At 70.8% G+C, this 55,857-nt stretch carries 57 protein-coding genes (2 of these 57 running past the window's edge); 16 read left to right on the top strand and 41 right to left on the bottom strand.

The genetic code is table 11. From position 1 onward, the window contains the following. The 4 genes in view from htpX to OQ02_RS03630 are tightly spaced (at most 21 nt apart) and all read right to left on the bottom strand, a layout consistent with a single transcriptional unit that may run on beyond the window. Positions 1-29 carry the start of a zinc metalloprotease HtpX gene (gene htpX / locus OQ02_RS03645; protein ID WP_033436670.1) on the bottom strand. The gene continues 835 nt to the left of window position 1, outside the view, so only the first 29 of its 864 coding nucleotides appear in the window; it begins with the start codon at positions 27-29; the stop codon falls past the left edge of the window. Positions 30-50: 21 nt separating this feature from the next. Beyond that, positions 51-527, bottom strand: a complete 477-nt coding sequence (locus tag OQ02_RS03640; protein WP_033436669.1) for a 4Fe-4S binding protein — start codon at positions 525-527, stop codon at positions 51-53. Continuing rightward, entirely contained in the window at positions 520-1,107 is a 588-nt protein-coding gene (locus OQ02_RS03635) for an NADH-quinone oxidoreductase subunit C (protein WP_033436668.1), read from the bottom strand. The genes OQ02_RS03640 and OQ02_RS03635 overlap by 8 nt, the downstream gene beginning before the upstream one ends. Further along, positions 1,104-1,523, bottom strand: a complete 420-nt coding sequence (locus OQ02_RS03630) for an NADH-quinone oxidoreductase subunit B (RefSeq protein ID WP_033436667.1) — start codon at positions 1,521-1,523, stop codon at positions 1,104-1,106. The genes OQ02_RS03635 and OQ02_RS03630 overlap by 4 nt, the downstream gene beginning before the upstream one ends. A 242-nt stretch (positions 1,524-1,765) precedes the next feature. Between OQ02_RS03630 and OQ02_RS03625 the strand changes: the two genes are divergently transcribed. Beyond that, the gene (locus OQ02_RS03625) at positions 1,766-2,803 is read left to right on the top strand and encodes a LysR family transcriptional regulator (protein ID WP_033436666.1); all 1,038 of its coding nucleotides are present in this window, start codon (positions 1,766-1,768) and stop codon (positions 2,801-2,803) included. Between the two features lie 21 nt (positions 2,804-2,824). On the opposite strand, the gene OQ02_RS43540 is transcribed toward OQ02_RS03625, so the two are convergent. Next, positions 2,825-2,992 (bottom strand): hypothetical protein, encoded by a 168-nt coding sequence (locus OQ02_RS43540; RefSeq protein WP_156076849.1) that lies wholly within the window; start codon positions 2,990-2,992, stop codon positions 2,825-2,827. Positions 2,993-3,072: 80 nt separating this feature from the next. Continuing rightward, positions 3,073-3,855 carry a helix-turn-helix domain-containing protein gene (locus OQ02_RS03620; RefSeq protein WP_156076848.1) on the bottom strand — a complete coding sequence of 261 codons (783 nt, stop codon included), beginning with the start codon at positions 3,853-3,855 and terminating at the stop codon, positions 3,073-3,075. A gap of 62 nt (positions 3,856-3,917) precedes the next feature. Here OQ02_RS03620 and OQ02_RS03615 point away from each other — a divergent pair, with 62 nt between their 5' ends. Continuing rightward, complete coding sequence (locus tag OQ02_RS03615) at positions 3,918-4,487, top strand: TIGR03086 family metal-binding protein (protein WP_081915351.1); 570 nt, start codon at positions 3,918-3,920, stop codon at positions 4,485-4,487. Between the two features lie 67 nt (positions 4,488-4,554). On the opposite strand, the gene ddaH is transcribed toward OQ02_RS03615, so the two are convergent. Beyond that, complete coding sequence (ddaH, locus tag OQ02_RS03610; protein ID WP_081915350.1) at positions 4,555-5,433, bottom strand: dimethylargininase; 879 nt, start codon at positions 5,431-5,433, stop codon at positions 4,555-4,557. Between the two features lie 75 nt (positions 5,434-5,508). Between ddaH and OQ02_RS03605 the strand changes: the two genes are divergently transcribed. The 4 genes from OQ02_RS03605 (at position 5,509) to OQ02_RS03590 (ending at position 9,900) form a co-directional block, all read left to right on the top strand. After that, on the top strand, positions 5,509-5,949 hold the full coding sequence (locus OQ02_RS03605; protein ID WP_033437001.1) for an Lrp/AsnC family transcriptional regulator: 441 nt from the start codon (positions 5,509-5,511) through the stop codon (positions 5,947-5,949). An 11-nt stretch (positions 5,950-5,960) separates the two neighbouring features. Beyond that, positions 5,961-6,722, top strand: a complete 762-nt coding sequence (locus OQ02_RS03600) for an enoyl-CoA hydratase (RefSeq protein ID WP_033436665.1) — start codon at positions 5,961-5,963, stop codon at positions 6,720-6,722. Between the two features lie 239 nt (positions 6,723-6,961). Further along, positions 6,962-8,848: a 2-oxoacid:acceptor oxidoreductase subunit alpha gene (locus OQ02_RS03595; protein ID WP_033436664.1), complete on the top strand. Its 1,887-nt coding sequence runs from the start codon at positions 6,962-6,964 to the stop codon at positions 8,846-8,848. Beyond that, entirely contained in the window at positions 8,845-9,900 is a 1,056-nt protein-coding gene (locus tag OQ02_RS03590) for a 2-oxoacid:ferredoxin oxidoreductase subunit beta (RefSeq protein WP_033436663.1), read from the top strand. The genes OQ02_RS03595 and OQ02_RS03590 overlap by 4 nt, the downstream gene beginning before the upstream one ends. Before the next feature lie 85 nt (positions 9,901-9,985). On the opposite strand, the gene OQ02_RS03585 is transcribed toward OQ02_RS03590, so the two are convergent. After that, complete coding sequence (locus OQ02_RS03585; protein WP_033436662.1) at positions 9,986-11,827, bottom strand: sunset domain-containing protein; 1,842 nt, start codon at positions 11,825-11,827, stop codon at positions 9,986-9,988. Positions 11,828-12,051: 224 nt separating this feature from the next. Here OQ02_RS03585 and rarD point away from each other — a divergent pair, with 224 nt between their 5' ends. Next, positions 12,052-12,954, top strand: a complete 903-nt coding sequence (rarD, locus tag OQ02_RS03580) for an EamA family transporter RarD (protein ID WP_033436661.1) — start codon at positions 12,052-12,054, stop codon at positions 12,952-12,954. 186 nt (positions 12,955-13,140) lie between these two features. On the opposite strand, the gene OQ02_RS03575 is transcribed toward rarD, so the two are convergent. The 19 genes from OQ02_RS03575 to OQ02_RS03485 form a co-directional block, all read right to left on the bottom strand. Then, positions 13,141-14,142 carry a polyprenyl synthetase family protein gene (locus OQ02_RS03575; RefSeq protein WP_033436660.1) on the bottom strand — a complete coding sequence of 334 codons (1,002 nt, stop codon included), beginning with the start codon at positions 14,140-14,142 and terminating at the stop codon, positions 13,141-13,143. A 21-nt stretch (positions 14,143-14,163) separates the two neighbouring features. Continuing rightward, the gene (gene nuoN / locus OQ02_RS03570) at positions 14,164-15,735 is read right to left on the bottom strand and encodes an NADH-quinone oxidoreductase subunit NuoN (protein WP_033436659.1); all 1,572 of its coding nucleotides are present in this window, start codon (positions 15,733-15,735) and stop codon (positions 14,164-14,166) included. A gap of 1 nt (position 15,736) precedes the next feature. Further along, positions 15,737-17,299, bottom strand: coding sequence for an NADH-quinone oxidoreductase subunit M (locus tag OQ02_RS03565; RefSeq protein ID WP_033436658.1), 1,563 nt, complete (start codon positions 17,297-17,299; stop codon positions 15,737-15,739). Next, positions 17,296-19,230, bottom strand: coding sequence for an NADH-quinone oxidoreductase subunit L (gene nuoL, locus OQ02_RS03560; RefSeq protein ID WP_442973568.1), 1,935 nt, complete (start codon positions 19,228-19,230; stop codon positions 17,296-17,298). The genes OQ02_RS03565 and nuoL overlap by 4 nt, the downstream gene beginning before the upstream one ends. Before the next feature lie 10 nt (positions 19,231-19,240). Then, positions 19,241-19,540: an NADH-quinone oxidoreductase subunit NuoK gene (gene nuoK, locus OQ02_RS03555; protein WP_033436657.1), complete on the bottom strand. Its 300-nt coding sequence runs from the start codon at positions 19,538-19,540 to the stop codon at positions 19,241-19,243. Continuing rightward, a complete protein-coding gene (locus tag OQ02_RS03550; protein ID WP_033436656.1) occupies positions 19,537-20,379 on the bottom strand; it encodes an NADH-quinone oxidoreductase subunit J in 843 nt (280 codons plus the stop codon). The genes nuoK and OQ02_RS03550 overlap by 4 nt, the downstream gene beginning before the upstream one ends. Beyond that, the gene (gene nuoI, locus OQ02_RS03545) at positions 20,376-20,930 is read right to left on the bottom strand and encodes an NADH-quinone oxidoreductase subunit NuoI (protein ID WP_033436655.1); all 555 of its coding nucleotides are present in this window, start codon (positions 20,928-20,930) and stop codon (positions 20,376-20,378) included. Before nuoI ends, OQ02_RS03550 begins: the two co-directional genes overlap by 4 nt. Beyond that, positions 20,917-22,242 (bottom strand): NADH-quinone oxidoreductase subunit NuoH, encoded by a 1,326-nt coding sequence (nuoH, locus tag OQ02_RS03540; protein WP_033436654.1) that lies wholly within the window; start codon positions 22,240-22,242, stop codon positions 20,917-20,919. Before nuoH ends, nuoI begins: the two co-directional genes overlap by 14 nt. After that, positions 22,239-24,725: an NADH-quinone oxidoreductase subunit G gene (locus OQ02_RS03535; protein ID WP_033436653.1), complete on the bottom strand. Its 2,487-nt coding sequence runs from the start codon at positions 24,723-24,725 to the stop codon at positions 22,239-22,241. The genes nuoH and OQ02_RS03535 overlap by 4 nt, the downstream gene beginning before the upstream one ends. Next, on the bottom strand, positions 24,722-26,041 hold the full coding sequence (nuoF, locus tag OQ02_RS03530) for an NADH-quinone oxidoreductase subunit NuoF (protein ID WP_033436652.1): 1,320 nt from the start codon (positions 26,039-26,041) through the stop codon (positions 24,722-24,724). The genes OQ02_RS03535 and nuoF overlap by 4 nt, the downstream gene beginning before the upstream one ends. A 14-nt stretch (positions 26,042-26,055) precedes the next feature. After that, the gene (nuoE, locus tag OQ02_RS03525) at positions 26,056-26,859 is read right to left on the bottom strand and encodes an NADH-quinone oxidoreductase subunit NuoE (protein ID WP_051771619.1); all 804 of its coding nucleotides are present in this window, start codon (positions 26,857-26,859) and stop codon (positions 26,056-26,058) included. After that, positions 26,856-28,241, bottom strand: a complete 1,386-nt coding sequence (locus OQ02_RS03520; RefSeq protein WP_033436651.1) for an NADH-quinone oxidoreductase subunit D — start codon at positions 28,239-28,241, stop codon at positions 26,856-26,858. Before OQ02_RS03520 ends, nuoE begins: the two co-directional genes overlap by 4 nt. Then, the gene (locus OQ02_RS03515; RefSeq protein ID WP_033436650.1) at positions 28,238-28,978 is read right to left on the bottom strand and encodes an NADH-quinone oxidoreductase subunit C; all 741 of its coding nucleotides are present in this window, start codon (positions 28,976-28,978) and stop codon (positions 28,238-28,240) included. Before OQ02_RS03515 ends, OQ02_RS03520 begins: the two co-directional genes overlap by 4 nt. A 7-nt stretch (positions 28,979-28,985) precedes the next feature. Then, on the bottom strand, positions 28,986-29,534 hold the full coding sequence (locus OQ02_RS03510) for a NuoB/complex I 20 kDa subunit family protein (protein ID WP_033436649.1): 549 nt from the start codon (positions 29,532-29,534) through the stop codon (positions 28,986-28,988). Positions 29,535-29,548: 14 nt separating this feature from the next. Further along, on the bottom strand, positions 29,549-29,914 hold the full coding sequence (locus OQ02_RS03505; RefSeq protein WP_033436648.1) for an NADH-quinone oxidoreductase subunit A: 366 nt from the start codon (positions 29,912-29,914) through the stop codon (positions 29,549-29,551). Between the two features lie 368 nt (positions 29,915-30,282). Then, positions 30,283-31,560 (bottom strand): geranylgeranyl reductase family protein, encoded by a 1,278-nt coding sequence (locus tag OQ02_RS03500; protein WP_033436647.1) that lies wholly within the window; start codon positions 31,558-31,560, stop codon positions 30,283-30,285. 114 nt (positions 31,561-31,674) lie between these two features. After that, positions 31,675-32,364, bottom strand: a complete 690-nt coding sequence (locus tag OQ02_RS03495; protein ID WP_033436646.1) for a demethylmenaquinone methyltransferase — start codon at positions 32,362-32,364, stop codon at positions 31,675-31,677. 264 nt (positions 32,365-32,628) lie between these two features. Further along, positions 32,629-33,747: a glycosyltransferase gene (locus OQ02_RS03490; RefSeq protein WP_033436645.1), complete on the bottom strand. Its 1,119-nt coding sequence runs from the start codon at positions 33,745-33,747 to the stop codon at positions 32,629-32,631. A 30-nt stretch (positions 33,748-33,777) separates the two neighbouring features. Continuing rightward, positions 33,778-34,908 carry a glycosyltransferase family 4 protein gene (locus OQ02_RS03485; RefSeq protein WP_269321591.1) on the bottom strand — a complete coding sequence of 377 codons (1,131 nt, stop codon included), beginning with the start codon at positions 34,906-34,908 and terminating at the stop codon, positions 33,778-33,780. Between the two features lie 116 nt (positions 34,909-35,024). On the opposite strand from OQ02_RS03485, the gene OQ02_RS03480 reads away from it, so the two are divergent. After that, positions 35,025-35,849 carry an inositol monophosphatase family protein gene (locus OQ02_RS03480; RefSeq protein ID WP_033436644.1) on the top strand — a complete coding sequence of 275 codons (825 nt, stop codon included), beginning with the start codon at positions 35,025-35,027 and terminating at the stop codon, positions 35,847-35,849. Between the two features lie 146 nt (positions 35,850-35,995). On the opposite strand, the gene OQ02_RS03475 is transcribed toward OQ02_RS03480, so the two are convergent. The 8 genes from OQ02_RS03475 to OQ02_RS03440 all read right to left on the bottom strand — a co-directional run bounded on the left by OQ02_RS03475 (position 35,996) and on the right by OQ02_RS03440 (position 41,407). Further along, entirely contained in the window at positions 35,996-36,523 is a 528-nt protein-coding gene (locus tag OQ02_RS03475) for a hypothetical protein (protein WP_033436643.1), read from the bottom strand. A gap of 42 nt (positions 36,524-36,565) precedes the next feature. Beyond that, the gene (locus OQ02_RS03470; RefSeq protein WP_033436642.1) at positions 36,566-37,183 is read right to left on the bottom strand and encodes a hypothetical protein; all 618 of its coding nucleotides are present in this window, start codon (positions 37,181-37,183) and stop codon (positions 36,566-36,568) included. Between the two features lie 18 nt (positions 37,184-37,201). Next, positions 37,202-38,236: a 1,2-phenylacetyl-CoA epoxidase subunit PaaE gene (paaE, locus tag OQ02_RS03465; protein WP_033436641.1), complete on the bottom strand. Its 1,035-nt coding sequence runs from the start codon at positions 38,234-38,236 to the stop codon at positions 37,202-37,204. Continuing rightward, entirely contained in the window at positions 38,236-38,745 is a 510-nt protein-coding gene (gene paaD / locus OQ02_RS03460) for a 1,2-phenylacetyl-CoA epoxidase subunit PaaD (protein ID WP_081915349.1), read from the bottom strand. The genes paaE and paaD overlap by 1 nt, the downstream gene beginning before the upstream one ends. Then, positions 38,739-39,626, bottom strand: a complete 888-nt coding sequence (gene paaC / locus OQ02_RS03455) for a 1,2-phenylacetyl-CoA epoxidase subunit PaaC (protein WP_033436640.1) — start codon at positions 39,624-39,626, stop codon at positions 38,739-38,741. The genes paaD and paaC overlap by 7 nt, the downstream gene beginning before the upstream one ends. A gap of 64 nt (positions 39,627-39,690) precedes the next feature. After that, positions 39,691-39,975, bottom strand: a complete 285-nt coding sequence (gene paaB / locus OQ02_RS03450) for a 1,2-phenylacetyl-CoA epoxidase subunit PaaB (protein ID WP_033436639.1) — start codon at positions 39,973-39,975, stop codon at positions 39,691-39,693. Continuing rightward, a complete protein-coding gene (paaA, locus tag OQ02_RS03445; RefSeq protein WP_033436638.1) occupies positions 39,972-40,904 on the bottom strand; it encodes a 1,2-phenylacetyl-CoA epoxidase subunit PaaA in 933 nt (310 codons plus the stop codon). The genes paaB and paaA overlap by 4 nt, the downstream gene beginning before the upstream one ends. A gap of 47 nt (positions 40,905-40,951) precedes the next feature. After that, complete coding sequence (locus OQ02_RS03440) at positions 40,952-41,407, bottom strand: DUF3592 domain-containing protein (protein WP_331281520.1); 456 nt, start codon at positions 41,405-41,407, stop codon at positions 40,952-40,954. A 63-nt stretch (positions 41,408-41,470) separates the two neighbouring features. Here OQ02_RS03440 and OQ02_RS03435 point away from each other — a divergent pair, with 63 nt between their 5' ends. After that, positions 41,471-42,700, top strand: a complete 1,230-nt coding sequence (locus OQ02_RS03435) for an isochorismate synthase (RefSeq protein ID WP_033436637.1) — start codon at positions 41,471-41,473, stop codon at positions 42,698-42,700. A gap of 75 nt (positions 42,701-42,775) precedes the next feature. On the opposite strand, the gene OQ02_RS03430 is transcribed toward OQ02_RS03435, so the two are convergent. Together OQ02_RS03430 and menD are read right to left on the bottom strand one after the other, a co-directional pair. Then, positions 42,776-44,272 (bottom strand): M1 family metallopeptidase, encoded by a 1,497-nt coding sequence (locus OQ02_RS03430; protein ID WP_033436636.1) that lies wholly within the window; start codon positions 44,270-44,272, stop codon positions 42,776-42,778. Between the two features lie 41 nt (positions 44,273-44,313). Continuing rightward, positions 44,314-45,954, bottom strand: a complete 1,641-nt coding sequence (menD, locus tag OQ02_RS03425) for a 2-succinyl-5-enolpyruvyl-6-hydroxy-3-cyclohexene-1-carboxylic-acid synthase (protein WP_033436635.1) — start codon at positions 45,952-45,954, stop codon at positions 44,314-44,316. 162 nt (positions 45,955-46,116) lie between these two features. Here menD and OQ02_RS03420 point away from each other — a divergent pair, with 162 nt between their 5' ends. From OQ02_RS03420 to OQ02_RS03405, 4 genes are all read left to right on the top strand, one after another. Next, positions 46,117-47,028 (top strand): 1,4-dihydroxy-2-naphthoyl-CoA synthase, encoded by a 912-nt coding sequence (locus OQ02_RS03420; RefSeq protein WP_033436634.1) that lies wholly within the window; start codon positions 46,117-46,119, stop codon positions 47,026-47,028. A 5-nt stretch (positions 47,029-47,033) separates the two neighbouring features. Continuing rightward, positions 47,034-48,119, top strand: a complete 1,086-nt coding sequence (menE, locus tag OQ02_RS03415) for an o-succinylbenzoate--CoA ligase (protein ID WP_081915348.1) — start codon at positions 47,034-47,036, stop codon at positions 48,117-48,119. A 127-nt stretch (positions 48,120-48,246) separates the two neighbouring features. Continuing rightward, positions 48,247-49,443: a hypothetical protein gene (locus OQ02_RS03410; protein ID WP_051771616.1), complete on the top strand. Its 1,197-nt coding sequence runs from the start codon at positions 48,247-48,249 to the stop codon at positions 49,441-49,443. Positions 49,444-49,510: 67 nt separating this feature from the next. Continuing rightward, the gene (locus OQ02_RS03405; protein WP_033436633.1) at positions 49,511-50,383 is read left to right on the top strand and encodes a 1,4-dihydroxy-2-naphthoate polyprenyltransferase; all 873 of its coding nucleotides are present in this window, start codon (positions 49,511-49,513) and stop codon (positions 50,381-50,383) included. A gap of 73 nt (positions 50,384-50,456) precedes the next feature. Here OQ02_RS03405 and OQ02_RS03400 read toward each other — a convergent pair whose 3' ends face one another. Next, positions 50,457-51,404 (bottom strand): NAD-dependent epimerase/dehydratase family protein, encoded by a 948-nt coding sequence (locus tag OQ02_RS03400; protein WP_033436632.1) that lies wholly within the window; start codon positions 51,402-51,404, stop codon positions 50,457-50,459. Between the two features lie 70 nt (positions 51,405-51,474). On the opposite strand from OQ02_RS03400, the gene OQ02_RS03395 reads away from it, so the two are divergent. Then, the gene (locus OQ02_RS03395) at positions 51,475-51,945 is read left to right on the top strand and encodes a MarR family winged helix-turn-helix transcriptional regulator (RefSeq protein WP_051771613.1); all 471 of its coding nucleotides are present in this window, start codon (positions 51,475-51,477) and stop codon (positions 51,943-51,945) included. Here the strand turns inward: OQ02_RS03395 and OQ02_RS03390 are convergent. Then, positions 51,926-52,324 carry a hypothetical protein gene (locus OQ02_RS03390; protein ID WP_033436631.1) on the bottom strand — a complete coding sequence of 133 codons (399 nt, stop codon included), beginning with the start codon at positions 52,322-52,324 and terminating at the stop codon, positions 51,926-51,928. The two genes, OQ02_RS03395 and OQ02_RS03390, sit on opposite strands and share 20 nt — an antisense overlap. 72 nt (positions 52,325-52,396) lie before the next feature. Further along, positions 52,397-53,446 carry a PLP-dependent cysteine synthase family protein gene (locus tag OQ02_RS03385; protein WP_081915347.1) on the bottom strand — a complete coding sequence of 350 codons (1,050 nt, stop codon included), beginning with the start codon at positions 53,444-53,446 and terminating at the stop codon, positions 52,397-52,399. A 68-nt stretch (positions 53,447-53,514) separates the two neighbouring features. On the opposite strand from OQ02_RS03385, the gene OQ02_RS03380 reads away from it, so the two are divergent. Next, positions 53,515-54,507 (top strand): ADP-ribosylglycohydrolase family protein, encoded by a 993-nt coding sequence (locus OQ02_RS03380; RefSeq protein ID WP_033436629.1) that lies wholly within the window; start codon positions 53,515-53,517, stop codon positions 54,505-54,507. Positions 54,508-54,553: 46 nt separating this feature from the next. Here the strand turns inward: OQ02_RS03380 and OQ02_RS03375 are convergent, their stop codons facing one another. Further along, a complete protein-coding gene (locus tag OQ02_RS03375) occupies positions 54,554-55,696 on the bottom strand; it encodes a S1 family peptidase (RefSeq protein ID WP_081915346.1) in 1,143 nt (380 codons plus the stop codon). A gap of 143 nt (positions 55,697-55,839) precedes the next feature. Between OQ02_RS03375 and OQ02_RS03370 the strand changes: the two genes are divergently transcribed. Continuing rightward, positions 55,840-55,857 carry the 5' end (the start) of a PadR family transcriptional regulator gene (locus OQ02_RS03370; RefSeq protein WP_033436627.1) on the top strand. Its footprint extends 291 nt past the window's final position, so the window shows 18 of its 309 coding nt (coding positions 1-18); its start codon is at positions 55,840-55,842; its stop codon lies off the right edge, out of view.

Below are 55,857 nucleotides of genomic sequence, written 5' to 3'. Positions count from 1 at the left end.
GTCTTCAGCGCGTTGTAGTGCTTGTGCACGTCGTCTCGCCTCCGGCTGTCCTACTTCCCCTCCCTCAACGCTCCCGGCCTGCGCGTGGTTCCGGTACCCGGACGTGCCGGGCGGGTGGCGGTGGCCTCCGGCGCGGGTTCGGCGCCCGCGTCGAGCGGCGGCGGTGGCGGCACGTGCGTCACCCACGTGGCCAGCACGTCGCGTTCGTGGACGAGTTCGGCGACCGCGCCGTCACCCTCGGGACCACCCGTTCCGGGGTAGGAGAAGTCGGGCGCCCAGTGCAGGGCGTCGAACGGGCACGCCTCCACGCAGATGCCGCAGTACAGGCACTGGCCGTAGTCGATGGCGAACCGGTCGAGCACGTTGCGCGCACGCGGGCGGGCCGAGCCGGGCTGCTCCTCCACCTCGGTGTGCGAGTCGATGTGGATGCACCAGTCGGGGCACTCGCGGGCGCAGATCATGCACACCGTGCAGTTGGCCTCCAGCAGCGCGATGACGCCGCGGGTGCGCGGGGGCAGGTCAGCCACGGGTGTCCTCCGTCCGATCGCCTTCGTACCGCGGTCCCCACGACGGGTCGGGGACGCCGGGCGGCGCGGCGCGCCTGCGGCTGGGCGACGACGTGCCGTCCTCGCCCGGTTCGAGCCGGCCGGGCCACGGGCGCACCACGCGGGACGCCAGCACGAAGTCCTTGCGCAACGGGTGGCCGCTGAAGGTGTCCGGGAGCAGCAGGTGGGCCGGTTCGCCGTCGTGGAGGGTGATGCCGAACATCTCCACGGCCTCCCGCTCGTGCCACGCCGCCCCGGCCCAGAGCGCGGCGACGCTGGGCAGCGCGTCGTCCGGGCCGAGTTCGGTGCGCAGCAGCACGCCGTTCCGCGTCTCCGGGTCGATCACGTGCAGCAGCACGGCGTGCCGCTGACCGGCCGCGCCCGGACGTCCCGCGTCCTCGACGCCGAGCCAGTCGAACTGCGTGCAGCCCAGCTCGTCGTGGGCGTAGCGGGCCGCCTCGGACCACCCGGGCAGGGCGACGTGCGCGGTGGTCTGGCCGAACGCGGTCTTGGCCTGCGCGCCGGGGATGCGGGCGGCGAGCGCCTCGGACGCGGCGCTCACGAGACCATCCGGTGCAGCGCGGCGAGGCCGTCGAGCAGCGCCTCGGGACGGGGTGGGCAGCCGGGGACGGCGACGTGCACGGGCAGCACCTGGTCGATGCCCTTGGTGACGCAGTAGGAGTCCCAGTACGGGCCGCCGGTGTTGCTGCACGCGCCGACGGAGATCACGTAACGCGGTTCCGGCATCTCCTGGTACGTCGCGATCACCGCGGGCAACATGACGTCGGTGACCGTGCCGGAGACCACGAGGACGTGCGCCTCGCCCGCCGAGTGCACCGGATCGACCCCCAGCGCTTCCAGGTGCTCCGGGCGGTGGCCTTCGAGCGCGGCCATGACCTCGACGCCGCAGCAGGCCAGGCCGAGGTCGAGCACGGTGACCCGGTACGTCGTACCCCAGTCCAAGGTGGAAACCGTCACTCGGGTGAGGCTAATACGTGGGGGCCCGTCGGGCTGCTGCCCGGCGGGCCCCCAACCCCCCAATACCCCCCCTGATTGCGCCCAGGTGAACACGCACCTGGTTGCGGGAGAAGTCTCTTACGGATCGCGTATACCTGTCCAGGGAAAGCGGACAAGATCTTCGGATAATTTCAGCACGAACTGCGGTCAAGTTCAGTACAACTAATCGGTAGAACATCACGCTCCGACCCGAGAGGCCCTGCATGTCGACCTCGGCCCAACTGCTCCTGCCGGTGGGAAACCAGCTGAGCAGGCTCCTGCACACCTCGCCGCTCCTGCTCGACACCACGTTGGACCAGCTCAGGACGCTGATCGCGGTCTACGAGACGCGATCGGCACTGCGCGCGGCACGGGTGCTCGGCCGCGAGCAGTCCAGTGTGCAGAAGCAGATCGACACGCTCAACCGCAACTTCAAGTCGCTGTGCGGTGAGCCGCTGGTGGTCAAGCAGGGCCGGGGAAAAGATGTGCTGATCACGCAGACCGGTGAGGCGTTGGTCGAATTGGCGCGGACCACGTTGAGCAAGTGGCTCGATTCGATTCACGAGTGCCGGCGCAAGCTCGGCACGACGCTCACCGTCGGCACGACGCGGTTCATGCTCGACCCCCTGGCGAAGGCGTGGCACCACGTGGCGGACGACTTCCGCCGACGGGACGTGGAGCTGAAGGTCGTGCACATCCGCACGAAGGACATCTGGACGAGCCTGGAGTCCAAGGAGGTCGACATCGTGTGCGGCAGCGTGGTGACGCACGCGGGCCGGAACAACGGGTTCGAGGACTTCGACGTGATCGAGTGGCGGCGCGGCGGGCTGGCGCTGCTGACGAACATGCCGGAGAGCCGGCTCGGGTCCGCCATCGGCACCGGTGAGCTGCCGAAGCTGCCGCTGGTGGTGCCGGGCGACGGGTTGATCGCCGAGTTCCTGCGCGGGTGGTTCGGCCCGGACTACCGCAACGAGCTGGACATCGCGGCGGAGATCGACGAGATCCAGTACGGCATGTCGCTGCTGCGGTCCGGGCTGGTGGAGGGCTGCATGATCGTCACGTCGGGCCTGGGCGTGGTGGCCGCGAACAACGAGCTGCGCGAGGGGTCGGGCCTTCGGGTCGTCGAGCTGAAGAACGACCGGAAGCCGCAGCTGGAGCGGTTGGTCGGGGTCTTCGCCCGCAAGGAGGAGCGGGCGAAGTTCCCGGCCGACCACCCGTTGAACCTGCTCTGGGCGGCGTTCCAGCGCGAGGTGTCGGACTAGTCGGGACCAGTCCGACCAGGTCTAACGCGCCGTGTCGGACGGGCGCTCCTCGCGGCGCCTCCGTGCTTGGCGCACCAGCCACTCCGTGCCGGTGAGCTGCTTCGGGACCTCAGGCTTCTGGCGTTCCACGGGCTCCTCCTGCTCCTGCTGCGGTCGGGGCGACGGGCGCTGGGCGTCCAGGTCGTTCATGGCGCGCTCCCTACCTTGGTCGACAGCGAGTGCCGTCGATCCGAGCACCGACAGGGGTCGGCCCGCTAGAGCGATCAACCCTATGGGTGACGGGCGGCGCCCCCGGTGCGGTCGGCGGTCGGGGCCTCGTACCGCTCGGCGTACCGAGTGGGGGTCTCACCGAACATGGTGGTGAAATCCCGGACGAAATGCGGCTGGTCCGCGTATCCGAGGTCCGCGGCGAGGGCGGCCCAGTCGATCCGGCCGCCCGCCTCCATCCGCTGCGTGACCTCGTGCAGCCGGTAGCGGCGGATCACCCACTTCGGGCCGACGCCGACGTGCTCGGCGAACAGCCGCTGCACCTGGCGGACGCTCGTGCCCACCGCGTCGGCCAGCACGTCGACCCGGGTCATCCGCGGGTCGGCGATGACGAGGTTCACGACGTCCGCCGCCTGGCGCGCCTTCGGGTCGGGTCCGGGGAAGTTGCGGCGGAGCATGTCCTCGACCTCGAGGACGTCCGCTTCGGCGGGCACGCGGTCGAAGACGGCCGCCGCCGGGAGGGAGCGGTCGGTGATCGACTGGACGGGTGCGCCGAGGAACGGGCGGAAGGCGCCGGGGTGGAAGGCGACGCCGAAGACCCGGCCCTCGCCTTCGAGGTCCTTGAACACGTGCCCGCTGGACACGCCGTGCACCTCGGGTGCGGCGCCGTCGTGGAACGACAGGTGGACGTTCGGGTAGGGCAGGATCAGCTGGCGGTACGGCCGGTCGTAGCGCCACTCGACCACCCAGTAGCGGGCCACCAGCCCGGCCAGGTCGGGCGAGGGCGGGAGGACCTGGTGGCGCTGGTGCTCCCGCCAGGACAGTTCGCGCGCGTCCCGGGTCACGTCGGCGAGGGTATGTCGCCTTTGTTCAATACACCCGCGGCGGCCGTTCCTAGGGTGGCCGCATGTCCCGTGAGCACTTGATCGACCAGGCCGTGGCGACCGCCCTGGAGGTCGTCGAGAACATCAAGCCCGACCAGTTGGACGCGCCGACGCCGTGCACGGAGTTCGACGTCCGCAAGCTCGTGAACCACCTGCTGTTCTGGGGTCCGCCCCTGGCGGGTGCCGGGCGCAAGCAGCAGGTGGCGCCCGTGGCGGAGGCGGAGTCCCGGGTGGACCTGACGGCGGGCGACTGGGCCGCCGACCTGGCCGCCCACTTCCGGTCGTTGGCGACCGCGTGGGGCGGGCCGTCGGCGTGGACGGGCCTGACGTCGGTCGGCAGCCCGGAGCAGATGCCCGCCGAGGTGATCGGCGCGATGGTGGTGGGCGAGGTCGTCGTGCACACCTGGGACCTGGCGCGGGCCACCGGTCAGGCGCCCACGTGGGACGACGGGCTGCTGGCGTTCGTGCACGCCGACCTGGTCGCGACCGCGCCGATGGGGCGCGACATGGGGCTCTTCGGGCCGGAGGTGCCGGTGCCCGCGGACGCGCCGTTGATCGACCGGATCGTCGGCCTCACCGGCCGCACGCCGTAGACGTGACGATCGACACCTGACGCAGCTGGTCGGCCCGGCGCAACCGGGCCGACCAGCGCGCGGGCGATCAGTCGCGGAGTTCCATCGAGCAGCACTTCGGGCCGCCGCCGGACTTGCGGAGTTCCGAGATGTCCACGAAGACCGGTTCGAAGCCGCGCCGGGCCACCTCTTCGGCCAGCGACGTCGCCTCCACCGGCAGGACCACGTGCCGGCCGTCGGAGACCGCGTTGAGGCCGAGGCACGCGGCGTCCTCGGCGGTCGCGATGACGGCGTCGGGGAACAGGCGGCGGAGGACTGCGCGGCTGCCCGGCGAGAAGGCCTCCGGGTAGTACGCGACCAGGTCGTCGGCCAGGACGAACAGGGCCACGTCCAGGTGGTAGTACCGGGCGTCGGTGAGCTGCAGGGAGACGACCGGGACGCCCAGCGCCTCCTGCGCCTCGGAGTGCGCCAGCGGGTCGGTGCGGAAACCCGTACCCGCCAACAGGTACTTGCCGGTCCAGGCGAAGTCGCCCTCGGCCTCGTTCGTGCGCTCGGGCATCACGACAGTGCCGTAGCCGTTCGCCAGGAACCACCGCCGGAAGTGGTCGGCTTCCGCCGCGCGCTGGGGTGCGCGGAAGCGGGAGCCCAGGACCTTGCCCTCGATGACGGTGCCGGAGTTGGCCGAGAAGACCATGTCCGGCAGGCCGGGCTGCGGGTCGATGACCGACACCTGGTGCCCGAGCCGCTCGTAGGTCTCCTTCAGGGCCGTCCACTGCGCCATCGCCAGCGCCGTGTCGATCGGTTCCGTGGGATCCATCCACGGGTTGATCACGTACTCCACCGTGAAGTACGCGGGTGGGCACATGAGGTACCGACGGGTGGTCGGCACACGCACCTGCGCGGCGGGCGTGGCGACGTCGAGCACGATCGGCTCGTCACCGGGGCCCGCGAAGGAAACCGAGGTCATGGATCGAAATGTAGATTGCCATCTGACCCTCGAACAACGCCGCGACCTTGCGTCTTCTAGGGCACTATGTTGCGTGTGGACACGATCGACCAGCGAATCATTTCGCGCCTCATGGCCAACGCCCGCTCCAGCTACGCCGACATCGGCAAGGAGGTCGGGCTGTCGGCCCCCGCCGTGAAGCGCCGCGTGGACAAACTGCTGGACACCGGGGTCCTGCGCGGCTTCACGGCCGTGGTGGACCCGGAGCAGCTGGGTTGGGGCACCGAAGCGTTCGTGGAGGTGCACTGCCGCGGCAACGTCGCCCCGCACGACATCCAGCAGCGCCTGGAGACGATGGCCGAGGTCAGGGCCGCCTACACCGTCTCCGGCGCGGCGGACGCGATCGTGCACCTGCGCGCGGCGAACATCCACCACCTGGAGACCGCGCTGGAGCGGCTGCGCGCCGTGGAGATCATCGATCGGACCGTCTCCACGGTGGTGCTGTCCCGCCTCTTGGACCGACCGCAGGCCCCTTAGAGTCTTCGCGCATGGCCGAGGTGCTCCTGGAACGCTCCGACCGCGTGGCGGTCATCACCGTGCACGACCCCGAACGCCGCAACGCGCTCACGGTCGACTTGTCCGACCAGCTCGCGGCAGCGGTGAAGAGCTGTGAGGACGATCCCGACGTGCACGCCGTGGTGGTCACGGGCACACCGCCGGCGTTCTGCGCGGGCGCGGACCTGACGGCGCTGGGCGAGGCCCGTGAAGAGGGCCTGCGCCGCATCTACGCCGGTTTCCTCGCTGTGGCGCACTGCACGCTGCCGACGATCGCGGCGGTCGGCGGCGCGGCGGTCGGCGCGGGGCTCAACCTGGCGCTGGCGTGCGACGTGCGGATCGTCAACGGGAAGGCGAAGTTCGACGCGCGGTTCCTCCAGCTGGGCATCCACCCCGGCGGCGGCATGACGTGGATGCTGCAACGGCTCGTGGGGCCGCAGACCGCGACCGCGATGACGCTGTTCAACCAGGTTTTGAGCGCCGACACGGCGGTATCCCACGGCTTGGCCTGGGCACGGGTCGACGGTGGGCACGACGAGCTGGTGGCCGCCGCGGTCGGGTTCGCGCGACCTTCGGCCGAAGCTTCGCGTGAACTGGTCCGCACTATCAAGGCGACTATGCGCACGACCGCCGCGCTGGCCGATCACACTCAGGCCGTGGACACCGAACTCGTACCGCAGGTGGCCTCGATCGGGACCCCGGAGTTCCAGGCCAGGCTCGCGGCCATGAAGGCGCGGATCAGCAGCCGGGAGTGACCTGGACAGGCGCTGTTGGTACCTGTAACTTCCGGTAACAGTTACTGGCCAGTACGACGCCGTAACTGCGGGAGTACCACCTGATTGCCGCCGGAGTGGACCGAAGCGCACCAGGTGGGACGAGGCGTCCCGCACAGTGGTACAGCTGAAACCGGCACGTTGTCGGGCACGACTACCCTCGCAGAGGGGGAGGGGCATCAGCCCCTGAGTGGGTGTGAGGAAAGGGATCGGCGTAGGACATGAGTACCGATGTTGGTAACGGCGCCGCGCCAAGTGGCACGGAGGTCCGCAAGCTCGACCGAGTGGTGATCCGGTTCGCCGGCGACTCCGGCGACGGCATGCAGCTCACGGGTGACCGGTTCACCTCCGAGGCCGCCGCGTTCGGCAACGACCTCGCCACCCAGCCGAACTTCCCGGCCGAGATCCGGGCGCCACAGGGCACGCTGCCGGGCGTGTCCAGCTTCCAGCTGCACTTCGCGGACTACGACATCCTCACCCCCGGCGACCGCCCCGACGTGCTCGTGGCGATGAACCCGGCGGCGCTCAAGGCGAACATCGACGACCTGCCCAAGGGCGGGATCCTGATCGTCAACACGGACGAGTTCAGCAAGCGCAACCTGACCAAGGTCGGCTACGCGGCCGACCCGCTGGAGGACCACTCCCTCACGGAGACCTACCAGGTGCACAAGGTCGCGATGGCCACGCTGACCATCGGCGCGCTGGAGAACACCGGGCTGGGCAAGAAGGACGCGGAACGGGCGAAGAACATGTTCGCCCTCGGCCTGCTGTCCTGGATGTACCACCGGCCGACCGAGGGCACGGAACGGTTCCTGCGCGAGAAGTTCGCCAAGAAGCCCGACATCGCCGAGGCCAACGTGCTGGCGTTCCGGGCGGGCTGGAACTACGGCGAGACCACCGAGTCCTTCGCGGTGACCTACGAAGTCGCGCCGGCCAAGCTCAACCAGGGCACGTACCGCCAGATCACCGGCAACACGGCGCTCGCCTACGGCATCGTCGCGGCCGGTCAGCAGTCCGGGCTGCCCGTGGTGCTGGGCACGTACCCGATCACGCCGGCGTCGGACATCCTGCACGAGCTGTCCAAGCACAAGCACTTCGGCATCACCACGCTCCAGGCCGAGGACGAGATCGCGGGCGTCGGCGCGGCGCTGGGCGCCTCCTACGGCGGCGCGCTGGGCATCACCTCGACGTCCGGCCCCGGCCTGGCGCTGAAGTCCGAGACCATCGGCCTCGCCGTGATGACCGAGCTGCCGCTGATCATCATCGACGTTCAGCGCGGCGGCCCGTCCACCGGTCTGCCGACCAAGACCGAGCAGGCCGACCTGCTCCAGGCGATGTACGGCCGCAACGGCGAGTCGCCGGTGCCGGTCGTCGCGCCGCAGTCGCCCTCGGACTGCTTCGACGCCGCGATGGAGGCCGCGCGCATCGCGCTCGTCTACCGGACGCCGGTGCTGCTGCTGTCCGACGGCGCGATCGCGAACGGCTCGGAGCCGTGGCTGATCCCGGACGTCGAGGACCTGCCCGACCTGACCGTGACGTTCGCCACCGAGCCCAACGCGCCGGACGGCACGTTCTGGCCGTACCTGCGCGACCCGGAGACGCTGGCCCGCCCGTGGGCCGTGCCCGGCACCGCGGGCCTCCAGCACCGCATCGGCGGCCTGGAGAAGGCCGACGGCACCGGCAACATCTCGTACGACCCGGCCAACCACGACCACATGGTGCGGCTGCGTCAGCGCAAGGTGGACGGCATCGAGGTGCCGGACGTCGTCGTGGACGACCCGTCCGGCGAGGCGCGCGTCCTGGTCGTCGGCTGGGGTTCGTCCTACGGCCCGATCGGCGCCGCCGCACGCCGGGTGCGCAAGCTGGGGATGCCGGTGGCGCACGCGCACCTGCGGCACCTCAACCCGTTCCCGAAGAACCTGGGCGAGGTGCTGCGCCGGTACGACCGGGTCGTCGTGCCGGAGATGAACCTCGGCCAGCTGGCGCTGCTGTTGCGCGCGAAGTACCTGGTCGACGCGATCAGCTACACGAAGGTGCAGGGCCTGCCGTTCAAGGCCGAAGAGCTTCAGGACGTGCTCGCCGACGTGATCAAGGGAGTGTCCGAATGACGGCGACGGAACTGGGTCTGCCCGCCCTGGGGGGCCTGGTCGGCGTGCCCACGGCCGACGAGCCGCAGAAGGCCAAGGACTACAAGTCCGACCAGGAAGTCCGCTGGTGCCCCGGCTGCGGCGACTACGTGGTGCTCAACGCCGTGCAGTCGTTCCTGCCCACGCTGGGCCTCAAGCGCGAGAACATCGTGTTCGTGTCCGGGATCGGCTGCTCATCGCGGTTCCCGTACTACATGAACACCTACGGCATGCACTCCATCCACGGGCGTGCGCCGGCCATCGCGACCGGTCTCGCGGTCGCCCGGCCGGACCTGTCGGTGTGGGTGGTGACCGGTGACGGCGACGCGCTGTCCATCGGCGGCAACCACCTGATCCACACGCTGCGGCGCAACGTCAACCTCAAGATCCTGCTGTTCAACAACCGGATCTACGGGCTGACCAAGGGCCAGTACTCCCCGACGTCCGAGGAGGGCAAGGTCACCAAGTCCACGCCGCTCGGGTCGCTCGACCACCCGTTCAACCCGGTGTCGCTGGCGCTGGGCGCGGAGGCCACGTTCGTCGGCCGCGCCGTGGACTCGGACCGGGTCGGCCTGACCGAGGTGCTGCGGCAGGCCGCCGAGCACCGCGGCTCGGCGCTGGTGGAGATCTACCAGAACTGCCCGATCTTCAACGACGGCGCGTTCGACGTGCTGAAGGACGAGGCCGAGGCGGCGCGGCGGATCATCAACGTGGTGCACGGGCAGCCGATCACGTTCGGCGGCGGTGACTACGCGGTGGTGCGCGAGGGCTTCGGGCTCGGCGTGGCGAAGACGGCCGACGTGTCGCCCGACGACATCGTGGTGCACGACGCGACGGACCTGAACCTGTCGTTCGCGTTGTCGCGGCTCTCCACGCAGGACCTCCAGCACACCGTGACCGGCGTGTTCCGCAACACCGCGCGGACCACGTACGACGACGCGGCGCGCGAGCAGGTCGAGCGGGCGAAGGCCGCCAAGAAGCCCGACCTGGCGGGGCTGCTGCACGGCAAGGACACCTGGACCGTGGCGGGCTGAGCCACCTTCCCAGACAGAAGGACCCCTGTTCCGGGAGGCGGAACAGGGGTCCTTCTGCTTTCCCTCCCCAGGGAAGCTTCGGGGGCTACGGCGCCGGCCGGAAGCCCGCCTTCTCCGCGTCCGTGGTGGTGCGGAACCAGACGTCGGCCCGGGTCTCGCGGAAGTTCGCCGACCCGTCGGTGAAGTAGCGGCGGCCGGTGAGGGTCGCCTTCACCTGGAACTCCGGCGCGGGCGCCAGGCCGTCGGACTTCGGCAGCACCGAACCCGGGCCGAACGGGGAGCGCGGGTTGAAGCCCTCCTGCTGGCCCTGGAAGCGGGTGCTGCCGGGTGCGGGCCTGCCGCCGGTGCTGGGGCTGAAACCGACCGGACGCGGGCGCACGGGACGTGCCGGCGGTGGGGTGGCCGGCTTCGGCGCGAGCGGTGCGGGCGGCGGCGTGCGCGGGGGGCCGGCCTGGCGGCTCCCGCGCTGCGGCAGGCCGTTCGCGGTCAGCGGCGTGGGGTTGCCGGCCAGCAGCTCGGGCGACAGCGTCGGCACGAACGGCTGGTCGTCGCCGATCGGTGGCCGGTTCGGGCGCGGCTGGTCGGGCTCCGGTTCCTGCTCGTGCTCGGACTCCGGCAGCGGCTCGAACAGGCTGCGCGGGCGGGTGGGCTCCGCCTTCTTCGGCTCGGCTTTCTTCGGCTCCGCGTGCTGGGGCTCCGCGGCCTTGTCCTGCGGTTCGGCGTGCTGCGGTTGGGCGTGCTGGGGCTCAGCGTGTTGCGGTTCGGCGTGCTGCGGTTCGGCGTGCTGGGGCTCGGCGTCCGCCGGCGGCACGAACGTGGGCTGGAACGGCGGCTCGTCGACCACCTCGGGCTCGGCCGCCGCTTCCGGCTCGGCGGCTCGGGCCTCGACGGCCTCGGGCTCTCGGAACAGCTCCGACCGGGCCGGCTCCACGGCCTCGGGCGCCCCGGTCGGACCGGAGTCGACCACGGCCCGCATGACCTCGGTCCGAGGCCCCTCGTCCGACTCCTCCGGCTCGTCCTGGCGGACGGGCGTGAAGTGGCCGGTCAGGTCGTGCTCGGGCCAGACCTGCGGCTCCGGGTCCTCCGACTGCCGCCGCTCGCCGTCCACCTCGGCGATGGCCTGCGCCAGCGCGGTGGCCGGGATCAGCGACGTCTCCTCGGTGAGCGAGGGCCGGCGTTCCGGCTCGTCCTCCTCCTCGTGGCCGTCGGTGACCTCGTCCTCGTCGTAGACCTCCTGGACGGGCTCCTCGCGCCACACCTCGCGCGGCTGGAAGACCGCGACCTCCGGCGGGGCGGTCGGCTCCGGCGACGGCGGCGCGACCGCGGCGACCGGCGTCGCGGGCACGGCGGGCATCACGGTCGTCGCCTCGGCGGGCAGCTCGGGCTCGTCCTCGTACCGACGCGGTCCGCGGTCCGACCCGGGCGCGTTCCGGGTGTCGTGTGCGTCCTCCGGCGCCGGCCGCTCGAACAGGCTGCGCGGCGGCGCGGCGTCGAACTCCGGGAAGTCGTGCTGCTCCTCGAAGTCGGACAGCGGCCGGTGCTCGTCGTCCAGCTCCTCCAGCAGGGCTTCGCGCTGGTCGAGCTTCACGTTCGTCACGTCGTAGCGCGGCGCCTCGGACGCGTCGAGGGACGCCTCGTACCTCGTGCGCTCGGCGGGTTCGTACCGCGGCGGCTCCGGGGTCAGCACGTCGTCCGCCAGCGAACGGGACGCCTCGACGTGCCAGTTGTCGAACTCGTCCGACGGCGCGGCGGTCGACCCGGCCGACCGGCCCGCGGGTGACGCGGGGCGCGGCGACGTGAGGAGGCGTTCCTCCAGGTCTTCCAGCTCCCGCTTGGCCGGGCGCACCAGGACCAGCCAGGTCAGTGCGGCGCCTGCCACGAAGGACAGCAGGCTCCACAGCCACACCTGTCCGAAGAGCGAACTCACGGGAGACCCTCCCACTGCTACTTGTCACACACCCCGACGCGCTCCGCTCCCGGATATTCACCCGGTTGGGGAGCCGTGCAAAACTACCCTGACCGCCCGGTCCGGCGCGTGGGGCCGGCCGGACCTGCGGCCACCCTCCGATAGTAGGCCACTCGGAGCAACTGACCTGGCAAAACGGCTCGCGTACAGTAGCCCTTGTGCCGCCGTTGACTAACTCCTCCGCCGTGTCGACGGAAGTCAACAGACCGAACCGCGGGATCGCTTTCGGAGTCGGCGCCTACTTCCTCTGGGGCATCGTGCCCGCGTACTGGCCGCTGCTCCAGCCCGCCGGATCGGTCGAGATCCTGGCGCACCGGATCGCGTGGTCGCTGGTCGTGATGGCCGTCATCACCGCCGCGCTGGGCCGTTGGGCGGGTATCCGCAGGCTGTCGCGGCGCGGCTGGGCGATGGTGGCGGCGGCGTCCGTGCTGATCGCGGTGAACTGGGGCGTCTACATCCACGCGGTCAACACCGGGCACGTGGTGGAGGCCGCTCTCGGGTACTTCATCAACCCGCTCGTGAGCGTGCTGCTCGGGGTGTTCGTCCTGCGCGAACGCTTGCGGCTGCCGCAGTACGCCGCCCTCACGATCGCCGTCACCGCCGTGGTGGTGCTGGCGGTGGACTACGGCCGGCTGCCGTGGATCTCGCTGGTGCTGGCGTGCTCGTTCGGGCTGTACGGGCTGTTGAAGAAGACCGTGCCGCTGGAGGCGACGGCGAGCGTGACGGCGGAGAGCCTGGTGCTCGCGCCGATCGCGGTGGGCTACCTGATCTGGCTGGGGCCGGCCGGGACGTTCGCCTCGCACGGCTGGGGTCACGCGCTGATCCTGGCGTCGGCCGGGCTGGTCACCGCGATCCCGCTGATCCTGTTCGGGGCGGGCGCGCGGCTCGTGCCGCTGGTCACGTTGGGCATGCTCCAGTACCTGGCGCCCGTGCTCCAGTTCTCGTGGGGCGTGTTCGTGATGCACGAGCCGATGCCTGCGTCCCGCTGGTTCGGCTTCGCCCTGGTCTGGGTGGCTCTGGCGATCTTCACCGTGGACGCCGTCCGCGCCCGCCGCCGCCTCCCCGTCCCAGCCCCCGAACTCACCTGACCCGCGTGAGTCCTACGTTCACGACCCGTGAGTCGTCCCTTCAGAACACCCATGTCCTACGTTCAGGACCCCCGAATTCAACGCTCAGAACGCCCGCACGGTCCGAGGCGTGTTCTGAGCGTTGAATTCGGGGGTTCCGAACGTAGGACTCACGGGTCGTGAACGTAGGACTCACGGGACTTGCGGTTAGTGGGTGCGGGTCACCACGTAGTCGCTGACGGCGGCGAGGGCGTCGCGGGCGGCGCCCTGCGGGAGGGCCTGGAGGGTGGAACGGGCACGGTCGGCGTACTCGTCCAGGGTCTGGCGGGCGCGCTGGAGGCCCGGTGACGCGCGGAGCAGGTCCAACGCCTCGTAGACCTCGGCGTCGTCGGCGATCGGGCCCGCCAGGAGCTCCGCCAGGCGCGAGTCCGGCGCGTCCTGCAACGCGTACAGCATGGGCAGCGTCTTGACGCCCTCGCGGAGGTCGGTGCCGGGTGTCTTGCCGGACTCCTCCGGCGGCGACGCGATGTCGATGACGTCGTCCGAGATCTGGAACGCCGCCCCGATGACCTCGCCGTACGCGCCCAGCGCCTCGACCTGCTCCTCCGTGGCGTCGGAGAACATCCCGCCGAACCGGGCCGCCGTGGCGATCAGCGATCCCGTCTTCTCCGCGATCGTGGTCAGGTAGTGCGACACCGGGTCCTCACCGGCACGCGGACCCATCGTCTCGCGCATCTGCCCGGTCACGAGCTCCGAGAACGTCTCCGCGATGATCCGCGCCGCCCCCGTGCCGAGATCGGCGACCAACGCCGAGGCGTGCGCGAACAGGTAGTCGCCGGTGAGGATGGCGATGCTGTTGTCCCACTTCGCATTGGCCGACTCCGCACCGCGGCGCATGGTGGCCTCGTCCATGACGTCGTCGTGGTAGAGCGTGGCCAGGTGGGTCAACTCGATGACCGCACCGGCCTTGACGACGCTGTCCCGGTCCCAGGTGCTGCCGAACTGGGCGGCCAGGATGGTGAACAGCGGGCGGATGCGCTTGCCGCCTGCGGTCACCAGGTGCAGTGACGTCTCCATCACCGGGTGGAACTCGCTCTGCACGACGTCGCGCAGCAACTCCTCCACCTCGGCGAGCCCGCCCTGTACCAACTCGGCGAGCGCGGGGTTCTCAATACGGAACCCCGCACCCGCCCGCTCGCTATTTGTCACAGGGGCAGAGCCTACGTACCACTAGAAGATGAACACTCCTGCCCCCGCCCATTCCAGGACGTCGGGCGGGTAGACGCCGAGCACGAGCGTGATCGCCGCACCGAGGGTGATCGCGATCGCCGTGAAGGCACCCGGCACGCTCACGGTCGGGCCGTCGGCAGCGGGCTCGCTGAAGTACATCAGCACGATCACCCGCAGGTAGAAGAACGCCGCCACGGCGCTCGCCACCAGCGCGACCACCACGAGCGGCGTGAGACCGGCCTCGATGGCCGCCGCGAACACCGCGAACTTGCCGACGAACCCGCTGGTCAGCGGCAGGCCCGCCAGGGCGAGCAGCAGGAACGTGAACACGCCCGCCGCCACCGGCGACCGCTTGGCCAGACCCGCCCACTGGGACAGGTGGGTGGCCTCGCCGTCGGCGTTGCGCACCAGGCTGACCACGCCGAACGCGGCGATCGTGGTGAAGCCGTAGGCCAGCAGGTAGAACATCGTGCCGGACAGGCCGGCGTCGTTCAGCGAGATCGCGCCGATCAGCAGGAAGCCCGCGTGCGCCACCGACGAGTACGCGATCATCCGCTTCACGTCGGTCTGGGTGAGGCCGAGCACCGCGCCGATCACCATGGACGCGATGGCCACGGCCCACAGCACGCCGTTCCACTCCCAGCTGGACCGCTCGAACGCGCCGTAGAGCACGCGCAGGATGCCGCCGAACGCGGCGACCTTCACGCACGCCGCCATGAACGCCGTCACCGGCGTGGGCGAGCCCTGGTAGACGTCCGGCGTCCACGAGTGGAACGGGCCGACGGACGCCTTGAACAGCAGGCCCACGATCAGCAGCCCGAAGCCCGCGTACAGCAGCGTGTCGGAGCGGTCCGTCGCCGTGGTCGCGCTCGCGATGTCGGCCAGCTTCACCGAGCCCGCGAAGCCGTACAGCAGGGCGACGCCGTACAGGAAGAACGCCGACGCGAACGCGCCGAGCAGGAAGTACTTGACCGCGGCCTCCTGCGACAGCAGGCGACGACGGCGCGCGAGGCCCGCCATCAGGTACAGCGGCAGCGACATCACTTCCAGCGCGATGAACATGGTGAGCAGGTCGTTCGCCGCGACGAAGACCATCATGCCGCCGAGCGCGAACAGCGTCAGCGGGAACACCTCGGTCTGCATCTCGCGCCGGCGCAGCTGCTCGCGCAGGCCGTTCACGGCGCCCGGCAGGATCGAGGCGTCCGCCACGATCGCGCCGCCCGGCTCGACCGACCGGTCCGCGATGAGCAGCACCGAGCCGAGGCCGAGCATGAGCAGCGTCGCCCACAGGAAGATCACCGGCTGGTCGACCGCGACCGTGCCCGCGAAGGTGATCGTGCCCTGCTTCGGGGTGCCTTCGGCCACCGCGTACTGGAGCAGCACGAGACCGGCGGCGACCAGCGTGGCGAAGGTCAGCACGACCTGCGCCGCCCACCGCGAGGCCTTCGGCAGGAACGCCTCCACCAACACGCTGAGGCAGGCCGCGCCGAGCACGATCAGCAACGGTGCGACGGCCCCGTAGTCGATCTCCGGGGCTTGCAGCCGCTCCACTTGCGAGAGGAACGTCGTCACGTCACTTGCCTTCCTGCGCGACCGGGTCGGCGACCCCGACCTCGCTGAGCGTCGCCCCGACGGACGGGGTGATCACGTCCAACACCGGCTTCGGGTAGAAGCCGAGCACCAGGATCAGTGCCACCAGCGGCGCGAGCACGGCCAGTTCGCGCTTGTTCAGGTCGGCCACCGGCGCCTTCTCCGGGTCGACCGCCGCGCCGGGTCCACCGGCCAGGCCCACCAGCGCGTTGCCGCGCACCGGGCCCTGGAACACGCGCTGGTACAGCCAGAGGACGTACAGCGCGGCCAGCACCATGCCGATGGCGGCCAGGATCGTGTACACCGGCTCGTTCGGGTAGGACCCGATGAGCACCAGGAACTCGCTCACGAACGAGTTGGTGCCCGGCAGCGCCAGCGACGACAGGCCGGCCACGAAGAACAGCCCGCCCAGCACCGGCGTCAGCTTGGCCATGCCGCCGTAGTCCTCGATCAGGCGCGACCCGCCGCGGGCCATCACCATGCCGACGACCAGGAACAGCATGCCGGTCGAGATGCCGTGGTTGACCATGTACAGCACCGCGCCGGTGCCGGCCTGCGAGCTGAACGCGAAGATGCCCAGCGCGATGAAGCCGAAGTGCGCGATCGACGTGTAGGCCACGAACCGCTTCATGTCCGACTGGCCGACGGCGAGCAGCGAGCCGTACAGGATGCCGACGACGGCGAGGATCAGCACCAGCGGCGCGAGTTCCTTGCTGGCCGCCGGGAACAGCGGCAGGCAGTAGCGCAGGAAGCCGAACGTGCCGATCTTGTCCAGGATGCCGACCAGCAGCACGCCCGCGCCGACCGGCGCTTCCGCACCGGCGTCCGGCAGCCACGTGTGCAGCGGCACCAGCGGCGCCTTGATCGCGAACGCGATGAAGAAGCCGAGGAACAGCCAGATCTGGGTGGACAGCGGCGCTTCCCGCGTGACCGTGACCAGCGTGGCCCAGTCGAACGTGCCCTGGCCGATCTTGTCCGCGCTCACCACGTACAGGCCGATCACGGAGGCCAGCATGATCAGGCCGCCGAGCAGCGAGTACAGGAAGAACTTCATCGCCGCGTACTGCCGGTTCGGCCCGCCGAAGCGGCCGATCAGGAAGTACATCGGGACCAGCACGGCCTCGAAGAAGACGTAGAACACGAACACGTCGGTGGCCGCGAAGACACCGACCATGCCGGTCTGCATCGCCAGCAGCAGGGCGAAGAACCCGCCCGCGCTGCGGCCCTCGGGCAGCTTGTCCGCCCACGAGCCGCCGATGACGACCGGCACCAGGAACGCGATCAGCGCGATCATCACCAGCGCGATGCCGTCCACGCCGAACGACAGGTGCACGCCGAAGGCGGGGATCCAGTCGGCCGAGCTGGTGAGCTGCAAGCGCTCGCCGCCCGGGTCGAACGCCGTCCACGCCAGCACCGCCAGCGCCAGCTCCACCAGCGAGAACGCCAGCGCGACCGTCTTGGCCAACCGGTCGTTGCCCCGCAGGAACGCCACCACCAGGCTGCCGACGAGCGGCAGCAGGAGCAGCGCGATCAGCGTCCAGCTCACGAGAACCTCACCATCAGCAGCGCACCCAGGACGAAGACCGCACCCAGGAGCATGGAGAGCGCGTACGAGCGCACGAACCCGGTCTGCATCCTGCGCAGCCGGCCCGAGCTACCGCCCAGCAACGCCGCCGACCCGTTGACCAGGCCGTCGACGCCCTTGTTGTCCACGAACACCAGCGCGCGGGTGAGCCAGGTGCCCGGCCGCGCGAACAGCGCCTCGTTCAGCGCGTTGCCGTACAGGTCGGCACGCGCGGCCCGGACCGGGAACGACACCCGCACCGGGCGCTCCACCGGCTGCGGCTTGCGGCCGAACAGCAGGAACGCGACCAGCACGCCCAGCGCCGACAGGCCGAGCACCAGGAAGTTCACCACGCTGTGCGAGAGCACGCCGTGCTGCTCCTGCAGCTCGCCCAGCGACGGGGCGAGCCAGCCGGACAGGTTGTGGTTCGACTCGAAGAACCAGCCCGCGCCGACCGAGCCGACCGCCAGCAGGATCATCGGCACCGTCATCGACAGGCCCGACTCGTGCGGGTGGTACTCGCGGCCGTCGGCCGACTTCAGCTCGGTGTAGCGGGGCTTGCCCAGGAACACCAGGAACAGCAGGCGGGTCATGTAGAACGCGGTGATGCCCGCGCCCAGCGCCGCCACGCCGCCGAACACCCAGCCGCGCCAGCCCGGCTCGCTGAACGCCGCCGCGATGATGGCGTCCTTGGAGAAGTAGCCGGACAGGAACGGGAAGCCGATCAGCGCGAGGTAGCCGAGCGTCCAGGTGAAGAACGTGATCGGCATCTTCTTCGCCAGGCCGCCCATCCGCCGGATGTCGCCCTCGTCGTTCATGCCGTGCATGACCGAACCGGCGCCGAGGAACAGGCCCGCCTTGAAGAAGCCGTGCGTGAGCAGGTGCATGATGCCCAGCGCGTAGCCGACCGGACCGAGGCCGACGGCCAGGATCATGTAGCCGATCTGGCTGACCGTCGAGTAGGCCAGCACCTTCTTGAAGTCGTCGTACGCGCAGCCGATGATGCAGCCGATCAGCAGCGTCAGCCCACCGATGATCATCACGACCAGCCGGCCGTCCGCGCTGAGGTTGTAGATCGGGTTCGCGCGGGCGATGAGGTAGACGCCGGCGGTGACCATCGTCGCCGCGTGGATCAGGGCGGAGACGGGCGTCGGGCCAGCCATCGCGTCCGGCAGCCACGCCTGGAGCGGGAACTGGCCGGACTTGCCGCACGCGCCGAGCAGCAGCAGCAACGTGATGGCCAGGACCTCGGCCGAGGAGAACTCGCCGACGCGGGCGAACACCTCGGTGTACTGGGTGGTGCCCAGGGTCTTGAACATCATGAAGATGGCGATCGCCAGACCCAGGTCGCCGACCCGGTTCATCAGGAACGCCTTCTTGGCCGCCGACGCCGCTTCCGGCTTGTGCTGGTACCAGCCGATGAGCAGGTACGACGCGAGGCCGACGCCCTCCCAGCCGAAGTACAGCGTCACGAAGCCGTTGCCGAGCACCAGCAGCAGCATCGCGGCGACGAAGAGGTTCAGGTAGCCGAAGAACTTCCGCCGCCCGGCCTCGTGCGCCATGTAGCCGATGGAGTAGATGTGGATCAGCGCGCCGACGCCGGTGATCAGCAGCACGAACGTGAGCGACAGCGGGTCGAGGCGCAGCCCGAACTCCACGTTCAGCGCGTTCACCGGCACCCAGTCGAACAGGTGCAGCTCGGTGGTCCGCTCGTCCGGGCTCTGGCCCAGCGTGGAGAAGAACAGCGCGACCCCGTACGCGAACGCGGCGATCACGGTGGCGCAGCCCAGCAGGTGCCCCCACTTGTCGGTGCGCTTGCCGCCCAAGAGCAGCACGAGCGCGCCGAAGGCCGGCAGGGCCAGCAACAACCAGGCGAGACCGCCGATCCCGCTGGCGGCAACAGTTTCCGTCACCGTCGACCTCTCAGTACTTCAGCAGGTTGGAATCGTCGACCGAGGCCGAGCGACGCGTCTTGAAGATCGCCATGATGATCGTCAGACCCACCACGACTTCGGCCGCGGCGACGACCATCACGAAGAACGCCATCACCTGGCCGTCCAGCTGCCCGTTGATGCGGGCGAACGTGACCAGGCTGAGGTTCACCGCGTTGAGCATCAGCTCGACGCACATGAACACCACGATGGCGTTGCGCCGCACCAGAACGCCCACCGCGCCGAGGCTGAACAGCAGCGCGGACAGCAGCAGGTAGTACGTAGGGGTCACGACGACTCTCCCTTGAGCGCGTGCGCGTCGGGGTCGTGCCCGGTGCCGGACACCTCCGCGACGTCGTCCTCGAGACGTTCCTTGGCGGTCGTCTCGATGAGCTCGGACAGGGACTCGGAGGCGACCGAGCCGTCCGGCAGCAGGGCGGGCGTGGCCACCGAGTTGGCGGTGGCGAACACGCCGGGGCCGGGCAGCGAGCCGGGGCGGTTGCCGCGGAAGCGCTCCTCGACCAGCTGGCGCTGGGTCTTCTTGGCGTCCTGGCCGGTGCGCGAGGTGAACGCGAGCACCATGGCGCCGACCGCCGCGGTGATCAGCAGCGCGGACGTCAGCTCGAACGGGAACAGGTAGTCGGTGAACAGCGCCTCGCCGATGTTGGCGACGTTGCCGCCGTTCTGCGTGTTCTGCGCCGCCAGGCCGACCGGCTGCACGTCGGTCAGCGCGCGGCTGATCGAGGCGACCACGAGGCCGGCGAAGCCGACGCCGATGACCACCGCGGCGAGCCGTTGGCCGCGCAGGACTTCGACCACCGAGTCCGAGCTGTCCCGGCCGACCAGCATCAGCACGAACAGGAACAGCATCATGATCGCGCCGGTGTACACGATGATCTGCACGAAGCCGAGGAACGGCGCCTGCTGGACCATGTAGAGCACGCCGAGGCTGAGCATGGTGAGCACCAGCCACAGCGCGGAGTGCACCGCGTTGCGGGCGAAGAGCATGCCCAGCGCGCCGGCGAGGGCGAGCGGGCCGAGGACCCAGAACGAGACCGCCTCGCCGGTGGTGACCGTGTCCACCACGCGTTCGACGGCGTCGGGCTGCTGCGCGAGGAGGGAGGAGATCATCGACCCGCTCCCGGCGTCTGCGCCGCTTGCGCCTGGTTGCCCTGTGCTGCCAGCTGAGGCCCGTTCACGTAGTAGTCCTGCTCGTTCTCGCCGAGCCGCATCGGGTGCGGCGGCTGCTCCATGCCGGCGAGGAGCGGCGCGAGCAGGTCTTCCTTGGTGAAGATCAGCTTCTGCCGGTCGTCGTCGGCCAGCTCGTACTCGTTGGTCATGGTGAGCGACCGGGTCGGGCACGCCTCGATGCACAGGCCGCAGCCGATGCAGCGCAGGTAGTTGATCTGGTAGTCGGCGCCGAAGCGCTCACCGGGCGAGTAGCGCGCGTCCTCGGTGTTGTCCGCGCCCTCGACGAAGATCGCGTCCGCGGGGCAGGCCCACGCGCACAGCTCGCAGCCGACGCACTTCTCCAGCCCGTCCGGGTGCCGGTTGAGCTGGTGACGGCCGTGGAACCGCGGCGCGGTGACCTTCTTGACCTCGGGGTACTCCTCGGTGACGACCTTCTTGAACATCGTGCCGAAGGTGACGCCGAAGCCCTTGACGGGATCAAACACGCCCATCGCTGGCCTCCTTTTGTGAAGCTGCGGTTACCGCTGCCGGTTCCTTCGTCTGATCGCCCGGTAGCTCGGCGACTGGCACCTGCCGGCGCGGCGGCGACTTGGGGACCTGGAGGTCCAGCGGCGGCACCGGGTAGCCGCCGCCGGTCACCGGCACGGCATTGGGGTCGTGCGGCTCGCGCTTGTCCGGCAGCAGGAACGCGATGAGCAGCACCACCGCGAGGAACCCGCCGATCAGCATCAGCCAGGTGCCGGTCTCCAGACCACCACTGGCCTCCACCTCCTGGCGGAGGTAGCGGGCGAACGCCACCGCGACGAACCAGACCAGCGCGATCGGGACCAGGAACTTCCAGCCCAGCCGCATGAACTGGTCGTAGCGCAGGCGGGGCAGCGTGCCGCGCAGCCAGATGAACACGAACAGGAAGGCGAGCGTCTTGATGACGAACCACAGCAGGCCGAACCAGCCGCTGTTGAGCACGTGGTCGTCGCCGACGAACGGGAACCGCCAGCCGCCGAGGAACAGCGTGGTGGCCAGCGCCGAGACGGTCACCATGTTGACGTACTCGGCGAGGAAGAACAGCGCGAACTTCAGCGAGCTGTACTCGGTGTGGAAACCGCCGACCAGCTCCGACTCGGCCTCGGGGAGGTCGAACGGCGCGCGGTTGGTCTCACCGACCATCGAGATCAGGTAGATGATGAAGCTGACCGGCAGCAGGTAGAAGTACCAGCCGGTGCTCTGCGCGTCGACGATCTCGGCGGTGGACAGCGAGTGCGAGTGCATGACCACCGCGACGATCGACAGTCCCATCGCGATCTCGTAGGAGATCACCTGCGCGGCCGAGCGCAGCGCGCCCAGCAGCGGGTACGGCGAGCCGGAGGCCCAACCGGACAGCACGATGCCGTAGACGCCGAGCGAGGAGCAGGCCAGCACGACCAGCACGCCGACCGGGAGGTCGACCAGCTGGAGCGCGGTGGACTCGCCGAAGATGGAGACCTCGCCGCCGAGCGGGATCACCGAGAAGGCGACGAACGCGGGGATGCAGGAGATCACCGGGGCGAGGAAGTACACCCACTTGTCGGCCAGGACCGGCCGGATGTCCTCCTTGAAGGCGAGCTTCAGGCCGTCGGCGAGCGACTGGAGCCAGCCGTTCGGGCCGACCCGGTTGGGCCCGGGACGCTGCTGCATCCGGGCCACCACCTTGCGCTCCCAGTTGATCATGAACAGCGTCATGACCACCAGGAACGCGAAGATGCCGACGACCTTGACGAGGATCAGCCAGAGCGGATCGTCGACGAGGAGTTCAGCGCTGCTCATGCCTTGCCTCCGGCGGACGTGTTCTTCTCAGCGGAGCCCGTGGCGGCCGGGGACACCGCCACCAGGGAACCGTGGCCGGCGACCAGGTTGCGCCGGACGGTGACCGCGCCCGAGTTGCCGGGCAGCCACACGACGCCGTCGGGCAGGTCGGCCGCCTCGACCGGCAGCACCACCTCGCCCCGGTCGGTGGCGACGGTGATCTCACCGCCGAGTTCGACGCCGAGGTTCCGCGCGGTGGCCTCGGACAGCTTCGCCACCACCGGGCGCGCGGTGCCGGCCAGGTTCGGCTCGAAGTCCTGCAGCGAGCCGTTGTCCAGCAGCCGCCGCCAGGTCGCGAGGACCGCCTGGCCCTGCTTGGGCTGCGGCAGCAGCGGCGCGGGCACGGTCGGTGCGGTGGCGCTCGTGGTCGCGACGCCGAGCCTGGCCAGGTCGGCCGCCGCGGCGGCCGGGGTCTGGGTGAACAGGTCCGCGTCCATCTCGACGGCCAGCGTGTCCAGCACCCGGCCGTCCGGCAGCGCGCCGGTGCCGTCGATCGTGGTGGTGAACGAGCGGGTGCGGCCCTCCCAGTTCAGGTAGCTGCCCGCCTTCTCGACCGCCGGGGCGATCGGGAGCACCACGTCGGCGTGCGCGGTGACCGCGCTGTGCCGTAGCTCCAGGCTGACCACGAAGCCGGTGAAGTCCAGCGCGCGCTCGGCCAGCTCCGGGTCCGGCAGGTCGCCCGGGTCGACACCGCCGACGACCAGCGCGTCCAGCTCACCGCTCGCGGCGGCGGTCAGGATGCCCGTGGTGTCGCGGCCGGCCTTCACGGGCAGCGTGCCGGGCTCGATGCCCCACGCCCGCTCGACCTCGGCGCGGGCGGCCTCGTCACCGACCAGGCGACCGCCCGGCAGCAACGTCGGCAGCAGGCCCGTCTCCAGCGCTCCGCGCTCACCGGCGCGACGCGGGATCCAGGCGACCTTCGCGCCGGTCCGCTCGGCCAGCGCGGCGACCGCGGAGAACAGGCCGGGCACCTCGGCGGCACGTTCGCCGACGAGGATCACCGCACCCGGCTTCGCCAGCTCGTCCACGACGTCCGCGGCGTGCTCGGGCAGCGCGTTCAACGCGGCGGGCTCGCCACCGGGCACGCACGCCAGCAGCACGCCGTTCGTCTTCTCCACCGCGGGCGAGGTGAACTGGCCCAGGTGGAAGACCTTGATCCGGTTCTTGCGGGCCGCCTTGCGCAGCCGCAGGAACACGATCGGCGATTCCTCTTCCGGCTCGAACGCGACCAGCAGCGCGGCGGGCGCGGCCTCGATGCCCGCGTACGTCACACCGCCGTTGTCCGGGTTCGTGCCGAGCACCGAGCCGGTCAGGAACTCCAGCTCCTCGGCCGAGTGGGCGCGGGCGCGGAAGTCGACGTCGTTGGTGCGCAGCGCGATCCGGGCGAACTTCGAGTACGCGTACGCGTCCTCCACGGTGAGCCGGCCACCGGCCAGCACGCCGACGCCCTTGCCGTCACGCGCCTTCGCCAGGCCCTCGGCGGCGTACTGCAGCGCTTCCGTCCAGGACGACTCGCGCAGCTCGCCGGACTCCGCGTCGCGCACCATGGGGCGGCGGATGCGGTCCTCGCCGGTGGCGTAGGTGAACGCGAAGCGGCCCTTGTCGCAGGTCCACTCCTCGTTGACCTCGGGCGCGTCGCCCGCGAGCCGCCGCTGCACCTTGCCGCGCCGCCAGTCGGTGCGGGTGGAGCAGCCCGACGAGCAGTGCTCGCACACGCCCGGCGTGGACATCAGGTCGAACGGCCGGGCCCGGAACCGGTACGCGGCGCTGGTCAGCGCGCCAACCGGGCAGATCTGGATGGTGTTGCCGGAGAAGTACGACTGGAACGGCTTGTCCTGCGCGACACCGATCTGCTGCTGCGAACCGCGCTCCAGCAGCTCGATGAACGGGTCACCGGCGATCTGCGCGGAGAACCGCGTGCAGCGCTGGCACAGCACGCACCGCTCGCGGTCCAGCAGGACCTGCGTCGAGATCGGGATCGGCTTCGGGAACGTCCGCTTGTGCTCGTGGAACCGGGAGTCCGACCGGCCGTGCGCCAGCGCCTGGTTCTGCAACGGGCACTCGCCGCCCTTGTCGCAGATCGGGCAGTCCAGCGGGTGGTTGATGAGCAGCAGCTCCATCACGCCCTGCTGCGCCTTGTCCGCCACCGGCGAGGTCAGCTGGGTCTTGACCACCATGCCGTCGGCGACCGTCATGGTGCAGGAGGCCTGCGGCTTCGGCATCGGCCGGCCGCCCATCTCCACCTCGACCAGGCACTGCCGGCAGGCGCCCGCGGGCTCCAGCAGCGGGTGGTCGCAGAACCGCGGGATGACCGTGCCCAGCCGCTCCGCGGTGCGGATCAGCAGCTCGCCCTTCGGCGCGACGACCTCCACACCGTCGATCACGAGCTTGACGTGGCCCTCGGGGACCACGACTTCGGTGCTCTTTTCCGGCGCCATCGTCATGCGCTTGCTCCAGCCAAGACCTGAGAGTTCTTGTCGCACAAAGCCAGGAACTCGTGCTTGAAGTACTTGATGCCGCTGGTGATGGGTGCCGTCGCGCCGTCGCCGAGCGCGCAGAACGAGCGGCCCATGATGTTGTCGCAGACGTCCAGCAGCGTGTCGATGTCGCTGGCCGTGCCCTCGCCGCGCACCATCCGCTGGAGGATCTGCACGAGCCAGTAGGTGCCTTCACGGCACGGCGTGCACTTGCCGCACGACTCGTGCTTGTAGAACTCGGTCCACTTCATGACCGCCCACGGCACGGACACCGTCTCGTTGAAGATCTGCAACGCGGTGGTGCCGAGCAGCGAGCCCGCCTCGGCCGCGCCCTCGAAGTCCAGCGGGACGTCCAGGTGCTCGGCGGTGAACAGCGGGGTGGACGAGCCGCCCGGCGTCCAGAACTTCAGCGGGATGCCGTCCTTCATGCCGCCCGCGAGGTCCAGCAGCTCGCGCAGCGTGATGCCCATCGGCGCCTCGTACTGGCCGGGGCGCTCGACGTGGCCGGAGAGGGAGAAGATCTTCGGGCCGGGCGACCGCTCGCGGCCCATGCTGCGGAACCAGTCCGCGCCGCCGTTGACGATGTACGGCACGCTGGCGATCGTCTCGACGTTGTTCACCACGGTCGGCGACGCGTACAGGCCCGACGTCGCCGGGAACGGCGGCTTGAGCCGGGGCTGGCCGCGCTTGCCCTCCAGCGAGTCCAGCAGCGCCGTCTCCTCGCCGCAGATGTACGCGCCCGCGCCGGAGTGCACCACCACGTCGAGGTCGAAGCCCGAGCCGAGGATGTCCTTGCCCAGGTAGCCCGCCTCGTACGCCTCGCGCACCGCCGCGTGCAGCCGGCGGATCACGTGCAGCACCTCGCCGCGCACGTAGATCGCGGCGAAGTTCGCCCGGATCGCGTACGAGGTGATGATGACGCCCTCGATCAGCGAGTGCGGGTCCGCCATCATCAGCGGGATGTCCTTGCAGGTGCCCGGCTCGCCCTCGTCGGCGTTGATGACGAGGTAGTGCGGCTTGCCGTCACCCTGCGGGATGAAGCCCCACTTCATGCCGGTGGGGAAGCCCGCGCCGCCGCGACCGCGCAGCCCGGAGTCCTTGCACTGCTGGATCAGCTGGTCCGGGTGGGCGGTGAGCGCCTTGCGCAGCGCCGTGTACCCCTCCAGCTGCTCGTAGGTCCTCAGCGTCCACGAGCGCGGTGACAGCCAGCGCTTCGTGAGGACGGGGGTGAGGGGTGCCGACGTGCTCTTGCCGGCGGAGGCACCATTGGTTACAGCGGCCATGTCAGCTCCCCTACCTACTTCTTCTCCGGCAACGGCGGGAACTCCGCGTGCTCCGGCATGGCCGGAGCGGTCCACCCGCGGTCCGCGGCGATCTTGGCTCCGCGCACGGTCTCCGGCGCGGCCGACGGGCCGTCCAGGTCCGCGTCGCGGCCCTCGAAGAACCCGGCGAGCTGGAGTTCGGCCTGGCGGAAGTCCGTCAGCGGCGCGCCGCGGGTCGGGTGGGGCTTCTCGCCCGCCTGCAACGACTTCACCAGGTCCAGGGCGCCTTCCGGCGTCTGGTTGTCGTAGAACTCGTAGTTGACCTGGAGCACCGGGCCGAGGTCGCACGCGGCGAGGCACTCGGCGTGCTCCAGCGTGATCGAGCCCGGCGAACCCGGCTCGCCCGCGGTCTCCTCGTGGCCGACGTCCAGGTGCTCCTTGAGCTTCGAGAAGATCGCGTCACCGCCGAGCGCCGCGCACAGCGTGTTCGTGCAGACGCTCACCAGGTGCTCGCCGCACGGGCGGCGCTTGTACATGGTGTAGAACGTCGCGACCGCGCTGACCTCGGCCTTGGCCAGGTCGAGCTGGTCGGCGCAGAACGTGATGCCGGCCTGGCTGACGTACCCCTCGACCGACTGCACCAGGTGCAGCATCGGCAGCAGCGCGGACCGCGACTGCGGGTAGCGCGCGATGATCGCCTGCGCCCGGTCCACGGTCGACTGGTCGAACACGCCGGTGTCGGACCCCTGGGCGCCGGCGGCCGGCTCCTCGGTCACCAGCCGCTGCGTCTCGACGGGGTCCAGCGCGGAGGCCGCGTAGACCTCTTCGGAAGTGCTCATCGGTCACAACCACCCATCACCGGGTCGATAGAGGCCACCGACGCGATGACGTCGGCGACCATGCCGCCCTCGCACATCGCGGGCATCGACTGGAGGTTCACGAAGCTGGGTTCGCGCACGTGCACGCGCATCGGCCGGGTGCCGCCGTCGGACACGACGTGGTAGCCCAGCTCGCCGCGCGGCGACTCGATCGGCACGTACACCTGACCCGCCGGCACCGCGAAGCCCTCGGTGACCAGCTTGAAGTGGTGGATCAGGGACTCCATGGACTGGCCCATGATCTTGCGGACGTGCTCCAGCGAGTTGCCCATGCCGTCCGAGCCGATGGTCAGCTGCGCGGGCCAGGCGACCTTGGCGTCCTCCACCATGACCGGGCCCGGCGTCAGGTTGTCCACCGCCTGCCGGACGATCTTCAGCGACTGGTGCATCTCTTCCAGGCGCAGCAGGTAGCGGGCGAACGCGTCGGCGGCGTTCGACGTGGGCACGTCGAACTCGTAGTTCTCGTAACCGCAGTACGGCTCGACCTTGCGCATGTCCCACGGCAGACCGGCGGACCGCAGGACCGGACCGGTGATGCCCAGCGCGAGGCACGCGTCCACCGGCAGGAAGCCGATGCCCGCGAGCCGGTTGCGCCAGATCGGCTGGCCGGTCAGCAGCTTGTCGTACTGCGGCAGCCGGGAGTCCATCACCTTGATGAAGTCCTTGATCTTCTGCTCGGCGCCCTCCGGCAGGTCCTGCGCCAGGCCGCCGGGCCGGATGAACGCGTGGTTCATCCGCAGGCCGGTCAGGAACTCCAGCAGGTGCAGGACCTCTTCGCGCTCGCGGAAGCCCGCGGTCATGCCGGTCAGCGCGCCGAGCTCCATGCCGCCGGTCGCCAGCGCCACGAGGTGCGAGCTGATCCGGTTCAGCTCCATGAGGATGACCCGGATCACCTGCGCCCGCTGCGGGACGGTGATGCCGAGCAGCTTCTCGACGGCCATGCAGTACGCGGCCTCGTTGTGCAGCGGGGCCAGGTAGTCCATGCGCGTCACGAAGGTGACGCCCTGCGTCCAGTTGCGGTACTCGACGTTCTTCTCGATACCGGTGTGCAGGTAGCCGATGACGCTGCGGGCCTGGGTGACCGACTCGCCCTCCAGCTCCAGCACCAGGCGCAGCACGCCGTGCGTGGAGGGGTGCTGCGGGCCCAGGTTCATGACGATGCGCTCGTCACCCGCGGCCTCGGCCAGCACCTCGTCCCAGTCGCCGCCGGTCACCGTGTAGACGGTGCCCTCGGTGGTCTGGCGCGAGCTCGCGTCGTACGGGTCGCTCTGCCGGCCGTCGGTGTCCGACCCGTGTGAACTGGTGTCGGTGCCCGTGGTCACGTCGGAAAGCCGTTCGGTCATGAGTAGGACCGCCTCTGGTCTGGCGGGGGGATCTCCGCGCCCTTGTACTCCACCGGGATGCCGCCGAGCGGGTAGTCCTTGCGCTGCGGGTGGCCGTCCCAGTCGTCCGGCATGAGGATCCGGGTCAGCCCCGGGTGGCCGTCGTAGACGATGCCGAACATGTCCCAGGCCTCGCGCTCCTGCCAGTCAGCGGTCGGGTAGACCGCGACCACGCTGGGGATGTGCGCGTCGTCCACGTCGACCGCGACCTCCAGCCGGATGCGCCGGCGGTAGGTCATCGACGTCAGGTGGTAGACCGAGTGCAGCCGCTGCGGCGCGTCGACGCCGTAGTCCACGCCGGACACCGAGCTGCACAGCTCGAACCGCAGCGCCGGGTCGTCGCGCAGCACGCGGGCCACCTCGACCAGGTTCTCGCGGCGCAGGAAGAACGTGATCTCGCCGCGGTCCACGGTGATCTGCTGGACCGTGTCGGCGGGCAGGCCCTTCTCCCGGATCGCGGCCAGCAGCTCGTCGGCGACCTCGTCGAACCAGCCGCCGTAGGGCCGCTCGGACGGCGCGGCCACGTGGGCGGGCAGCCGCAGGCCGCCGAAGCCCGACGTGTCGCCGGTGCCGGAGATGCCGAACATCCCCCTGCGGGCCTTGCCCGCGACGATCGGCGCCTGCTCGGCGGCGCCGTTCGGCTCCAGGCCTTCGACGGCGCGCTCGGCGCTGGAACCAATGTCCCCTGGCTCGGTCATCGGATGCTCACTTCTTCGCAAAGCGCTCGGAGGACGGGATCAGGTCCGTGGTGTGGCCCGACGCGGCCAGCACCGAGGCCCGGTTCGGCCCGAGCGGTTCGTCCATGATCTTCGCGTGGATCTTGAGGATCGCGTCGATCAGCATCTCCGGCCGCGGCGGGCAGCCGGGCAGGTACATGTCGACCGGCACGACGTGGTCCACGCCCTGCACGACCGCGTAGTTGTTGAACATGCCGCCGCTGGACGCGCACACGCCCATGGCCAGCACCCAGCGCGGCTCGGGCATCTGGTCGTAGATCTGGCGCAGCACCGGCGCCATCTTGTTGGTCACCCGGCCCGCGACGATCATCAGGTCCGCCTGGCGCGGCGATGCCCGGAAGACCTCCATGCCGAACCGCGCGAGGTCGTAGCGCGGTCCGCCGGTGGTCATCATCTCGATCGCGCAGCAGGCCAGGCCGAAGGTGGCCGGCCAGAGCGAGGACTTGCGGGTCCAGTTGACCAGCTTCTCAACGCTGGCGAGCAGGATGCCGTTCGGGAGCTTCTCTTCGAGACCCACTTCGATCTTCCCCCTCAGTTCCAGTCGAGGCCGCCGCGACGCCACACGTAGGCGTACGCGAAGCCGACCGTCGCGACGAACAGTGCGATCTCCACCAGGCCGAACAGGCCGAGCCGGTCCGCGGAGACCGCGAAGGGGTAGAGGAACACCATTTCGATGTCGAACAGGATGAACAGCATCGCCGTGAGGTAGTAGGCGACCGGCATGCGGCCACCACCCACCACCGGTTGCGGCGACGGCTCGATGCCGCACTCGTAGGCGTCGAGCTTCGCCCGGTTGTAGCGGCGGGGTCCGATGAACGGCGCGGCCGTCACCGAGAACAGCGCGAAGCCTGCGGCGAGGGCGAACATCAATACGAGGGGGAGGTAAGGGTCCAGCACTCTCCGTCGTCCTTTCCTCGCGTCGCGGTGGTGGTGCACCGCCGACCGTTGCGCACCCTAAAGGGTGTTCTTGCGGCCTCCGGAGGTTAGGCACGCCTAACAATCCGCAGGTCGCTTGTGAATCACTTCACAAGGCATCTCAGCCGGTTGTGAACTGATTCACAAGACCTGAGGGTCAGTGTAGAACGTCACACAGAGGCGTGACGGGCACCCCCGCCATAGCGTCTGACCTGGTCTTTTACGGTGCAGATCAACAGATGGACGGCGGCGGTGTGAACGGCGGCACACCGAAAACGAAACAGCGCCGTCCCCGAAGGGCGGCGCTGCGTCGGCGAGAGGGCCGCCAGAGGGCGGCTGGAGGAAGTCCGTTAGGCCGTTGGGGCGAGTTTTGTCGCCGCCGTGATGATGCGGTCGAACGCGTCGCCGTCCTTGGGGTCGTAAAGGCCCGCGAGGAGCTTCAGGACGAGCTTCATCAGGGTCTTGCGCGGCAGCCCGTACTTGGTGGCGGTGCGCATGATGATCGGGTTGCCGATCAGCTTGCTGAAGATGTTGCCGAGCCGGTAGTAGCTGCCCAGGGCCTGTTCGATGTGGACCGGGTAGCCGCGCAGGGCCCGTTCCCGGCTCGCGCCCTGGCGGGCCAGGGCCTGCACCACGGTCTCCGCCGCGATCCGCGCCGACTCCATGGCGTAGCCGATGCCCTCACCGTTGAACGGGTTGACCATGCCGCCCGCGTCGCCGACGAGGAGCAGGCCGTCGCGGTAGTGCGGCTTGCGGTTCAGGCCCATCGGCAGCGCGGCGCCGCCGATCTTGCCGGTGGCGTTCTCCTCGCGGAAACCCCACTCCTCCGGCGTTCCGTCGAGCCAGCTCTTGAGCAGCGCGCGGTAGTCCGTGGTGCCGTAGGCCTTCGAGGTGCTGAGGATGCCGAGGCCGACGTTCACGGTTCCGTCGCCCATGCCGAAGATCCAGCCGTAGCCGGGCAGCAGGACGTTGTTGGCCCGGTCCCACAGCTCCAGGTGCGACTCCAGGTGGTCGTCCTTCGTGCGCGGGCTGGCGTAGTAGCGGCGGACCGCGACGCCCATCGGCTTGCGGTCGTCCTTCTGGATGCCGAGGCTGAGCGCCAGGCGTGCGCTCACGCCGTCGCAGGCCACGACGATCGGCGCGCGGTAGGTGACCGGGGTCTTGTCGGGGCCCTGCTTGGCCGTGACGCCGACGACCCGGCCGTGCTCCACCAGCGCGCCGTTCACGTTGGTCTGCTCGTGCATCCGGGCGCCCGCGGCGACGGCGGTGCGCGCCAGCATCTCGTCGAAGTCCTGCCGCGGCCGGACCACGCCGTAGGGCGGGAACGAGGCCAGGTCCGGCCAGTCGAGTTCGAGCCTGACCCCGCCGCCGACCACCCGCAGGCCGCGGTTGTGCAGCCAGCCCGCCTCTTCACTGGTGTCGATGCCCAGGTCGATGAGCTGCTTGACCCCGCGCGGGGTCAAGCCGTCGCCGCAGACCTTCTCGCGGGGGAAGGTGCTCTTCTCCAGCAGCACCACGTCCAGGCCCGCGCGTGCCAGGTAGGTGGCCGCGGTGGAGCCCGCAGGGCCCGCCCCGACCACGATCACCTCGGCGTCCTCGCCTGCCTTGCGGCGGCTGGGAGTCGTCATCCCCGCTCCTTGTGCATGTGTTCACAAAGTCCACGGCGAGTCTACTGGCGGGCACCTGAGAGTTATCCGGGAGCGGTCGACCAGGACTTTCAGGTCCGTGCGGTGCTCCCGGGGTCAGGCGGGCTTGGTGGCGCGGTGCAGGGCGACCAGGCCGCCGGTGAGGTTCATCCAGGCCACGTCCTCCCAGCCGGCGCGGGCCACGATCTCGCCGAACTCGCGCTGGTCGGGCCACGTGCGCATGGACTCGGCGAGGTACTTGTACGCCTCCGGGTTGGAGGACACGAACCGGCTGACGAACGGCAAAATCCACAGCAGGTAGCGCTTGTAGACGAAGCGGAACGGGCGGAACGTCGGCGTGGACACCTCGCACACCACCAGCCGGCCGCCGGGGCGGACCACGCGGGCCATCTCGCGGAGCGCGGCCTCGGGCTCGTTGAAGTTCCGGATGCCGAACGACACGGTGACCGCGTCGAACGAGTCGTCCGCGAACGGCAGGCGCATGGCGTCGGCGGCGACCTTCGGCACCTGCCGGTGCGCCCCGGTCTGGAGCATGCCGAGGGAGAAGTCCGCCGCGACGCACCACGCGCCGGTGGCCGCGTACTCGACCGTGGAGACGGCCGTGCCCGCCGCCAGGTCCAGCACCTTCTCGCCGGGCCGGGCGTCCAGGACCCGCCTGCTCCACTCACGCCAACGCCGGTCGAACCCCAGGGTCATGACGGAGTTCGTGCGGTCGTACCCCTTGGCCACGCCGTCGAACATCTCGGCGACCTCGCGGGGGTTCTTGTCCAAACCTGCACGCGACATGCCGGAAGCCTAAGTGACCGCCCGCATCACCCACACTCCTCCCTCCCCCCACCACCCACCCGCGTGAGTCCTACGTTCAGAACCCGTGAGTCCTACGTTCGGAACGCGTGAGTTCAACGCTCAGAACGGCCGGGCGCTTCGGCCAGGCGCTACGGCCGGGCGCCGCGGCCAGCTGCCCGCGCGTTCCGAGCGTTGAATTCGGGGGTCGTGAACGTAGGACACGGGTGACCGGAAGGGACGACACACGGGGCGTGAACGTAGGACTCACGCGGGGGCTGAGGCGCGGAGGGCGGTGAGCATGCCGTCGACGGCCGCCTGCCAGGGGTACTCCTCGGCACGCGCGCGGGCAGCGGAGCGGCGGGCCGGTTCCGGGTCGTCCAGCAGCGCGTTCACGGCGCCCGCGAACGCCGGTGCGTGGTCCGCCACGGCGGCGCCGCAGCCGGGGCGGACGATCTCCTTCAGAGCCGAAGACGCCGACACGACCACCGGGGTGCCCGACGCGAGGGCTTCCAGTGCCGCCAAGCCGAACGTCTCGTGCGGACCGGGCGCCAGCGACACGTCCGCGGTGGCGAGGAGGTCGGCGACCTCCGTGCGCCGTCCGACGTACCCGAGGAACGTCACCGGCAGCCCGGCGGCACGACGTTCCAACGCCTCGCGCCGCGGCCCGTCACCCGCGATCACCAGCCGCACGTCGTGCCCGGCGGCGTGCAGCTCCGCCGCCGTGTCGACGCTGCGCTCGACGTGCTTCTCCGGCGAAAGCCGACCGCAGTGCACGAGCAGCGCGTCCGCACCCCGCGCCAGGTCCGCCTTCAACGACCGGTCGTGCCGGGTCGGCGTGAACGTCCGCAGGTCGACGCCGAGCGGCACTTGGGCCACGTTGCGCGCCCCGATCCGGTCGAACTCCTCCCGCGCGAACTCCGTCGTGCACACCACCGTGTCGTACGACGCGGCCATCCGGGCGTTCGCCCAGTCCGCACCCCTCCGCGCGAACCCCTTCGGCAGCAGGAACTGCTCCAGCAACCGGTCCAACCGCTCGTGCGAGATCACCACGCTCGGCACGCCGCGCTCCGCCGCCCACCGCCCCATGCCGCGCAACGTCAACCGGTCGGACACCTCCAGCCGGTCCGGTTCGAGGTGGTCCAGCAACGTCCGCACCCGCCACGGGTCGACCGCCCGGTACCCGCCCGTGCCGGGGATGCGCGGCGCGGGCAGCGTGATCCGCCGGACGCCCCGCGACAGCTCCTCGTCGGCATGCGCCGCACCGGGGACGACGAGCGTGACGTGGTGGCCGTTCGCCGCGTAACCGCCGCCGAGGTGGTGCAACGCCGTGCGCAGACCACCGGAACGCGGGCCGTAGAAGTTGGCCAGCTGCACGATTTTCATGTGTGCCCGATCCTCATGCCTGCCCGATCCTCATGCAGCACTGCGCTCCGGCACGTCGAGCACCGCCGCGTAGTGGCCGAGCAGTTCGTCGCACACGGCCGACCACGTGCGTCCGCGCACCCAACGCCGCGCCGCCTGGCCGAACTGCCGCCGTCGCAACGGATCACCCAACTCCACCACGGCCTGCCGGAGCTGCGCGTCGTCCGCGAACAGGTAGCCGGTGTTCGGCTGCACGAGGTCGCGCGGGCCGCCCACGTCCGGCGCGACCACCGGCACACCGCTGGCCAACGCCTCCTGCACCGCCTGGCAGAACGTCTCGTGCGGCCCCGTGTGCACGAAAACGTCGAGGCTCGCGTACGCGGTCGCCAGGTCCGCACCGCTCTTGAAGCCGAGGAACGCGGCGTCGGGCAGGTGCTGCCGCAGCTGCTCCTCCTCCGGCCCGTCCCCCACGACGACCAGCCGCACACCGGGGAGATCACCGAGCACCGCCAGCCGGTCGACCTGCTTCTCCGGCGACAACCGGCCGACGTACCCGACGAGCAGTTCACCACCGGGTGCCAGTTCGGCGCGCAACGAGTCGTCCCGCCGACCGGGGTTGAACAACTCGACGTCCACGCCCCGCCCCCACCGGTGCACGCGCGGCACGCCGTGCTGCCGGAGCGCTTCCACGGCCGAGTTCGACGGCGCGAGCGTGCGGTCCGCCTGGGCGTGCAGCCGACGCGTCCACCGCCAGGCGGCGCGGGCCGTGAGCCCGAGCCCGTAGTGGCCGGCGAACCCGGCGATGTCCGTCTGGTAGACGGCGACGGTCGGGACGCCCAGCCGCCGGGCCGCCGACACGCCGCGCGCGCCCATCACGAACGGGCTCGCCAGGTGCACCACGTCCGGCTCGAAGTCGGCCAACGCGGTCAGCACCTTGCGCGTGGGGACGCCGACCGGGAGCGAGCTGAGCCTCGGCAGGTCCACGGCGGGCACGCGGACGACCGGCGTGCCGAGGTGGTGGTCCGCGCCCGCGCCCGGCGCGACCACCAGCGCCTGGTGACCGTGCGCTCTCAGGTGCTCCAGGACGCGGAGGACGGAGTTGGTGACCCCGTTGACCTGGGGCAGGAAGCTCTCGGTGACGATCGCGACGCGCACCAGGTCACCCTGCGGTGCGAAGGACACGCCGGCGTGACAGCTCTGCGAACGCCTGTCGAACTCCTCGCGTCGGGGTTGACGTTGTCCCCGGCTTCACCTTGTGTACGCATCGTGGTCACTCGATGCGGTGACACTAGGTCGGCATGACCGTCTTGTCGTCCCGACCCGCGCAGCCCGTCGATCCCGGCCTGGTGTCGATCGCGCTGGAGATAGCGGGGCGACTCGCCAACGACGCGTCCGACGTCATCATGGCGACGGCCGGACGTGGTGCGCGGCCCGACGACGAAGCGTCACCGTTCGACTGGGTGACGGACACGGATCGGACGTTGGAGCGGCACACGCGGCGGGTGCTGACGGCGGAGTTCCCGGACATCCCGGTGTTCTGCGAGGACGTGGACGAGGACGTGGCCGGCGACGTCGGGTACCGCTGGGTGGTGGACCCGGTCGACGGGACGGCGAACTACGTGGCCGGCGTGCCGTGGTGCGCGTACAGCCTGGCGCTGGTGGACCGGTGGGGGCCGGTCGTCGGCGTGGTCGCGGACCCGTACCGGGCGCAGATCTACGCGGCGGCGCGTGGTCGGGGGATGCGGGCGAACGGCACGCCGGTGAAGCTGGGCGACCAGGCGGTGAGCTCGATCGTGTGCACGGAGATGACGCGGACGGGTCCGTGGCCGGGGATGGGCGAGTTCATCTCGCGGGCGGCGATGGCGGGCACCGGCGTTCGCGTGCTCGGCTCCAAGGCGTTGGCCGTGGCGCAGGTGGCCCTGGGCCACGCCGCCGCGGCGGTCCTGCACAGCTACCACGAGTGGGACGTGGCGGGCGCGGTCGCCTTGGCGGTCGAATCGGGCGCGGCCGTGCTGGACCGAAGAGGCGAGGACGACCCGTTGCCGGTGGACGGCCTGCTCGTGGCGATGCCGGAAGTGGCCGAAGAAGTCCTGGCCTGGTGGCAATCCTCCACCGCTCGTTAACCCGATTGCCGGGCTTTGCGCCATTGCGGCTACGCCGTTTGCCCGTTCCGATCATCTGCGGTAAAGTCGTTTCCGCCAGGCCCACTAGGGCTTGGAAGTGGACCCGGTTCACCCGCCGGACGACGGGTTGCCGGGTTTCGCGCTGTCTAAACCCTGTCGAGGTCGACCACTTCATCGAGCAGTGCCGAGACGCGCCGCCGCCACTCGCCGCCGGCCCCGTGGCACCACGCCAGTGCATCGCTCACCCAGAGCAACGCGTCCTCGGCTGGCCGGAAGTGCTCGTAGCCCAGTTCCCCACCCGCTTTGCGAACGGCTTCCGCGAGCGTTCGACGGTCGCGGACGTCCTGGTGCTGACAGCTCTCCAGGACGAGCCTCGACACCCGCAGGTCGATCATCTTGGGCACGACGGCGCTCAGGCACACTTGGCGGGCCGTGACGTCATCGCTGTCGCGGCAGTGCCACACGCGCCCCCTCAGACCGAGATCGCCGATCCGCGCGAGCAGGTCTCGGCGACGCCGGTCGCTCTCGACGTTGAAGTGGACACGACGCTGGCCGGGCTTCGTCAACCGACGCATGGCCGCTCGCGCCTCGTTGCAGTCGTGCGCTTGGACCACGACCACGGCGACCAGGTAGGTGGGGCCGCGACGGGATTCGTCGAGGAATGCGTGCCACATGGCGAGATGATCTCAAAGGACCAACGCGCTACTGCATTCGGGCTAACCGTGGCCCAGGTGTGGCAACTGTTGTTCGAGTACTTCCAGGTGGGTGCGGACGGCGTCGAGGGTGGGGCGGTCGAGGACTTGGAGGGCTACGCGGCCCACTTCGTCCTCGAAGGACGTGAAATCGCGGACGGCGGCGGACATCCGTTGGGCCACCGGGTGGTTCTGGTCGGCGCCCAGGGCACGTCCGAGGTCCGCGATCCGTTGGACGGCGGGCAGCTCGCCGCCGAACTGCCCGGCGATCCGCTCCAGCCACTCCCGCGCCGGTGACGCGGGCACCGTCGCCACCGCCGCATGTGCCCGCCGCACGGCCAGCTCGCACCGGCCCACCATCGCGGCCCACCGGTCGTTCACCGGCGGCGGCGGGAGCGGCGGGAGCGGCGGCGGGGGCATGGGTGGGAGGACAGGCCTGGGGCGGCGGCGCACGGCGCCCACGACCAAGCCGATGAGGGTGCCGGGGATGCCGCCCATCAACACGCCGACCATCCCGGAGGCGATGAAGGACGCGAGCCACATCCCGCCGGGGTCGTCGTCCGACGACACCAGCCCCACCAGGAGCAGGGTGGTCATCAGCGCGGAGCCGATGACGAAGCCCCACAGCGCCGCTCGTCCCATGGCGCTCAATGTGCCAGATCAGGCGTCGTAATCCACGGTCAACGACGAGGTCACCGGCACGGACTGACAGGTCAGCACGAACCCGGCCTCCACCTCGCGCGGCTCGAGGGCGTAGTTCCGCCGCATCTCCACCTCACCCGACACGACGAGCGCCCGGCACGTCCCGCACACACCGCCCTTGCACGCGAACGGCAGGTCGGCGCGCACCCGCTGCGCCGCGTCGAGGATCGGCACGTCCGCCGGCACCGGCACGACGGTCGTCCGCCCGTCCAGGATCACGGTCGCCGTGGCGGCGGCCGTCACGGCGGCGGACTCGCGGCGCGGCGGGGGCGGCGGCTCGTCCACGTAGAACAACTCGTGGTGCACGGACGACGCCGGCACGCCCAAGGACGCCAACACGTCCTCCGCGTCACGCACCATCCCGTACGGCCCGCACACCCACCACTGGTCGACGTCGGCCCACGGCACCACCGTCCCGAACAGCGCGCGGAGCTTCGCCGCGTCCAGCCGCCCGGTGAACAGCTCGACGTCCCGGGGCTCCCGCGACAGCACGTGCACGAGCTGGAACCGCGCCGGGTACCGGTCCTTGAGGTCCGCCAGCTCGTCGGCGAACATCACCGTGTCCGTCCGCCGGTTCCCGTACAGCAACGTCACCCGCGCACCGTCGGCCAGCACCGACGCGGCGATGGACAACGCGGGCGTGATCCCGGACCCGGCGACGACCAACCCGTGGTGCGAGCCGCCGGCCGGCGTGAAGTTGCCCAGGGGCGGCAGGACTTCGAACACGTCGCCGCGCTGCACCCGGTCCACCAGCAGCGTGGAGAACAACCCGCCGTCCACCCGCCGCACCCCGATCCGCAGCGGACCGCCGGCGGGCGCGCAGATCGAGTACGACCGCCGCTCGTCGCCGTTGCGCAGGGTCAGGTACTGCCCGGGGGAGAACGCGAAGTCCGCGGCCAGCGACGGCGGCACCTCGAACGTCGCGGCGACCGCGTCCGAGCACAGCTGCTCGACGGACGCGACCGTCAGCTTGTGGAACACCGGCCGCGCCATCAGATCTCCTTCACGTGCTCGAACGGCTCGGCGCAGTCCGCGCACCGGCGCAGCGCCTTGCACGCGGTCGACCCGAACCGCGACAGCTCCGATGTGCGGAACGACCCGCAACGCGGGCACGGCACCCGCTGCGACGGCGGTGTCAGGTTCAGCGGCACCGGGCCGGTCGAGCGCGGACCCAGCCGGGACGGCGGCGCGATGCCCGCCTCCCGCAGCTTGCGCAACCCGTCCTCGCTGATCCAGTCCGTGGTCCAGGCGGGCGCCAGCGACAGCCGCACGTCCACCGCCGAGAACCCGGCCGCCAGCAACGACCGCCGCAGGTCGGCACCCATCTCGTCCAGCGCCGGGCACCCCGAGTAGGTGGGCGTGATCGTCACCGACACCCGTCCGTCCTCCTCGGTCACGTCGCGCAGCACGCCGAGGTCGGCCAGCGTCAGCACCGGCAGTTCCGGATCGCGGACCTGTGCCGCGACCTCCAGCGCCGTCCTCGTCCTGGTCGCGGTCACCACTTCGCCCCCGGCAACGACCGGTGCAGGTGCTGCATCTCCGCGAGCAGGTAGCCGAACGACTCGGTGTGCACGCCGTCGCGCCCGGCACGCCCGTTGACCCGCGCCGCGGGCACGTCCGCCGGTCGCGTCAGCCCGGCCGCCGACAGCACCGCGTCCAGCACGCCGTCCACCTCGGACCGCAGCTCGGCCGGGTCGACCGCGACACCGGCCAACCGCGTCTCCACCGGGTGCGGTGCGTACAGCTCGTCCAGGAACGGCCACACCCGCTCGATCCCGGCGCGCATCCGCTCGTGCGACTCGTCCGTCCCGTCACCGAGCCGCACGACCCACTGTGCGGCGTGGTCGCGGTGGTAGGCCAGTTCCTTCAGCCCCTTGGCGGCCACCGCCGCCAACACCGGGTCCGCGCTCCCCCGCAGCCGCGAGTACTGCGCGATCTTCCACGACGAGAACACCAGCAGCCGGGCCACGGTCGTGGCGAAGTCGCCGCCGGCGAACGGTCCGCACTCGATCTCCGCCAGGTGCACGTTCCGGAAGTCGCGCTCGTCGCGCAGGAACGCCAGCGCGTCCTCGTCCCGCCCCTCGCCCTCGACCTCGCCCGCCCTGGTCAGCAGCAGCCGGGCCTGCCCGAGGAGGTCGAGCGCGATGTTGGCCAGCGCGACGTCCTCCTCCAGCTCCGGCGCGCGGGAGCACCACTCGGCCAAGCGGTGGGACAGGACCAGCGCGTCGTCGCCGAGCATCAGGCAGTACGCCGCGAGGTCGGCGCGGTCGACGTCCGGCACGTCCCGGTCGACCCCGGCCAACGCCTCGGTGAACCCGGTGCCGAACGCCCAGTGCGCGTCCTCGTGGTCGATCAGCGACTCGTAGGCGTTGTCAAAACTCATCGTGTCACCGCACGCTCGTAGTGGGGGCGTTGTCGCTGTGTCCTGCGGGGCACCCGCACCCGGGTCATAGGTGCGGCACGTCCTCGGGGATCTCGTAGAACGTCGGGTGCCGGTAGACCTTGTCCCCGCTGGGCTCGAAGAACGGGTCCTTCTCGTCCGGCGACGACGCGGTGATCGACGCCGCGGGCACGACCCAGATCGACACGCCCTCGTTGCGCCGGGTGTAGACGTCACGCGCGTTGCGGACGGCCATCTCGGCGTCCGGCGCGTGCAGCGACCCGACGTGCACGTGGTTCAACCCGCGCTTGCCGCGCACGAACACTTCCCACAGCGGCCACGACGAACTCATGCCACACCTTCCCGGGCAACGCGACGGGAGGCGTGCGCCGCAGCCGCCGCACGGACCCATTCACCGTCTTCGTGCGCCTTGCGCCGGTGCGCGACGCGCTGGGCGTTCGTCGGCCCGTTACCGCCGACGACCTGCCAGAACTCTTCCCAGTCGGGCTGCCCGAAGTCGTGGTGCCCACGCTCGGCGTTCCACTTCAGCTCGGGGTCGGGCAGCGTCACGCCCAGCTTCTGCGCCTGCGGCACGGACATGTCCACGAACTTCTGCCGCAGCTCGTCGTTGGTGTTGCGCTTGATGCGCCACTTCATCGACTGCTCGGTGTTGGACGACTCGGCGTCCGGCGGGCCGAACATCATCAGCGACGGCCACCACCAGCGGTCCACCGACTCCTGCACCATCGCGCGCTGGGCGTCGGTGCCGGACATCATCGTCATCAGCAGCTCGTAGCCCTGCCGCTGGTGGAAGGACTCCTCCTTGCAGATGCGGATCATGGCCCGCGCGTACGGCCCGTAGGACGTGCGGCACAGCGGCACCTGGTTGCAGATGGCGGCGCCGTCCACCAGCCAGCCGATCACGCCGACGTCGGCGTAGGACAGCGTCGGGTAGTTGAAGATCGAGGAGTACTTCTGCCTGCCCGAGATGAGCATCCCGGTCAGGTCGTCCCGGTCCGCGCCCAGCGTCTCGGTCGCGGCGTAGAGGTAGAGGCCGTGCCCGGCCTCGTCCTGGACCTTGGCCAGCAGGATCGCCTTGCGGCGCAGCGACGGCGCGCGGCTGATCCAGTTGCCCTCCGGCTGCATGCCGATGATCTCGGAGTGCGCGTGCTGCGCGATCTGCCTGACCAGCGTGCGGCGGTAGCCGTCGGGCATCCAGTCACGCGGCTCGACGCGCTGCTCGGCCTCGACCGCGCGCTCGAACTGTGCCTCCAGGTCCATGCCTCGATGTTACACCTGGAGGCCGAATTTGAGGAGAACTGTCACAACTACTGCTTGCGGCCCCTCCGCCCGCCCCCGCGGGACAGCCACCAGACCAGCGGCGCCAGCACCGCCCAGACCGCGAGGAGGAACGTGCCGATCGGCAGCAGCGCGAGCGCGGCCGTGCGCCCGGCGACCCTGGCCACCTCCGGATCGGCCGTGTCGTACTCGATCCGCACCAGCTGACCGGGCTCCAGCCCTTCCGGGTACAGCACGCCCTGCGACGGGCTGTGCACGGCGCCGTCCGGTGTGGCGAAGCGCACCACCGTGCGCTGGAACGAGACGGACACCACCTCGGCGGTCGCCTTGCCCAGCCGCTTCTCGATCATCAGGTCGTCCCGCCAACACGCCGCCAGCAGGATCACCCCGATCAGGGTCACGACCGCGCCGAACACCAGCAGCGACCGGCTGACCAGGAGCCGAGCCTTCGGTCGGGCGCCTGTCCGCACTGCGTCGTCCACCACAACTGAGGAGTCTAGGGCGGCCTACGCGTCGAATCTCAGCGACGACTCCATACTCTCGAAGCCGTGACCACAGCTCCTGCCTCGCGGACCCGAGAACGGCTGCGCGCGCACACCAGGCGCGCAGCGGGCTACGACCTGCTGGGCAGGCTGCCTGCGCCGACCGGTGCGCTGAGCTGGGTGCGGGACGGATCAGGCCTGGTCGGGTGGGGTGAGGCGGCCCGGTTCGAGGCCTCCGGGCCGGACCGGTTCGCGGCGGCGGACCGCTGGTGGCGGGAGTTCACCGACGAGCTGGAGGTGGACGACGAGCTCGACGTGCCGGGCACGGGCCCGGTCGCGTTCCTGAGCATGGCGTTCTCCGACCGGCCGGGGCACTCGGTGCTGGTGGTGCCGGAGGTGGTCGTCGGCCGCCGCAACGGGCACAGCTGGACCACCACGATCGGCGCCGGCGGCCGGTGGCGGGTCGAGCCGGTGCGCAGGCCGACCGAGGTGCGCTACGCCGACGGGCAGGTGCCCGTCACGGGCTACCGCGAGGCCGTGCGCACCGCCGTCGACCGGATGCGGGCCGGTGACCTGGACAAAGTCGTCCTCGCGCACGACCTGCTGGCCGTCGCGGACATCGACATCGACCACCGGTTCGTGCTCGAAGGCTTGGCCCGCCGGTACCCGGAGTGCTGGGTGTACGCCGTGGACGGCCTGATCGGCGCCACCCCGGAACTGCTGCTGCGCCGCAGCGGGTCGGTGGTCGACTCACGCGTGCTCGCGGGCACCACGTGGCCGCACGACGGGATGTCCGACGACGAGCTGGCCGCCGCGCTGCTGTCGTCCGGCAAGAACCTCGACGAACACGAGTACGCGGTGACGTCGCTGGTGGAGACGCTGCGGCCGTTCTGCTCGACCATGTCGGTGGACGGGCCGTCGGTGCTGCGGCTGCCGAACGTCTCGCACCTGTCCAGCGACGTGATCGGCACGCTCAGCGGCACGCCGTCGCTGCTCGCGCTGGGCGAGGCGCTGCACCCCACGGCCGCCGTCGGCGGCACACCGCGCGCCGACGCCATCACCATGATCGACGAGCTGGAAGGCATGGACCGGGGCCGCTACGCCGGTCCGGTCGGCTGGATCGACGGCAACGGCGACGGCGAGCTGGGCATCGCGCTGCGCTGCGCCCAGGTGGAGGGCCGCACGGCCCGCCTGTACGCGGGCTGCGGCTTGGTCGCCGAGTCCGACCCGGACTCCGAGGTGCGGGAGGCGCACGCCAAGATGCTGCCCTTTCGCGAAGCTCTCGAAGGCATGTGACCGACGCACGACGCGGGGCCGCCCCTGGTGAGGGACGGCCCCGCAGTCTCTTGCCCAGCGCCCAGTGCCCGGTGCCTAGTGGTGGTGGCCCGCGAGCAGTTCGTGCGTCTCCTGGATCTTCTGGAACGCCTTCGGCTCGGTCACCGTCGCGGCACGCGCGGCGAACCCGGCGGCGCCCGGCGCGACGGCCGGCTTGGCCGGCGTGTACAGCCAGGTCTGGAACAGCTCGTCCAACTGCTTGCCGGACAGCTTCTCCGCGAACGCGATGAACTCCTCCGTCGACGCGTTGCCGTTGCGCTTCTCGCTCGGCCACTGCTTCAGCAGCTTGAAGAACGCCTCGTCGCCGATCTCGCCGCGCAACGCGTGCACGGTCAGCGCGCCGCGGTCGTACACGGCGCCGTGGAACTGGTTCGGCGCGCCCGGGTCACCGGGGAGCACCTGCCAGAACGGGCTGTCCGCCGGGTACAGGGAGTAGACGTAGTCCGAGTTCTCCTGGACCGTGCCCTCGCCGACGTGCTCCGACCACAGCCACTCCGCGTAGCTCGCGAAGCCCTCGTTCAGCCAGATGTCCTTCCAGCCCCGCACGGACACCGAGTCGCCGAACCACTGGTGCGCCACCTCGTGCGCCACGACGTAGGTGTTCGCGCCACGGCGGAAGAAGCCGCCGTCGTACGTCGACCGGGTCTGGTTCTCCAGCGCGAAGCCGATGCCCGGCGTCGCCACGCCGCCCTGCGCCTCGAACGGGTAGGTCCCGAACTGCGTCTCCAGGAACTCCGTCATCTCGGGCGTGCGCTCGATGCTCGCCACCGACGCGTCGTAGTCCGCGCCGAGCCGCTCCGAGTACGCGTTCAGCACCGGCTGGCCGTTCGGCGCGGTCGACTGGCGGATCTCGAACTGGCCGATCGCGATGAACGCCAGGTACGTCGCCTGCGGCTGCAAGCTGCGGTAACGCCACCGGGTCCAGCCGTTGATCTGCTGCGCGGTGCCGTTGAAGATGCCGTTGGAGATCACCTCGACGCCGGTCGGCACGGCCACCGACACGTCGAACCTGGCCTTGTCGGTCGGGTGGTTGTTGCTCGGGAACCACCACGGCGCGATGTCCGGCTGGTCGATCGCCAGCGCGCCGTCGGGGGTGCGCTTCCACGACGTGTAGCCGTCGACCGCGTAGGCGGACGGCGTGTCGGAATAGGTGACCACGATGGTCATGTGGGCGCCCTTGTTCAGGTTGCCCCGCGGGTCGACCACGAGTTCGCCGCCCGACTGCGAGAACTCGGCGACCTTGTTGTTGACCCGGACCGAACTGACCTTCAGCAGGAAGTCGAGGTTGAACCGGCTCAGGTTCTGGGTGGCCTTGGCCAGGATCGTCGTCGTGCCGGAGAGGTTGTCGTCCGCCGGCTGGTAGTTGAGCCTGATGTCGTAGTGCGACACGTCGTACCCGCCGTTGCCCGCGTTCGGGTAGTACGGGTCGCCGATGCCCGGTGCTCCCGGTTCGGCCGCCGTCGCCGTGCCGGCGAGCAGGAGCAGGGACGCCGCGGTGGCGGTACCGAGGGTCAGCTTGGCTCTCAGGGACATGCGGCGAAACTAGTCCGGCACCCTGACGGTCTGTACCCCCGTCAGTAGGATTCCTCCGACCAGTGGAATGCGGTTGACACCGCGCTCTTCAACCGGGTGTGCAGTTCGCGCAATTCGTTCCGCTCCGCCCGGATTTCCACCACGCGAATTCCGTTCGGCACACCGAGTGCCTGTCGGAACTCCTCGGGCGTCCGCGCCGTCGTGTGCGGCACGTGGTGCGCCTTGCACAACGCCGCCAGGTCGACGCCGTGCGGTGTGCCGAAGACGCGTTCGAACGCGGTCCCGTGCTCTTTCGCGCCCTGCTCCAGCAACGTGAAGATGCCGCCGCCGTCGTCGTTGAGGACGACGACCGTCAGGTCGGGGCGCGGTTCGTGCGGGCCGACGATCAGCCCGTTCGCGTCGTGCAGGAACGTGAGGTCGCCGATCAGGGCGTACGTGGGTCCCTGGGCCAGCGCGATGCCGGCGGCGGTGGACACGCTGCCGTCGATGCCCGCCACGCCGCGGTTCGCGTAGGTCCGGACGTCGCGGCGCGGCGCGGCGACCAGGTCGACGTCGCGGATCGGGTTGGACGAGCCGAGGAACAGGCTCGCGCCCGCGGGCACCGCGGCGACGAGGTCGCGGGCCACGTGCAGGCCGGTCGGCCAGGGCTCCTTGGCGAGCAGGTCGTCCACCAGGTCCGCGACGGCCTTGTCCGCGTGCTGCCACGCGGTGAGCCAGTCGTCGTCCACCTCGTGCTCGCCCAGCGCCAGGTCGGTGGACGTGTGCGTGGCGGTGAACTGGGGATCGGGCCAGTCGAGGTCGTCGGAGAGGGCGTGCACGACCGGTGTTCGGGCGATGAGCCTCAGCACACCCCTGGAGAGGGTCGCCCGGCCCACCACCACGACGGCCCGCGGGGTGAGGTGGTCGGGGAGGTCGCCCGCGTTGAGCAGCAGGCCGCCGTGGCGCAGGCCGTGGCCGGTGGGTTCGGCGACCACCGGCCAGCCCGCGCGTTCGGCCAGGTCGGAGATGTCGTGATCGGTGTCGCCGACGATCACCAGGGTGCGCGGGCCGAGGTGGTCGGCCGGGTGCAGCGAGGTGGTGGTGCGCGGGATGGCGCGCGTCCACGGCACGTCGAACGGCCGTCCGTCCAGGCTCTCCGGCCAGTCGTCGTCCCGGTCGGGCACCAGCGGCTCGCGGAACGGGACGTTGACGTGCACCGGGCCCTGCTCGCGGGCGGTGACGACGGCGCGGCAGGTCAGCGAGCGCCACAGGCCGTTCTGGTTCTCCCGGCGTTCCGCGATGGGGAACTGGAGCGTGTCCATGCCGAAGATGCGCTGCTGGTCGACGGTCTGGCTGGCGCCCGTGCGGTAGAGCTCGACCGGGCGGTCGGCGGTGAGGGCGATGACCGGGACGCCCGCGTGCCTGGCCTCCAGCATCGCCGGGTGCAGGTTCGCCACGGCGGTGCCGGAGGTGCAGGTGACGGCGGTGACCTGGTTGCCGCCCTTGGCCAGGCCGAGGGCGAGGAAACCGGCGGTGCGCTCGTCGACGCGGACGTGCAGGGTGAGGCGTCCGGCCGCGGCGGCCTCGTGCAGGGCGAAGGACAGCGGGGCGTTGCGCGATCCGGGGCTCAGCACGACGTGCCGCACGTCGTTGCGGATCAGCTCGTCGACGAGCACCGTGGCCTGCGCGGTGGACGGGTTCACCGAACCATTGTCGCGCAGTGCGCGATCAGGTGATTCGCCTTGCTGAGCGAACGCGTGTTCGAGGGGTTCGGGGCGGGATGCCCCACCAGCGCCGACCCGTCGTCCCGACCCGCCGGCAACCGGGCCGGCCCTCAGCTTCGGCGCAGGCATATTGTCCGTGCCGTGGCAGATCAGGACGTTTCCGAGCTGTTCGACCCCACCCGCTGGAAGCTGGTCGAGGGCTTCGACTTCACCGACATCACCTACCACCGCGCGGTCGACCAGGGCACGGTGCGCATCGCGTTCGACCGGCCCGACGTGCGCAACGCGTTCCGCCCGCACACCGTCGACGAGCTGTACCGCGCGCTGGACCACGCCCGGATGAGCTCGGACGTCGGGTGCGTCCTGCTCACCGGCAACGGCCCGTCGGCGCGGGACGGCGGCTGGGCGTTCTGCTCGGGCGGCGACCAGCGGATCCGGGGGCGCAGCGGGTACCAGTACGCGTCGGGTGACACGGCGGAGACCGTCGACCCGGCACGCGCCGGCAGGCTGCACATCCTGGAGTGCCAGCGCCTGATCCGGTTCATGCCGAAGGTCGTGATCGCGGTGGTGCCGGGCTGGGCGGCCGGCGGCGGCCACAGCCTGCACGTCGTGTGCGACCTGACGCTGGCGAGCGAGGAGCACGCGAAGTTCAAGCAGACCGACGCCGACGTCGGCAGCTTCGACGGCGGCTACGGCTCGGCGTACCTCGCGCGGCAGGTGGGCCAGAAGTTCGCCCGGGAGATCTTCTTCCTCGGTCGGACGTACAGCGCGGAGGACATGGTCAAAATGGGCGCGGTCAACGCCGTGGTGCCGCACGCCGAGCTGGAGGCGACGGCGCTGGAGTGGGCGAAGGAGATCAACGGCAAGTCGCCCACCGCGCAGCGGATGCTGAAGTACTCGTTCAACCTGATCGACGACGGCCTGGTGGGCCAGCAGATCTTCGCCGGTGAGACGACCCGGCTCGCGTACATGACGGACGAGGCGGTGGAGGGCCGGGACGCCTTCCTGGAGAAGCGCCCCCCGGACTGGTCCGACTACCCGTACTACTACTGACCGCCATGATCACCGTCGATCGACTGCGCGCTGTGCTCGCACCGTCCGGCAGCTGTTATCGCGCCGACGTGTTGGTGGCCCAGCCGTCCGACCGCCCGCTCCCGCCCCTCCGGGGTTGGGAAACCGGCGCTGCCGTCGCCGTGCCGACTTCGGGGTCCAGTGGTGAGCCGAAGACCGTTCTGCTGAGCGCGGCAGCCCTCACCACCTCCGCCGAGCTGACCCACGCCCGCCTCGGCGGACCCGGCACGTGGCTGCTCGCGCTCCCCACCACGCACATCGCCGGCGTCCAGGTGCTCGTCCGGTCCGTCGTGGCCGGCACCGAACCCGGCGTGATGGACCTCGCCACCGGCTTCCGGGCCTCCGGCTTCGCCACCGCCGCCCACGCCGTCCTCGCCGCACCGGGCCGCCACTACACCGCCCTCGTGCCCACCCAGCTGGCCCGCCTGGTCGCCATCGACGGCCCCGGGCTGGCCGCGGTCCGGGAGTTCGACGCCGTCCTCATCGGCGGCGCCGCCACCCCGCCCGCCCTGCTCGACCGCGCACGCCGGCTGGGCGTCCGGGTCGTCACCACGTACGGCATGAGCGAGACGTCCGGCGGCTGCGTCTACGACGGCCTCCCGCTCGACGGCGTGCACGTCCGGCTGACCGACGGCCGGGTCGAGGTCAGCGGCCCGGTGCTCGCCCTCGGCTACCAGGGCGGCGAGCGGTTCGGGGAGTGGTTCCGCACCGGTGACCTGGGGCGGATCGGGTCGGACGGCGCGCTGGAGGTGCTGGGCCGCGCCGACGACGTGATCATCAGCGGTGGGGAGAACATCGCTCCCGCCCTGGTCGAGCGCGTGCTCACCGCCCAGGCCGGCGTGCGCGAGGCGTGCGTCGTCGGGCTGGCCGACCCGGAATGGGGTCAAGTGGTGGCCGCGGCCGTCGTGGCGGACGATCCCGGTGCACCACCCGACGCGGACGACCTGTGCGCGGCGGTCGGTGAGGAGGTCGGTCGGTTCGCCATGCCGAAGCGTCTGGTTTTCGTGCCTGAACTGCCACAACGCGGTCCGGGCAAGGTGGATCGGAAGGCGGTCGCTAGCTCGTTTGGGTGAGTTTCTGTCTTGTTAGCCTTGTTGTTGGTTGACAGCTAACTACTCCGGGCGATTGGCTCGGCACGCCGTGACACGCGGCCCTGCCGCGGTCCCCTCCGCACCGCGTGTCCGGACGAGGAGTGCTGCGATGACCAGGCGCTACCTGATACCGCTCGCTGTCGCCACCGTCCTGACCGCCGGACTGGCGGCGCCCGCCGCCGCCGAGGGCGACCGCGAGTGGACGGCCGACCTCTCCACCGTGAACGCCGACGACAACGGCGTCACCTCCCACCACGGCACGGTGCGCCTCGACCGCGCCGCGCCGACGCCCGCCAGCGCGCGGGCCGCCGTGCGCACCGGGTTCCTGCAACTCGACCCGCGCACGTTCGACTCCCCCGTCAACGCCGTGGCCGCGACCGTCAAGAGCCACGTCCCCGCCGGCGCCGAACTCGCCGTGGACGTCCGCGGCGCGCTCGGCGACGACCAGTGGACCGAGTGGGTCGAGGCACGCCCGGAGGAGCCGGCCGTGCTGCCGACCGCCGTCACGACCGTGCAGGTCCGGCTGGCGCTGACGGCCGAGAAGGCCACGCCCGAGGTCAGCCGGGTCGACCTCAGGGCGTTCACCGCGCCGAGGACCGCCGACGTCGAGGCGCAGGCGGCCGGCCGGTCCTACCGGGTCTACGCCACCCGTGAAGGCCTCGTCGGCGGCACCACGGCCAACGGCCACGTGATCGTGAGCCGCGACCACTTCGTCGCCCTGCCGTCCCGGCGCGGCCTGTCCGCCAAGGGCACCGGCACGTACAGCGTCCGGGTGTGCGCGGGGAACGGCCGCTGCGAGTGGGCGCCGGTGTGGGACGTCGGCCCGTGGAACACGAAGGACGACTACTGGAACCCGTCGTCCACCCGTGAGATGTGGAAGGACCTGCCGCAGGGCAAGCCGGAAGCACAGGCCGCGTACCAGGACGGCTACAACGGCGGGCGCGACCAGTTCGGCCGCGTCGTCGCCAACCCGGCCGGCATCGACCTGGCCGACGGCACGTTCTGGGACGGCCTCAAGCTGAGCGACAACTCCTGGGTCACCGTCACGTACTCGTGGACCGGCTCGGGCCCGGCCGGCTACGTCCGCACCGCCGGCGACCCGCTGAACGTGCGCAGCGGCGCCACTTCGGCGGCCACGCAGGTCGGCCTGGCCGCGAACTACGCCCAGGTGCGGGTCGAGTGCCAGCTCACCGGGCAGACGGTGACGGGCTCCCAGGGCACGTCGAGCATCTGGTTCCGGATCGCCACGGGCAAGTACGTCGCACGGGCGTACGTGTCGGGCGTCACCGGCGCCACCGCCTGCTGATCAGCCTGCGGCTCGGCAGAAGCACCCGGGGGCGGGTCCCCGGTGACCATGTCGGAGGATGTCCGGTATGGCCACAGTCGCCCAGTGGGTATCGGGGACCCGCCCCCGCACGCTGCCGAACTCGATCGCGCCAGTTCTGGTCGGTGCGGGTGCCGCGGACCACATCGACGGCTTCAACCCGACCTGGTCGCTGCTGGCGCTCGCGGTGGCGGTGGCGCTCCAGATCGGCGTCAACTACGCCAACGACTACTCCGACGGGATTCGCGGAACCGACGCCAACCGGGTCGGCCCGTTCCGGCTGGTCGGGTCCGGTGCGGCCAACCCCAAGGCGGTGCGCGCGGCGGCGTTCGCGGCCCTGGGCGTCGCCTCGGCGACCGGTTTGGTGCTGATCTTCCTGTCCGGCCGGTACTGGATGGTGGCGTTCGGCGCGGTGTGCGTCGCCGCGGCGTGGTTCTACACCGGCGGCCGGAAGCCTTACGGCTACTCGGGTCTGGGCGAACTGGCCGTGTTCCTGTTCTTCGGGCCGGCGGCGGTGCTCGGCACGCTGTACGTGCAGACCGGCGAGATCACCGGGATCGGCATCGGCGGCGCGATCGCGATGGGCGCGTTCTCCACCGGCGTGATGATCGCGAACAGCCTGCGCGACATCCCGACGGACGTCCAGGCGGGCAAGCGCACCCTCGCGACCACGTTGGGGGACAAGGATTCCCGCCGCCTCTACGTGGCCCTGGTGGCGATCCCGTTCCTGATCACGCCGGTGCTCGGCCTGCGGGTTCCGCTGGCCCTCATCGGCTTCCTGGCCCTGCCGCTGGTGATCCTCGGCGCCCGCCGCGTCGTCATGGGCGGCAAGGGCCACGACCTGATCCCGGTCCTCCGCGACACCGGCCTCGCCATGCTCGTCTGGGGCATCACCGTCCCCGCCGCGCTCTTCCTGGCCTGACGTTGTTCCGGGCCTGACGTTGCTCCGGGGCTGACGTTGCTCCGGGGCTGACGTTGTTCCCGGGCTGGCGCGCTCAGCGCGCGTTGCCCGCACGCAGCCAGCCGATGTACTCGGCGACCGCGCGCTCGGTGTCGTAGGCGGGGCGGTAGCCGGTGTCCCGGTGGATGCGGCTGATGTCGAGGTAGCTCGCACCGCCCCTGCCACCGGTCGGCAGGTCGACCTTCGCGTCCGGGACGACGTTCCTGATCGCGGCGATGATCTCGGCGTTGGACGTCGCACGACCGGAGGCGACGTTGTACGTGCGGTGGTCGAGGCGGTCCGCGAGCTGCAACAGCGCGATGGCCCGGCCGCAGTCCTTCACGTAGCAGAGGTCGAGCGCGTCCTCCGCGTGCGCGGTCCCGTGGAGCGGTGAGAGGTCCGGCTCGGTGCCGCGGGCGGCGGCGTGGATCAGCGCCGGCGCGGCGAAGAACAACGCTCCGTGCGGCTCGCGCGGTCCCCAGATGCCGGAGATGCGGTAGTCGACGACCTCGATGCCGGTCGCGGCGGAGAGGTGTTCGCCGAGCAGCTCGCCGATCTTCTTGAACCTGGGGATCACGTGCGGTGACGTCAGCGGCAGCGGCATGTCCTCACGCAGTGCGCCCGCACCGGCGACGCCCGAGTAGACGCCGATCGTGCTCGCGACGCCGACGCGGGGCACGCCCCAGGTCCGGGCGGCCTCGAAGATGTTGAGCAGCCCGCCGATCGCCTCCCGGGTGGCCTCCACGGGCTCGTCCCCGCCGGGCGGCCAGGGCATCGACCCCGCGAGGTGCACGATGCCGGTGATCTCGTGCCGGGTGCCGACGTCGAGGAGCGCCGCCAGGTCCGTGACGTCGGCCCGCTCCACCGCCACCCGCTCGTCCGCGAGGTCGGCCGGCACCTCGGCGGCTCGGCGCTGGACCAGCACGCAGCCCTCGCCCAGGTCGAGCAGCGCCCGCACGGTGTGGGAGCCGATGAAGCCCAGACCTCCGGTGACCAGGATCATCGCCCCGCCTTCCTGTCGTTCGACTGATTATCAGTCCTACTGACGATCAGGCTAGCGATAGGCTCGGCGGGTGGCAAGGGAAGACGGGCCGGGCCCGGAGTTGCGCAGGAACCTCGTCTACCTGCTCAAGCACGCGCACTTCCGGATGGCCGAGCTGACCGCGCGGGCGTTGACGCCGTACGGCATCGAAGGTCGCGAGCTGGGCGTGCTGCTGACGCTCGCCGGCGGTGAGCCGATGTCCCAGCAGCAGGCGGCGCAGCGTCTCGGCATCGACCGCACGACGATGGTCGCGCTGCTCGACGCGCTCGAAGGCAAGGGCCTGGTGTCACGTCATCCGGACGTGGAGGACCGACGCCGCAACGTGGTCGAACTGACCGACAGCGGGCAGGACACCCTCCGCCGGGCCACCGAGGCCACCGACGAGGCCGAGCGCGCGTTCCTGGCGTCGCTCAGCCCTCAGGCCGCGCAAGACCTGCGCGACTCGTTGCGGACGGTCGTGACCCAGCCGGACCAGGGGCCGGCTACCAGGCGTCCTCGGTGAAGGACATCGGCTCGTCGTCGTCGCGCGGCTTGGGCTTGGGCGGGGCCACGCGGCGCTCTTCGCCCCGGCACAGCGCGGCGAGCTTGTCGCGGTCCGCTTCGAGGGCCGCTTTCACGCCGCGGTCGGCGGAGGCCTCACCCATCAGCACCTGGCGCCAGCTCAGGTAGCCGCCCGCGATCCGCCGTTGCAGCGCCTGGAGCTCCGGCGACGCCTCGTTGGACTTGGCGAACTGCATCACCCGCCGCACGTCCTCGGCCGACGGCTCGCGCTGGGGGTGGCGCAGCTTCGCCGCCTCGCGCATCGCCTTCTCGGCGTCGGCGACCGACCTCGCCAGCACGTCCTCGGCCGTGAGCACTTCCGCCGTCCGCCACGCGCTCACCGCAAACCCCCTCCTGCACACCGATCACGCTGGGACGCACGACGGCCGCCGTGCGTTCCCGCGTGGTCTGAATCAACCGGACCAGTTGCCAGTGGACCGGAATCGGCTCAGCGTGGCCAGGTGCGGCTCCAGGTCCATCTCCTGCGCGGCCACCCACGAGTCGTCGTAGTAAGTGTGCCCGTACCGCTCACCGCCGTCGCACAGCAACGTCACCACGCTGCCCCGCGACCCGGACGCCCGCATCTCCGCGATCAGCTGGAACGCGCCCCACAGGTTCGTGCCGGTCGACCCGCCGACCCGACGGCCCAGCACCTCCTCGACGTGCCGGATCGTCGCCACCGACGCCGCGTCCGGCACCTTGATCATCCGGTCGATGACGTTGCCGATGAACGACGGCTCCACCCGCGGCCGGCCGATGCCCTCGATGCGCGAGCCCCGCGTCCCGGTCAGGGACTGGTCACCGTCGCACCAGGCGTCGTAGAACACCGAGTGCTCCGGGTCCACCACCGCCAACCGGGTCCGCAGCTTCCGGTAGTGGATGTACCGGCCGATGGTGGCGCTCGTGCCACCCGTGCCGGCGCCGACCACCACCCACTCGGGCTCCGGCGCGGCCTCCAGCGACATCTGCTGGAACACCGACTCGGCGATGTTGTTGTTGCCACGCCAGTCCGTCGCCCGCTCGGCGTGGGTGAACTGGTCCATGAAGTGCCCGCCGAGTTCCGCCGCGAGCCGCCGGGACTCGTCGTAGATGGCGCCCGGCTCGTCCACGAAGTGGCACCGGCCGCCCTGGCGCTCGATCAGCTCGACCTTCTCCCGGCTGATCGACCGGGGCATCACCGCGATGAACGGCAGGCCGAGCAGCCGTGCGAAGTAGGCCTCCGACACCGCTGTCGAGCCGGACGAGGCCTCGATCACCGGCGTGCCGCCGACGACCCAGCCGTTGCAGATCGCGTACAGGAACAGCGAGCGGGCGAGCCGGTGCTTGAGCGAGCCGGTGGGGTGGGTCGACTCGTCCTTCAGGTACAGGTCGATTCCCCACTCCGGTGGGAGGGGGAAGTGCAGCAGGTGCGTGTCGGCGCTGCGGTTGGCGTCCGCTTCGATGATGCGGACGGCCTCGCACACCCATTCCCGGGTCTGGGAGCTACATCGGTCTACCGAAGTCGTCACGTCGGCACGATAACTTCTGCGACGTGACCTCACGTGCGAGCGGTTCCTTCACCGGCAGCCTGGTGGCGGGCGCCGTCGGCGACGCCCTGGGCGGTTCGATCGAGTTCGACCGGATCGACCGCATCCGGGGCCGCTTCGGCCCCTCGGGTCTCACCGACTACGCGCCCGCTTACGGCAGGCTGGGCGCGATCACCGACGACACCCAGATGACCCTGTTCACGCTGGAAGGCCTGCTGCTGGCGAAGGAGCGCGGCAGCGACCCCGTGCACGAGGTGCGCGTGGCGTACGGGCGGTGGCTGCGCACGCAGGGCGGTCCGGACGTCAGGCCCGACGGGTGGCTGCTGGACGTGCCGGAGCTGCACCAGCTGCGCGCACCCGGCAACACGTGCCTGACCGCGCTCCGCTCGGGCGTGCTGGGCACGGTGGACACGCCGATCAACGACTCCAAGGGCTGCGGCGCGGTGATGCGCGCGGCGCCCGTGGCGTTGTGGTCGGACGACGTGCACGAGGTGTTCGACCTGGCCGCCGCCACCGGCGCGCTCACCCACGGCCACCCGAGCGGCTACCTGTCGGCCGGCGTGCTGGCGGTGCTCGTGCAGCAGGTGCTGGCGGGCGTGCCGCTGCTGTCCGCGATCGAGGTCGCCCGCGCGGAGCTGGTCACGTGGGACGGGCACGAGGAGCAGTCGAGCCTGCTGGACCTGGCCGTGGACCTGGGCACGAGCGGCGTGCGGCCGACGCCGGAGGTGATCGAGACGGCGTTGGGCGGCGGCTGGGTCGGCGAGGAGGCGCTGGCGATCGCGGTGCTGGCCGCGCTGGCCGCGCGCGACCTGGCGGACGGGCTGCTGCTCGCGGTCAACCACTCCGGGGACAGCGACTCGACCGGCGCGCTGTGCGGGAACCTGCTGGGCGCGCGGGACGGCGTGGAGGCGATCCCGCCGCACTGGCTGAGCGACCTGGAACTCCGGGACGTGGTGGAACGCCTGTCCGGCGAAGCGGTCGCGGCGTTCGCCGGGTGACCGACCGGACGGCCCACTGCGGACCGTCCGGCGTGGCCACCGCGGATCAGGACAGGATCAGCGACAAGCCGTAGGTGGACAGGATCGGGTTGACCTCCTGGTAGAAGGTCACGCCGCCGGACGAGCAGTTGCCCGAGCCGCCCGAGGTCACGCCCTGTGCCTGGTTCGAGCTCAGCCACGACCCGCCGGAGTCACCGGGCTCGGCGCACACGGTGGTGCGGGTCAGGTTGTAGACCACGCCCTGCGGGTAGTTGACCGTCTGGCCGCGGGCGACGATCGTGCCGCACCACATGCCGGTGGTGGAGCCCGAACGGCAGATGCCCGAGCCGACCGGGACCTGCGCCGAACCGCGGACGTAGTACCAGTAACCGTCGTAGCCCTCGACGTAACCCCAGAGGGTCACGCCCGCGTTGGTGCGCACCCAGGCCATGTCGTTGCCCGGGAAGGAGGACGCGGCGAACGAGCCGAGCACGGCGCCATTGCCGTCGCTGGTGACGTCGCCGGGACGGCCGCAGTGGCCCGCCGTGACGTAGCCGCCGTAGACCGAGAAGCCGACCGAGCAGCGGCCGGCGGAGTTGATCCAGTACGGCCAGCCGCCCACCACGTCGGCCAGCGGCTTCGGCGAGTGGTCCTCCTCCACGACGCGCACGGCGCCGTGGGCGGACTTCGCCAGGGCGACGAACGCGCGGGCGGCGGGGTCGAGCTTGGTGCGGTTCACCGTGACGACCACGGTGTTCGTGCGGGTGTCGACGTACCAGCCGTTGACCGCGGCCGGCGCGGCCTTGCCCGCCAGGCGGTCGATGCGGGCCTTCGCGGAGTCGAGTTCGGCCAGGGTGTGCGCGACCGGGACGACCTTCGCGTCCAGATCGGCGGAGGCGACGCCGGCGACGGCCACGACCAGCTCGCCCGACCGGTCGTCGTACCAGCTGCCGGCGTACGCGTCGCCGAGGGCCTTGCGGGCGGTGTCCTCGACGGCGCGGGCCTTCTCCTCCTGGGCGAGGCGGGTCCGCACCTGGTCGGGAGTGAGGCCGAGGTCGCGGCCGAGGGCTTCGGCCAGGCCGGCGGCGACGCGCGGCGCGTCGACGGACGAGGTGGCGGCGAGATCGGATGCCGCGGCGGAGTTCAGGGACGGGACCAAGAGACCGAACGCCAGCACGAACGCGCCGGCTAATCGAAGAGCACGAATCACAGGGATGCCCTTTCACCACTTGGAATACCGGGGATTGCCACAGAATTACGTGGTGGCGAATCAGAACGGTACTTACCAACTGGCCACCTCCACAGCGCCCAAACCGGTGGACAAGCCTTAATCTACATAGGTAGACTGAAGGCGTGGAGCCACTCGGACGC

This window comes from Saccharothrix sp. NRRL B-16314, from assembly GCF_000716595.1.
Lineage (GTDB): Bacteria > Actinomycetota > Actinomycetes > Mycobacteriales > Pseudonocardiaceae > Actinosynnema.
This window is presented reverse-complemented; position numbering and strand designations above follow the sequence as displayed.

Bases quoted from the DNA above. Each gene is read 5' to 3' on its own strand.
- paaE (WP_033436641.1), bottom strand. From the start codon at position 38,236: ATGGCGCGGCCGGTGTTCCACAAGCTGACGGTCGCGTCCGTCGAGCAG.
- paaA (WP_033436638.1), bottom strand. From the start codon at position 40,904: ATGGACCTGGAGGCACAGTTCGAGCGCGCGGTCGAGGCCGAGCAGCGC.
- OQ02_RS03430 (WP_033436636.1), bottom strand. From the start codon at position 44,272: ATGTCCCTGAGAGCCAAGCTGACCCTCGGTACCGCCACCGCGGCGTCC.
- OQ02_RS03405 (WP_033436633.1), top strand. From the start codon at position 49,511: ATGGCCACAGTCGCCCAGTGGGTATCGGGGACCCGCCCCCGCACGCTG.
- OQ02_RS03615 (WP_081915351.1), top strand. From the start codon at position 3,918: ATGTCCCGTGAGCACTTGATCGACCAGGCCGTGGCGACCGCCCTGGAG.
- OQ02_RS03535 (WP_033436653.1), bottom strand. From the start codon at position 24,725: ATGACGATGGCGCCGGAAAAGAGCACCGAAGTCGTGGTCCCCGAGGGC.
- OQ02_RS03515 (WP_033436650.1), bottom strand. From the start codon at position 28,978: ATGACCGAGCCAGGGGACATTGGTTCCAGCGCCGAGCGCGCCGTCGAA.
- OQ02_RS03500 (WP_033436647.1), bottom strand. From the start codon at position 31,560: ATGACGACTCCCAGCCGCCGCAAGGCAGGCGAGGACGCCGAGGTGATC.
- nuoE (WP_051771619.1), bottom strand. From the start codon at position 26,859: ATGAGCACTTCCGAAGAGGTCTACGCGGCCTCCGCGCTGGACCCCGTC.
- OQ02_RS03470 (WP_033436642.1), bottom strand. From the start codon at position 37,183: ATGGGACGAGCGGCGCTGTGGGGCTTCGTCATCGGCTCCGCGCTGATG.
- OQ02_RS03410 (WP_051771616.1), top strand. From the start codon at position 48,247: ATGACCAGGCGCTACCTGATACCGCTCGCTGTCGCCACCGTCCTGACC.
- nuoF (WP_033436652.1), bottom strand. From the start codon at position 26,041: ATGGCCGCTGTAACCAATGGTGCCTCCGCCGGCAAGAGCACGTCGGCA.
- OQ02_RS03400 (WP_033436632.1), bottom strand. From the start codon at position 51,404: ATGATCCTGGTCACCGGAGGTCTGGGCTTCATCGGCTCCCACACCGTG.
- OQ02_RS03550 (WP_033436656.1), bottom strand. From the start codon at position 20,379: ATGATCTCCTCCCTCCTCGCGCAGCAGCCCGACGCCGTCGAACGCGTG.
- OQ02_RS03490 (WP_033436645.1), bottom strand. From the start codon at position 33,747: ATGAAAATCGTGCAGCTGGCCAACTTCTACGGCCCGCGTTCCGGTGGT.
- OQ02_RS03475 (WP_033436643.1), bottom strand. From the start codon at position 36,523: ATGTGGCACGCATTCCTCGACGAATCCCGTCGCGGCCCCACCTACCTG.
- OQ02_RS03625 (WP_033436666.1), top strand. From the start codon at position 1,766: ATGTCGACCTCGGCCCAACTGCTCCTGCCGGTGGGAAACCAGCTGAGC.
- OQ02_RS03520 (WP_033436651.1), bottom strand. From the start codon at position 28,241: ATGACCGAACGGCTTTCCGACGTGACCACGGGCACCGACACCAGTTCA.
- paaB (WP_033436639.1), bottom strand. From the start codon at position 39,975: ATGAGTTCGTCGTGGCCGCTGTGGGAAGTGTTCGTGCGCGGCAAGCGC.
- nuoI (WP_033436655.1), bottom strand. From the start codon at position 20,930: ATGGGCGTGTTTGATCCCGTCAAGGGCTTCGGCGTCACCTTCGGCACG.
- ddaH (WP_081915350.1), bottom strand. From the start codon at position 5,433: ATGACCTCGGTTTCCTTCGCGGGCCCCGGTGACGAGCCGATCGTGCTC.
- OQ02_RS43540 (WP_156076849.1), bottom strand. From the start codon at position 2,992: ATGAACGACCTGGACGCCCAGCGCCCGTCGCCCCGACCGCAGCAGGAG.
- OQ02_RS03600 (WP_033436665.1), top strand. From the start codon at position 5,961: ATGGCCGAGGTGCTCCTGGAACGCTCCGACCGCGTGGCGGTCATCACC.
- paaC (WP_033436640.1), bottom strand. From the start codon at position 39,626: ATGAGTTTTGACAACGCCTACGAGTCGCTGATCGACCACGAGGACGCG.
- OQ02_RS03590 (WP_033436663.1), top strand. From the start codon at position 8,845: ATGACGGCGACGGAACTGGGTCTGCCCGCCCTGGGGGGCCTGGTCGGC.
- OQ02_RS03495 (WP_033436646.1), bottom strand. From the start codon at position 32,364: ATGTCGCGTGCAGGTTTGGACAAGAACCCCCGCGAGGTCGCCGAGATG.
- menE (WP_081915348.1), top strand. From the start codon at position 47,034: ATGATCACCGTCGATCGACTGCGCGCTGTGCTCGCACCGTCCGGCAGC.
- nuoH (WP_033436654.1), bottom strand. From the start codon at position 22,242: ATGAGCAGCGCTGAACTCCTCGTCGACGATCCGCTCTGGCTGATCCTC.
- OQ02_RS03595 (WP_033436664.1), top strand. From the start codon at position 6,962: ATGAGTACCGATGTTGGTAACGGCGCCGCGCCAAGTGGCACGGAGGTC.
- OQ02_RS03480 (WP_033436644.1), top strand. From the start codon at position 35,025: ATGACCGTCTTGTCGTCCCGACCCGCGCAGCCCGTCGATCCCGGCCTG.